The following is a 56101-nucleotide window of genomic DNA, read 5'->3' as shown; positions in this document are numbered from 1 at the left end:
TGGCCTGCCGCCAGGACCCTTTGCTGCGCCAGGTCAAGCTGATCGCCGAGCCCTGGGACTGCGGCCCGGGCGGCTACCAGGTGGGCAACTTCGCCCCGGGCTGGGCGGAATGGAACGACCGCTTCCGCGATACCGTGCGGGCGTTCTGGAAAGGCGACGAAGGCCAACTGGCCGATTTCGCCGCGCGCATGACCGCCTCCGGCGAGCTGTTCAACCGCCGTGGTCGCCGGCCTTACGCATCGGTCAACTTCATCACCGCCCATGATGGCTTCACCCTGCGCGACCTGGTTTCGTACAACGACAAGCACAACGAGGACAACGACGAAAACAACCAGGACGGCAGCAACAACAACCTGTCCTGGAACCACGGTGTCGAAGGCCCGACGGACGACCCGGAAATCAACGCCCTGCGCCTGCGCCAGATGCGCAACCTGTTCGCCACCCTGCTGCTGGCCCAGGGCACGCCGATGATCGTCGCCGGCGACGAGTTCAGCCGCACCCAGCACGGCAACAACAATGCCTATTGCCAGGACAGTGAGATCGGCTGGATCAACTGGGACCTGGACGAAGACGGCAAGGAACTGCTGGCCTTCGTCAAGCGCCTGACCCGGCTGCGCCAGAGCTATCCGATCCTGCGCCGGGCGCGCTTCCTGGTGGGCGACTACAACGAAGCGATCGGGGTCAAGGACGTCACCTGGCTGGCGCCGGATGCCAACGAAATGAGCGTCGAGCAGTGGGAAGACGCCAATGGCCGCTGCCTGGGCATGTTGATGGACGGACGCGCCCAGGTCACCGGGATCCGCAAGCCGGGGGCGGACGCCACCTTGCTGTTGATCGTCAATGCACACCACGACACCGTGCCCTTCACCTTGCCCGAGGTGCCCCAGGGCGAGTACTGGAGCGCGCTGATCGATACCAACCAACCGAAGCGACGCAAATCGCCGAAGCTGGCGTTTGGCAGCCCGTACGAAGTGACCGGGCGCAGCCTGGTGTTGCTGGAACTGGTGCGGGACGAGGAGGCATGACCGCGGCAGGAGCGTGGCTTGCCACGCTCCTGCAACGATTCGAAATAGCAACCCCTGCTGAAAGACCAAGGATCTATATCGAAAATGAAATAGCGTTTATTTTCATGGGCTTGTATCCAAGAACAATCCCATCAAAGCCTTTTCACAAAATCTTGACGCCCCGCCCCCGTTCTCCTTGACTGAACCTTAGCAGCATCGCTCCACACTCAATCCGAGCCTCTAGCCCGCGCCTTTTCGCGCGGACAGGCTTCGTTTTGCTGGTTTGGGTCGCCCCTCCTCGAGCCGTGACATCAGGCCAGACCCTTGGCTGTCATCTTGAGGAGAACGTCATGAAAACAGCGCCCAACCCGTCCGGCCTTGACTCCTTGTTCCTGGCCATGTCCGCCTCGCTGCTGCTGGCTGCCCCGGCGGATGCCCTGGAACTGGAAGACCTCGATCCATCCCTGTTCTACGACACGCCGATGTTCAGCATGCCGAAGGTGAGCCTCGACGGCCTGGGAGCAAGGACGCCCGCTACCTCCTCCGCCTACCGCACCGAGGTGTTCGTCGGCCACAGCGACCCGCAAAGCGGCCCGGCCATCAAACGTGCACAAACAGCAGGCAAGTATTCGACGGTACCTGCGGAAGGCGACAGCACCGGGGTCTACTGGCGCCTGAGCCATGACCGGGGCTGGCATGTGGATGCCATGGCCAAAAGCACCCGGTTAGACGCCAGCGGGCACAACGCCCAAGGCGCGCCCATCAGTGACGACGCGCGCGGTGTGGTCCTGTCGGTGGGAGGCGGCTTTCCCATCGGCCTGGGCAAGCACTGGGTGATCGAGCCACAGGCACAGGTCATCAACCAACAGTACTTCGCCGTCGGCCAGGCCACTGCGCTCGACGGGCAACCTGGCTGGAGCGGCCGGGTCGGCGCGAAGTTGTCCGCGAATTACGTGGTGAGCGGCATGCCCATCCAGCCCTTTGTGCGGACCAACGTCTGGTATGACTTTTCCAACGCCGCCACGGTGAGCCTGGACAAGGTCGACAAGATCAGCAGCGGGCGCAACTCGCCCACCGTCGAAGTGGGTCTGGGCCTGGTGGCGCGAATTACGCCAAGGGTGGCGCTGTTCGTCAGTGCCGATTACAGCAGTGACGTGGATGACAATGACCTGAACGGCTTGATCGGTAATCTTGGCGTACGGGTACGTTGGTGAGCGCTGCGGGCTGGCCGCTCAGCGCTTCGCCTCCATCTGCCTGGCGGCCTCCACACCCGCGCTGGTCAGCCTGATCGGAAATTCCACGCTCGGCTCGTGTTCCTGCACCGTGACCGGAGTGCCCTGGATCAGCTTGCGCTCCTGCAGGGTCTTGAGCATTCCGGCAACGGCCTTCTCGCCGCGGTAGTTGTCCAGTAGTTCCTTGCCAAGCCCCTCCGGATGCGCGTGCAGCAGACGGGTCAGCACTTCACGTTCCAGTTCATCGTTGCTCATGACTGCCTCTCTCGATGCGATGGTCGTTGTGCTTGTGACCGTGTTACGGCAGAGGAGATTCAACCGGATTGCCGTGCTGGCATAACCGGTTGCCAGCGGCTTAACTCATGGACTGCCCCCTGCATACCAAGGAAGGTCCGATGAGCTCCGCCACCGATGGAAAACTCAGTGTCAGCGCCCTGACCGCACTGGTCGTGGGTTCGATGATCGGCGCGGGGATCTTCTCCCTCCCCGCCACCTTCGGCCGCGCCAGCGGCGGTTTCGGGGCGATCCTCGCCTGGCTGATCGCCGGCGCCGGGATGCTCATGCTGGCCTTCGTGTTCCAGACCCTCGCCCGGCGCAAGCCGGACCTGGACTCGGGGATCTACGCCTACGCCCGTGCCGGTTTCGGTAACTACCTGGGCTTTGCCTCGGCGTTCGGTTTCTGGGCCGGGACCTGCATCGGCAACGTGTCCTATTTCATCCTGATCAAGTCGACCCTGGGTGCGTTCTTCCCGGTGCTGGGTGATGGCAACACCGTGGTCGCCATCGTCCTCTCCTCGCTGCTGCTATGGGGCTTCCACCTGCTGGTGCTGCGCGGGGTCCAGGAGGCGGCGGTGATCAATACCATCGCCACGGTAGCGAAGATGATCCCGATCCTGGTGTTCATCATCGTCGTGGCCGTCGCCTTCGACCGAGAGCTGTTCATGCTGAACTTCTGGGGAGGCCCTGCTGCGATCGCCCCCGACCCGGACCTGGCCCATCTGGACGACTACGGCCGGATCGGCCATGCCGCCGCCGAACTGGTGAACGTGCCACAGGAGTCGCTGTTCGAACAGGTGCGCAGCACCATGCTGGTGACCGTATTCGTGTTCCTCGGAATCGAGGGCGCCAGCGTGTATTCCCGCTATGCGCGCAACCCGCGGGATGTGGGCCTGGCGACGGTACTGGGCTTCGTCGGCGTGTTGTGCCTGCTGATCCTGATCACCCTGCTCAGCTACGGCGTGCTGTTGCGCCCCGAGCTGGCGGCGCTGCGCCAGCCGTCCATGGCCGGGGTGCTGGAGATGATCGTTGGGCGCTGGGGTGCGATCTTTATCAGCATCGGCCTGATCGTCTCGGTGCTGGGGGCATTTCTCTCCTGGACGTTGCTGGCCTGCGAGGTGCTGCATGCCGCGGCCCACGACCAGGCCATGCCCAAGCTGCTGACCCGGGAGAACGCCCATGGCGTGCCCAGTGCGGCGTTGTGGCTGACCACGCTGTTCGTGCAGTTGTTCCTGGTCCTGACCTACTTCACCGAGGCGGCTTTCACCCTGGCACTGGAACTGACCAGCTCGCTGACCCTGGTGCCCTATCTGCTGGTTGCTGCCTATGCGGTGAAGCTGGCGCACACCGGCGAGGGCTATGAAAACGGCGCCGGACGTGGCAAGGATCTGCTGGTTGCGGTGCTGGCTACCGCCTATGCAGTGTTGATGGTGCTGGCTGGAGGGCTGAAGTACCTGCTGCTGTCGGCGCTGATCTACGGGCCGGGGACGCTGCTGTATCTCAAGGCGCGGCACGAGCAGGGAGTGGCGGCGTTCAACGGGAGGGAGAAAGGGGTATTCGCGGTGGTGGTGCTGGGGGCGGTGGTGGCTCTGGCAGGGTTGTTTGGTGGCTGGATTGTGTTGTGACCTCGATGGCCTCATCGCTGCGGTGCGGCGATGAGGCCGGTACTGCCAAAAACGACTAGCGGGCCGGCCGCAGAATCAGCACGCCCAACGGCGGCAGGTTCACCTCCAGCGACATCGGCTGCCCATGGCTGGGCACCGCACTGCCCTTCACCGCCCCTTCGTTGCCGAAGTTGGAGCCGGCATAACGTTGCGAGTCGCTGTTGAACACCTCGTCCCAGCGGTCACCAAACGGCACGCCGATACGGTAGCCCTCGCGCGGCACCGGAGTGAAGTTGGCGACCACCAGCAACGGCTCGCCATTGGCACTCCAGCGCAGCCAGGCGTACACGCTGTTGTGCGCGTCATCGCCGATCAGCCATTGGAAACCCTGCGGCTGGCAGTCCTGCTGGTGCAGCGCGCCCTCCTCCCGATACAGCCGGTTGAGGTCGCCGACCAGGCGTTGCACGCCCAGGTGCTCGCTGTATTGCAACAGGTACCAGTCCAGTTCGCTGTCATGGTTCCACTCGCGCCATTGACCGAACTCGCAGCCCATGAACAGCAGCTTCTTGCCCGGATGACACCACATGAAGGCCAGGTAGGCCCGCAGGTTGGCGAACTTCTGCCAGCGGTCGCCCGGCATCTTGTCGATCAGCGAGCGCTTGCCATGCACCACTTCGTCGTGGGAAATCGGCAGGATGAAATGCTCGGAATAGGCATAGATCAGGCCGAAGCTCATTTCGTTGTGGTGGTGCTGGCGGTGGATCGGGTCGTTCTGGATGTAGTGCAGGGTGTCGTGCATCCAGCCCATGTTCCATTTGTACGAGAAGCCCAGCCCGCCCTGCTGCACCGGCTGGCTGACCCCCGGCCAGGCAGTGGACTCCTCGGCGATGACCAGGGCACCCGGCACCTCCAGGCTGACCACATCGTTGAGATGACGCAGGAAGTCGATGGCTTCGAGGTTCTCCCGCCCGCCATGGCGGTTGGGCACCCATTCACCGGCCTTGCGCGAGTAGTCGCGGTAGAGCATCGAGGCCACCGCATCGACGCGCAGGCCGTCGATATGGAACTCGCGCAGCCAGTGCAGCGCCGAGGCCAGCATGAAACCGTGGACCTCGGTGCGCCCCAGGTTGTAGATCAGCGTGTCCCAGTCCTGGTGGAAGCCTTCCAGCGGATTGTCGTACTCGTACAGCGCAGTACCGTCGAAACGGGCCAGGCCGTGGCTGTCGGTGGGGAAATGCGCCGGCACCCAGTCGAGGATCACGCCGATCCGCGCCTGGTGGCAGGCATCGACGAAGGCGGCGAAATCTTCCGCGGTGCCATAGCGCGAGGTCGGCGCGAACAGCGACAGCGGCTGGTAGCCCCAGGAGCCGCCGAAGGGGTGTTCCATGATCGGCATCAGCTCGATATGGGTGAAGCCCAGCTCCTGCACGTAGGGAATCAGCCGTTCGGCCAGCTCGCGCCAGTTGTACAGGCGGCTGACTTCACCGGCCTCGTCCAGCTCGCACTGCCAGGAGCCGGCATGCAGTTCGTAGATCGACAGCGGCGCCCCGATGGCCTGGGTTTCCCCGCGTTCGCGCAGCCATTGTTCGTCACGCCATTCATGGGCCAGCGGACCGGCCACCTTCGACGCCGTACTCGGCGGCAGCTCGGTGGCGCGGGCCAGCGGGTCGGCCTTGAGCGGCAGCACGCCGTCGCGTCCGAGCACCTCGTACTTGTAGGTCTCGCCGGCCCGCAGCCCGGGGATGAACAGCTCCCACACACCGCTGGCGTGACGCAGGCGCATGGGGTGACGGCGGCCGTCCCAATTGTTGAAATCCCCCACCACCGAGACCCGCCGCGCATTCGGCGCCCATACCGAGAAGCGTACGCCCTCGACGCCGTCCACCGTCACCGGCTGGGCGCCAAGACGATTGGCCAGGTCGCGGTGATTGCCCTCGCTGAACAGGTAGAGGTCCATGTCGCCCAACTGCGGGCCATAGCTGTACGGGTCCGGGGTTACCTGCTCGCCACCGGCCCAGTTGATCCGCCAGCGGTATTTGTCGACACCCCGCTGCACATGCGCGGTAAACAGGCCCGGCACAGTCTCCTGCTGCAATTCGGCGATCAACTCGTCGCTGTCGCCAGCCAGCGCCTGCACGCTCAAGGCCTCCGGCAGATAGGCCCGTAGCCAGGTGCCTCCTGCACCATCGGCGTGCGCGCCGAGCACCGCGAACGGATCGGCGTGCCTGGCATTGACCAGATCGTCGATATCGCTGCGGCCCAGTCCGCCCTGTTCCTTCTTGTGCACGCTCATTTACTGCTCTCCCCAGGTACTCACAAGCCCATGGAGACCATGCAAGGGCACGGCCAGCCAACTCGGGCGATTTTCCGCTTCATAGGCGATTTCATAGGCAGCCTTTTCCAGGCTGAACAATTCCAGTGCCGCCTGCTCGCCGCCTTCCTTGAGCCAGGCATGCGGCAGGCTGGCGGTAGCCAGGCCATAAGCCTGGACGAAGGCGTGGCGCGAGGCGTGCAGGTAGCGCTTGGCGACGCGCTGGCGGGCCTGCAGGCTGTCCGGCAACGCACCGGCCCCTGCCGCACCGCGCAAGGCCATCGCAGCAGCGTAGTCGAAGGATCGCAGCACACCGCTCACATCCTTGTACGGGCTGTGCCTGGCCCGGCGCTCTTCCAGGGGCCGAGCGGGTTCGCCTTCGAAGTCGATCAGGTAGGCATCGCCCTGAACCACCAGGACCTGCCCCAGGTGCAGGTCGCCATGCACGCGCATCACCAGGCCGCCCTCGGCCTGCTGCGCCAGTTGCCCGACCTCGCGCAACAGGCCATCGCGCTGCTGTTCCAGATCCTTGACCAGCGCCTGGCTTTCCTCGTCCAGCTCGTCGCGATGCTGCACCAGCAGATCGAGGGCGGTGCGCAACTGCTCGGCAATCTGCTCACTCCAGCGGCGGGTGTCCTCGCCGTCGCTGATGCGGGTCTGGAAGGCTTCGTCGTCGGTGGGCCGGGCCAGCGCCTGGTGCATTTCGCCAAGGCGCTGGCCGAGCAAGGCGGCGAAGCCGGTGAGGTCGTCCAGCGCGCTGGCGTACGCTTCGCCACGCAGTTGCGGCGGCTCCATCTCGTCGCGGATGGCCCGTTCCAGGTTGTTCTGGGTCCAGTCCCAGGCATCGCCCTGGTTGTTCAGATAGCCTTGGGCGATGGCCAGCAGATGGGGCTCGCCAGCGGCATCGACGCGGTTCAGCCAGCCCAGCAACGGCGAGATGTTGGCGAAACCGGCGGCGGTCAGGTAGGCGCCCATTTCCAGTTCGGGATGCACGCCGCCGTTGACCCGTCGGATCAGCTTGAGCACCAGGCGCCCACCCACCACCACCGAGCTGTTGGACTGCTCGGCAGACAGGTAGCGCACCTCGGCATCGGCATCCAGGTTCAGTTGTGCCAGTTGCGGCGTCGATTCGAATTGCAGCTCGCCATCGCTGCCCGGCAGGCGCAGGTGCTCCTGGAAACCGCCAAGCAGGCCACGGACGAAGGTTTCCAGGCTGAAGGCATCGGTGATAAAGCCCACCTGCCTGCCGCGACGGACCCTGGCCAGCGCCAGTTGCTGTGGCAACGCGGTGTGGATCTGGTCTTCGCCGACCAGGCCGAAGGGCAGGAAATAGCGCCGGCGCTGGCCGCCGCTGTCCACCTCCAGCTCACCCAGCAGCACCGGCGTGGTCGGCGTGCCGAAACGCACGCCGTAGGCCAGGTGGACCTTGTCGATGGATTGGTCCTTGCCGGCGAACCAGCGCCGTTTCGGCAGGTATTCGGGAAGGATGCTGTTTTCGAGGGTTTGCCGGGCCGGGGCCTCGAGCAGTTCCTCCATGCGTTTCTTGACGACCAAGGTAGTGAGCTCCGGCAAGGGTTGCGCTGCCTCGACGTGCCAGCTGGGCATCTGGTCCTTCGGGGCGAGGAGGAACCAATAAAAGCCATAGGGCGCCAGGGTCAGCAGGAAAGGCAGATGGCCGATGGGCGGGAAGGCGCAGCCGCCGAGCATTTCCACCGGCACCCGATCGATCCAGGGGGCCAGGTCCAGCTCCACGGCCTGGGCGGCGCGCGACACGTTGGCCACGCACAGCACGGTTTCGCTGACGCCCTCGGGGCTGGTGTACTCGCGCAGGTAGGCCAGGATGCGGCGGTTGTTCGGTGCCAGCATCTTCAAGGTGCCGCGGCCGAAGGCCTTCTGCTGCTTGCGCACGGCGAGCAGACGACGGTTCCAGTTGAGCAGCGAGTGCGGATCCTCGGCCTGGGATTCGACATTGATGGTCTGGTAGCCGTACTGCGGATCCATGATCGGCGGCAATACCAGGCGCGCCGGGTCGGCGCGGGAGAAGCCGCCGTTGCGGTCGATCGACCACTGCATAGGCGTGCGCACGCCATCGCGGTCGCCCAGGTAGATGTTGTCGCCCATGCCGATCTCGTCGCCGTAGTACAGGGTCGGCGTGCCGGGCATGGACAGCAGCAGGCTGGTCAGCAGCTCCACCCGGCGCCGGTCACGCTGCATCAACGGCGCCAGGCGGCGACGAATGCCGAGGTTGATCCGCGCGCGGCGGTCCGCTGCATAGTAGTTCCACAGGTAGTCGCGCTCGCGGTCGGTGACCATCTCCAGGGTCAGCTCGTCGTGGTTGCGCAGGAAGATCGCCCATTGGCAATTGGCGGGAATCTCCGGGGTCTGGCGCAGGATATCGGTGATCGGGAAGCGGTCTTCCTGGGCCACGGCCATGTACATGCGCGGCATCAGCGGGAAGTGGAAGGCCATATGGCACTCGTCGCCCTCGCCTTCGCCGAAATACTGCTGGGTGTCCTCGGGCCACTGGTTGGCCTCGGCCAGAAGCATGCGGTCGGGATAGTTGGCGTCGATCTCGGCACGGATGCGCTTGAGCACCGCATGGGTTTCGGCGAGGTTCTCGTTGTTGGTGCCGTCGCGCTCGATCAGGTAGGGAATGGCATCCAGGCGCAGCCCATCGACGCCCATGTCCAGCCAGAAGCGCATGACGCCGATGACCGCCTTCATCACCTGCGGGTTGTCGAAGTTCAGGTCCGGCTGGTGCGAGTAGAAGCGATGCCAGTAGTACTGGCCGGCCACAGGGTCCCAGGTCCAGTTGGACTTCTCGGTATCGAGGAAGATGATCCGCGTGCCGTCGTACTTCTGGTCGGAGTCGGACCACACGTAGAAATTGCGTGCCGCCGAGCCCGGCTTGGCCCGTCGCGCCTTCTGGAACCAGGGATGCTGGTCGGAGGTATGGTTGATGACTAGTTCGGTGATCACCCGCAGGTTGCGCTTGTGCGCCTCGGCGATGAAGCGGCGCACATCGGCCATGGTCCCATAGTCGCTGTGCACCGCCTTGTAGGCGGCGATGTCATAGCCATCGTCACGCCGCGGCGAGGGGTAGAACGGCAGCAGCCAGAGCGTATTGACGCCAAGCTCGGCGATGTAATCGAGCTTGGCCAGCAGGCCGGGAAAATCGCCGATGCCGTCGTTGTTCGAATCGAAGAACGACTTGACGTGGATCTGGTAGATGACCGCGTCCTTGTACCAGAGCGGATCATCGATAAAGGCTGCGGGACGGGTTTTCTTCGCCATGCTCGACTTCCCTTCCTTACACCTTGTCCAGGCGCCAGATACCGAACGGCAGGTGCCAGGGTTCGATGCGCATCCACTGGGTCTTGCCATACCACTCCCAGCGATGGCCGTTCATCAGGTCCTCGCCGCGGGTCACGGCGTTGTCATCCAGGCCCAGCTCCCACAGCGGCAGCTCGAAGTGCGCCTCCTGGGCGTTGTGCGGATCGAGGCTGACCGCCACCAGGACGAAGCTTTCGCCATCCGGGGAGGGCTTGCCGAAATACACGATGTTGTCGTTCCAGGCGTTGTAGAAGCGTACGCCCAGGTGGCTGTGCAAGGCCGGCTGCTGGCGACGGATGCGGTTGAGCTGGGCGATCTCGGCGATGATGTTGCCCGGCTGGGTGAAGTCCCTCGGGCGGATCTGGTATTTCTCCGAATCCAGGTATTCCTCCTTGCCCGGGATCGGCGCTGCCTCGCACAGCTCGAAGCCCGAATACATGCCCCACAGGCCCGAGCCCATGGTTGCGAGGGCCGCACGGATGAGGAAGCCGGCGCGCCCCGACTGATGCAGGAAGAATGGGTTGATGTCCGGCGTATTGACGAAGAAGTTCGGCCGGTAGCACAGCGACCATGGCGGCTGGTTGAGCGTCTCGAAGTACTCCTGGATCTCGGCCTTGGTATTGCGCCAGGTGAAGTAGGTGTAGCTCTGGCTGTAGCCGACCTTGCCCAGGCGGGCCATCATCGCCGGCTTGGTAAAGGCTTCGGCAAGGAAGATCACCTCGGGATGGCGGCCACGGATATCGGCGATCAACCATTGCCAGAACGGCAGCGGCTTGGTGTGCGGGTTGTCCACGCGGAACTGCTTGACGCCTTCCTGTACCCAGCCTTCCACCACGTCGCGCAGCGCCAGCCACAGCGACGGCACGGCGTCGGCGGCGTAGAAGTCGACGTTGACGATGTCCTGGTATTTCTTCGGCGGGTTTTCCGCGTAGCGGATGCTGCCGTCCGGTCGCCAGGAAAACCAGCCGGGATGCTCGGTCAGCCAGGGATGGTCCTGGGAGCACTGGATGGCAAAGTCCAGGGCGATCTCAAGCCCATGTTCCGCGGCGGCAGCGACCAAGCGACGGAAGTCCTCGCGGCTGCCCAGTTGCGGATGGATCGCATCATGGCCGCCGTCCGGGCTGCCGATGGCATAGGGGCTGCCCGGGTCGCCGGGTTCGGCGCTGAGGGCGTTGTTGCGGCCTTTGCGGAACTTGCTGCCGATGGGGTGGATGGGCGGGAAATACAGCACATCGAAGCCCATGTCGCGGATCATCGGCAGGCGCGCATGTACATCGTTGAAGGTGCCGTGGCGCTGGGGATCGTCGGTGATCGAGCGGGGAAACAGCTCGTACCAACTGGCAAAGGCGGCACGTTCGCGCTCCACGTCCAAGGGAAACTCGGGGCTGCGGCTAAGGTAGCTGCGCGGATCGGCCTGGGCCATCAGCACGCGGGTCTCGCTGGCCACCAGCATTTCCACCCGGGACGCCACCGGCAGGCCCTTGCGCAAGCGCCGGGCGAGCCCGGCCAGTTCCTCGCGCAGCGGCCCGGCGCTGCGTTCGGCGGCATGCTCGAGGTGCAGGCGGCCCTCCTCCAGCTCCAGCTCGACATCCACGCCGGCGGCGAACTTCTTTTCCAGGTCGTGACAATAGGTGGCATAGCCGTCGATCCATGCCTCGATCACGAACAGGTGGCGGCCCATCTCGTTGATGCTGAAGCTGCCCTCCCAGCGGTCATTGCCGAGCAAGGTCATGCTGATGCTGCGCCAGCGCCGGCTATGGGCCTGGCGCCAGTTGAGGGTCACCGCGAGGACATCGTGGCCATCGGCATAGACCGTACTGCCGACCGTTACCGTGCGGCCGACCTCGGTCTTGACCGCATACAGGCCGGCGTCGATCACCGGCGTGGTGTTCTCGATCACCACCCGGGGCAGCAACAAGGCCTGGGCCAGGGTCAGCGGATCGTCGGCAGGATTGTCGGCAGCGGCCATGCGCTCGGTTACGAAAGGCTCATTGCGGGTCATCGAACATCGCTCCGTTACGGCGTGGCGGTAAGGGTTCAGAGCAATGGCAGGCGCGGGGGTTCAATAAAAAATGAGCGTTGCCGCGGGAAAGCGGTCCAAGCCAAGACACGATCACCGTCCTTGCGAGGTACAGCGATGAGTATCCCTATCCCGGCGGAGACGCCCGATCCGAATATCGACGACCCGACCCTGCCGCCAGCGGTGCCCGACGAGGAAGATCCGGAGGGCGTGCCGGTCAAGCCGACCGTGCCGCCGACCGTTGGCGATCCGCCCAGCGAGGAGCCGCCGGTGAAAGGTAGAGCGTAGACGGGTTAACGACGTTTGAGGGTGTTGCTGATGGCATCATCGCTGGCAAGCCAGCTCCCACAGGTCTTGCGGTGCACCCTGTGGGAGCTGGCTTGCCAGCGATGAGGCCTGGAAGAACAACTCAGTTCTGCCTGAGCTCCTCGATGCTGATCTCTCTCATCCTGAACTTCTGCACCTTGCCCGTTACCGTCATGGGGAATTCCTCGACGAAACGGAAATGCCGCGGGGTCTTGAAGTGTGCGATGCGGTTCTTGCACCAGGCTTGCAGCTCGACATCCGTGGCGCTGTGCCCGGGATGGAACTTGATCCAGGCGACGATCTCCTCGCCATAGCGCTCATCGGGAATGCCGATCACCTGGACATCCGCCACCGCCGGATGGGTGAAGAAGAACTCTTCCAGTTCCCGTGGGTAAATGTTTTCACCGCCACGGATGATCATGTCCTTGTTGCGCCCTGCGATGCACACGTAGCCCTGTTCGTCCATGCTCGCCAGGTCGCCGGTGTGCATCCAGCCCGCCGGATCGATGGCTTCGGCGGTGGCCGCAGGGTTGCCCCAGTAGCCGAGCATCACGCTGTAGCCACGGGTGCACAGCTCGCCGATCTGCCCGCGCGGCACCACGCAGCCATGCTCGTCGATGATCTTGCTCTCCAGTTGCGGCTGGGTTCGCCCGACCGTGGTCACGCGCAGTTCCAGCTCGTCGTCCGGGCCGGTCTGCAGCGACACCGGGCTGGTCTCGGTCATGCCGTAGGCGATCTGCACCTCGCTCATGTGCAGTTCGTTGATCACCCGGCGCATCACCTCGATCGGGCAGATGGCCCCGGCCATGATGCCGGTGCGCAGGCAGGACAGGTCGTGGTCGGCGCGCTGCGGCTGGTCGAGCACGGCGATAAACATGGTCGGCACGCCGTACAGCGCGGTGGCGCGCTCCTCGGCCACGGCCTGCAGGGTCAGGGCCGGGTCGAAGGCGTCGTTGGGGTAGATCATGGTGCTGCCGTGGGTCATGCAGCCGAGGTTGCCCATGACCATGCCGAAGCAGTGGTACAGCGGCACCGGAATCACCATACGGTCATGCTCGGTCAGGCCCAGGCTCTCGCCGACCATGTAGCCGTTGTTGAGGATGTTGTAGTGGCTGAGGGTGGCGCCCTTGGGGAAGCCAGTGGTGCCGGAGGTGTACTGGATATTCACCGCCTGGTCGAACTGCAGGCTTTGCTGGCGGGCAGCGTAGTCGTCGAGCCCGACCCTGGCGCCCTGCTCGCCCAGTGTTTCCCAGGCCAGGAAGCCGGGTGGCGGCTCGCTGGCCAGGCTGATCACCCCACGCAGGTCAGGCAGGCGTTCGCAGGCGAGCTGTCCCGGCGCCTGGTGGGCCAGTTCCGGCAGCAGCTCGGCGAGCATGGCATGGTAATCCGAACTCTTGAATGCCCCGGCACAGATCAACCATTGGCAGCCGGACTGCTTGAGCGCGTACTCCAGCTCGCTGGTGCGATACGCCGGGTTGATATTGACCAGGATGATCCCGGCCTTGGCGCTGGCGAACTGGGCGATGCACCACTGCGCACAGTTGGGCGCCCAGATGCCCAGGCGGTCGCCGGTCTTCAGGCCCAGGGCCATGAACGCACGGGCATGCAGGTCGACGGCGGCGGCCAGCTGCGCCCAGCTATAGCGCACCTGCTGATGACGGACCACCAGCGCTTCTCGATCGCCGAAGCGCGCTACCGTGCGGTCGAAGGCCTGGCCGATGGTCATGGCCAGCAAGGGTTTGTCCTGGCGACCCTGGGTATAGCTCGGTTGATTCATGACGTTCCCTTTTTGTGGTTGTTCTGGGAGCTGATCGGGGCGGGAAATACTCTCGCCCAAATTAACGTTAACGTAAAGGTCATGTTGACGATTGACACTGCACTTTCTCAGGTTTACGTTAACGTAAAGGTGAAATCGACATCGCGCCCAGCGCCAGGATCCGCACGCCTGCGACTCCGCCCCATCCAAGAACAAACAATAGAAGGTGCCCGAGCATGCTTTATCCCTCCCTGAACTTCGCCCTTGGTGAAACCATCGACATGCTGCGCGAGCAGGTGCAGGCCTTCGTCGCCAGCGAACTGGCGCCGCGCGCCGCGCAGATCGACCACGACAACCTGTTCCCTGCCGATATGTGGCGCAAGTTCGGCGACCTGGGGCTGCTCGGCGTGACCGTCAGCGAAGAATATGGCGGTGCCGGCCTGGGTTACCTGGCCCATGTGGTGGCCATGGAGGAAATCAGCCGTGGCTCGGCCTCGGTCGCCCTCTCCTATGGCGCCCACTCCAACCTGTGCGTGAACCAGATCAACCGCAACGGCAACCACGAGCAGAAAGCCAGGTACCTGCCGAAACTGATCAGCGGCGAGCATGTCGGCGCCCTGGCCATGAGCGAGCCCAATGCCGGCTCCGACGTGGTGTCGATGAAACTGCGCGCCGACAAGCGCGGCGACCGCTTCGTCCTCAACGGCAGCAAGACCTGGATCACCAACGGCCCGGACGCCAACACCTACGTGATCTACGCCAAGACCGACCTGGAAAAGGGCCCCCACGGCATTACCGCGTTCATCGTCGAGCGCGACTGGAAGGGCTTCAGCCGCAGCAACAAATTCGACAAGCTTGGCATGCGTGGCTCCAACACCTGCGAGCTGTTCTTCGACGATGTCGAGGTGCCGGAGGAAAACATCCTCGGCAAGCTCAACGGCGGCGTGAAAGTGCTGATGAGCGGGCTGGACTACGAGCGCGTGGTGCTGTCCGGCGGTCCTACCGGGATCATGCAAGCCTGCATGGACCTCGTTGTCCCTTATATCCACGACCGCAAGCAGTTCGGCCAGAGCATCGGCGAGTTCCAGCTGATCCAGGGCAAGATCGCCGACATGTACACCCAGCTCAACGCCAGCCGCGCCTACCTCTACGCCGTGGCCCAGGCCTGCGACCGTGGCGAGACCACGCGCAAGGACGCCGCCGGGGTGATCCTCTACACCGCCGAGCGCGCCACGCAAATGGCCCTGGAGGCGATCCAGATCCTCGGTGGCAATGGCTACATCAACGAATTCCCGGCCGGCCGCCTGCTGCGCGACGCCAAGCTGTACGAGATCGGTGCCGGTACCAGCGAGATCCGCCGCATGCTGATCGGCCGCGAGCTGTTCAACGAGACCCGCTGAAACGCCGCCTCGCTTCCGCTCCCTTCTTGCGGCTTCCCACGGAAGTCGCCGAGGACCAACAATGATTCTCAAGTCTCAGTTGAACACCCGCGCCCCGGACTTCGCCGTCAACAGCGCGGCCATGCTGGAACAGGTCAAGGCCCTGCGCACCCTCCTCGCCCAGGTGCATCAAGGTGGCGGGGCCAAGGCCCAGGAACGCCATACCTCCCGCGGCAAGCTGCTGCCCCGCGAACGTATCGACCGCCTGCTCGATCCGGGCTCGCCTTTCCTCGAGATCGGCCAGTTGGCGGCCCATGAGGTCTATGGCGAAGAGGTCCCCGCCGCCGGCGTGATCGCCGGTATCGGCCGGGTCGAAGGCGTCGAGTGCATGATCGTCGCCAACGACGCCACGGTGAAAGGCGGCTCCTACTATCCGCTGACCGTGAAGAAACACCTGCGCGCCCAGGCCATCGCCCAGCAGAACCGCCTGCCCTGCCTGTACCTGGTGGACTCCGGTGGCGCGAACCTGCCGCGCCAGGACGAAGTCTTCCCCGACCGCGAGCATTTCGGGCGGATCTTCTTCAACCAGGCCAACATGAGTGCCCAGGGCATCCCGCAGATCGCCGTAGTCATGGGTTCCTGCACCGCCGGCGGCGCCTACGTGCCGGCGATGTCCGACGAGACCATCATGGTCCGCCAGCAGGCCACCATCTTCCTCGCCGGCCCGCCGCTGGTGAAGGCGGCCACCGGCGAGGTGGTCAGTGCCGAAGACCTGGGCGGCGCCGACGTGCACTGCAAGACCAGCGGCGTGGCCGATCACTATGCCGACAACGATGAACACGCCCTGGCGATTGCCCGTCGCTGCGTGGCCAACCTCAACTGGCACAAGCAGGGGGAACTGCAGGTGCGTACGCCGATTGCCCCGCTGTATGCCGCGGAGGAGTTGTATGGCGTGGTGCCAGCAGATGCCAAGCAACCCTTCGATGTGCGCGAGATCATCGCGCGCCTGGTGGACGGTTCGGTGTTCGATGAATTCAAGGCGCTGTTCGGCACCACCCTGGTCTGCGGCTTCGCCCACCTGCACGGCTACCCGATCGCCATCCTCGCCAACAACGGCATCCTCTTCGCCGAAGCCGCGCAGAAAGGCGCGCATTTCATCGAACTGGCCTGCCAGCGGGGTATTCCCCTGCTGTTCCTGCAGAACATCACCGGCTTCATGGTCGGGCAGAAATACGAAGCCGGCGGCATCGCCAAGCACGGCGCCAAGCTGGTCACTGCGGTGGCCTGCGCCAGGGTACCGAAGTTCACCGTGATCATCGGCGGCAGCTTCGGCGCCGGTAACTACGGCATGTGTGGGCGCGCCTACGACCCGCGCTTCCTGTGGATGTGGCCGAATGCGCGGATCGGCGTGATGGGTGCCGAGCAGGCCGCCGGGGTGCTGGCCCAGGTCAAGCGCGAGCAGAGCGAGCGTTCCGGGCAGGCCTTCAGCGCCGAGGACGAGGCCAGGCTCAAGCAGCCGATCCTCGACCAGTACGAACACCAGGGTCATCCCTACTATTCCAGCGCGCGTCTTTGGGACGACGGCGTCATCGACCCGGCGCAGACCCGAGAGATCCTCGCCCTGGCCCTGTCCGCTTCGCTCAACGCGCCGATCGAAGCCACCCGCTTCGGCATTTTCCGGATGTGACCGATGACCGACTTCAGCACCCTCGAACTGATCAAGGATCCGCGCGGCTTCGCTACCCTGTGGCTGAGCCGCGCGGACAAGAACAACGCCTTCAATGCGCAGATGATCCGCGAGCTGATCGTCGCCCTCGACGAACTGGCCGCCGATGCCAGCCTGCGCTTCGTCCTTCTGCGTGGCCGGGGCCGGCATTTCAGTGCCGGTGCGGACCTGGCCTGGATGCAGCAAAGCGCGGCCCTGGATTACCAGAGCAACCTGGATGACGCCCGTGAGCTGGCGGAACTGATGTACAACCTGGCGCGCCTGAAGCTGCCGACCCTGGCGGTGGTCCAGGGCGCGGCCTTCGGTGGCGCCCTCGGCCTGATCGCCTGCTGTGATATGGCCATCGGTGCCGAAGAGGCGCAACTGTGCCTGTCGGAAGTGCGCATCGGCCTGGCACCGGCGGTGATCAGCCCGTTCGTGGTCCAGGCCATGGGCGAACGTGCCGCACGTCGCTACGCCCTCACCGCCGAGCGCTTCAGCGGCATCCGCGCCCGCGAGCTTGGCCTGCTGGCGGAGGCTTATCCGGCGGCGGAGCTGGAAGAGCGCGTGGAAGACTGGATCGTCAACCTGCTGCAGAACAGCCCGCAGGCCATGCGTGCCAGCAAGGAACTGCTGCGCGAGGTCGGCCCGGGTGAACTGACCCCGGCCCTGCGTCGCTACTGCGAGAACGCCATCGCCCGGATCCGCGTCAGCGGCGAAGGCCAGGAAGGCCTGCGCGCCTTCCTGGAAAAACGCCAACCGGCCTGGCAGGCCGCCCCATCCTCCTCTTCATCCGCCACGGAGCCCCGCCCATGAGCCGTCCCGAGCTGACCACCCTGCTGGTCGCCAACCGTGGCGAGATCGCCTGCCGGGTGATGCGCACCGCAAAATCCCTGGGCCTGACCACCGTCGCCGTGCACAGCGCGGTGGACCGTGAAGCGCGCCACAGCCGCGAAGCCGATATTCGCGTCGATCTTGGCGGTGCCAAGCCGGCGGAAAGCTACCTGGTGATCGACAAGCTGATCGCCGCGGCCAAGGCCAGCGGCGCCCAGGCGATCCATCCCGGCTATGGCTTCCTCTCGGAAAATGCCGGGTTCGCCAAGGCCATCGAGGACGCCGGGCTGATATTCCTCGGCCCGCCCGCCAGCGCCATCGAGGCCATGGGCAGCAAATCGGCGGCCAAGGCGCTGATGGAAACCGCCGGGGTGCCCCTGGTGCCGGGATATCACGGCGAGGCCCAGGACCTGGAAACCTTCCGCGCCGCGGCCGAAAGGATCGGCTACCCGGTACTGCTCAAGGCCACCGCCGGCGGCGGCGGCAAGGGCATGAAGGTGGTCGAGCAGGAAAGCCAGCTGGCCGAAGCCCTGGCCTCCGCACAGCGCGAGGCACAGTCCTCGTTCGGCGATGCGCGGATGCTGGTGGAAAAGTACGTGCTCAAGCCGCGCCACGTGGAAATCCAAGTGTTTGCCGACCAGCATGGCAACTGCCTGTACCTCAACGAGCGCGACTGCTCGATCCAGCGTCGCCATCAGAAGGTGGTCGAGGAAGCCCCGGCACCGGGCCTCAGCGTCGAGCAACGCAGAGCCATGGGCGAGGCAGCGGTGCGCGCGGCCCAGGCCATTGGTTATGTCGGTGCGGGGACGGTGGAATTCCTTCTGGATGCCCGCGGTGAATTCTTCTTCATGGAGATGAACACCCGCCTGCAGGTGGAGCATCCGGTGACCGAGGCGATCACCGGCCTCGACCTGGTGGCCTGGCAGATCCGCGTCGCCCGCGGCGAGGCGCTGCCGATCAGCCAGGAGCAGGTGCCCCTGATCGGCCATGCCATCGAAGTGCGGCTGTATGCGGAGGACCCGGCCAATGATTTCCTTCCGGCCACCGGCCGGCTGGCACTGTATCGGGAAAGCGCGGCAGGCGATGGTCGCCGTGTCGATAGCGGGGTCGCCGAGGGCGACGAGGTATCACCGTTCTACGACCCGATGCTGGGCAAGCTGATCGCCTGGGGCGAGGACCGCGAGCAAGCGCGCCTGCGCCTGCTGGCGATGCTGGACGAGTTCGCCATTGGCGGAGTGAAGACCAATATCGGTTTCCTGAGGCGGATCCTGGCCCATCCGGCGTTTGCGGCGGCGGAGCTGGATACCGGCTTCATCCCGCGCTACCACGACGATCTGCTGCCAGCGCCAGGCGCCCTGTCCGCCGGCTTCTGGCAGGCCGCGGCAGAGGCCTGGGTGCAGGGGCTGGCGACCAACACCCGCGATGACGATGCCGCCTCGCCGTGGGCTTCCCGGCAGGGTTTCCGCGCCGGCGTTCCGGCGCACATCAGCCTGCACCTGAGCAGCAATGGCCAGCAGCAGGCACTGGGGCTGGATCGAACCGCGCCGTCGCTGTCCACGCTCGATGGCGAGCGCCTGCGCATCGACGACAACGGCGTGCGTCGCCAGTACCAGGCGATCCGCCGGGGTGACACGCTGTACCTGCGCTGGGACGGCGAGCTGCATGCGGTCCAGGCCTTCGACCCGATCGCCGAGGCCGAAGCCGGTCATGGCCACCAGGGCGGCCTGACGGCACCGATGAACGGCAGCATCGTGCGCGTACTGGTGGAGCCCGGGCAGGTGGTCGAGGCCGGGACCCAGCTGGTGGTGCTGGAGGCGATGAAGATGGAGCACAGCATCCGTGCCCCCCACGCTGGCAAGGTGGCGACGCTGTATTGCCAGGAAGGCGAGATGGTCAGTGAAGGGAGTGTGCTGGTGGCGTTGGAGGAAAGCGCCAGCTAAGAGGCCGGTGCTGGCCTCACGAAACAGAAACGGCGCCCTCGGCGCCGTTTTCATTGCCATGGTTCAGAAGCGAATCCCGCCCTGGATGGCGACCCCGAGCAATTCGCAGTCCTCGCCACACAGCATCATCGGATAGGTCGGATTGAGCGGCTTGAGGAAGCGCTGCCCCTCCTCCACCACCAACTGCCGCAACACGCCCTGGGAGTGGCCCGGCACCCGGGCGATGACCAGGCGCCCGACCTGCGCCTGCACCCCCGGATCGACCAGGACCAGCATACCGGCACAGAGGCTCAAGCCAGCCGGTGCGGTCATCGCATCACCCTCGACCCGCAGCCAGAACGCCTTGCCCTGGGCCTTGTAGTCGGTGATTTCCTCGGCCACCGGCGCGTCCTCGGCAACATCCGTCAGCACGACCCAATCCGACTGCGGATAACGGAAGGTGGTCGGCAGGCCATAGTTGGCCGGCTCCTCCTCCGAGTCCGGGGTAGCCTTCATGCTCATGTGGGGCAGTTCGAGTGCTACCAGCACGCGGTTCATGCGCGTGAGGGTCAGCTCGCGCTCACCACGCAGCCACAGGCCCACGCAGCCCTGGGTGACCCCGACGCGTTCGGCCAGTTTCTCTTGCGTGAGCTTGAGTTCACGCATCCGATCTTTGACTAGTGCGATCCATTTTTCCATCGCAGGCACGATACGGACTGCCCATTCTCGCTCAATACACAAATTGTAGTATTTAAAACGCTGTAAAAAATACGCCAGGTACTATATTTCCCCGTGCCTCTCCACAACCCCAAGGAAGACCCTCCTCATGAGTGCCAGTACCTCCAGCCACCTGGACAGCGACTCCTCGCGCCGTGCCCTCGATTACTACTTCAACCCGGCTCCGGAGAACGCGCCCGGACTGGAAGACATGCAACTGGTGGTGGCGCGCGACGACCTGTCGCCACAGGCCGCCGCCGAGCAGGCGGCGTGGCTGCTGCGCTGCGCCTCGGGCACTGCCTACCAGGCCGCACAGATCGCGCGGGACAAGGCCCAGGACCAGATGCTGATGTCCATGCACCTGATCAACCTCGCACGCGCGATGATTGACCACAGCCACAGCCGCATGCCGAAAGACGAGGAAAGGAAAGAATAACAACAGCGTGAGGGCCCGGACTGCCTGGGTTCAGGCACGGGAAGAAAGAATTTTCGGAGAATTACCGAAAATTCATTTGACTTGAAAATGAGAACGATTATTATTGATCGCAACTGGTCGCGAGACTGGTTGGATAACCCGGAGCCCTTAGGTCGGACTCCAGATTATCTCCTCATCAGGCTAATCACGGTTTTTGACCCGGCTTTTTGCCGGGTCTTTTTTTTGGGCTCTTCAGGCTAATGAAGGCGATGTGTTGCTGAATGTGGCGATGATATCAAAGGACCCTCCCTGTGATAAGCCCAAGGCGCGCCTTTGCTGAAATTAGCACTTGAGAATCAATCTCGTTAAGACTAAGCTCTCAACCGCATCAAGGAAGATGCCCCCTACCTCCCTCCTCCGTTTCCACCGCAAGGAGCTGGAACCATGACCCGTCTGCTGCTGCCACTGGACCATCACGCCGAACCCGCCGACACCGCCGAACTCGCGCTGCTGCACCGCCTGAAAGCGCTGCCACGCCGGGTTCAGCAGGTATTCCTGCTGAGCCGCCTCGACCAGTTGACCTACGCGGTCATCGCCAGGCGCCTGGACCTGTCCGACGCGAGCGTCGAGCGTCATATGAACCAAGTCCTGCAGGCCACCCTGCCCGCCCCTGCTCCGCTCGCCCGTGCTGCCGGCCAGTGGTATGTGCGGCTGCAAAGTCCGCTGATCACCGCCAGCGAGCGCATCGATTTCCGCCGCTGGCTGGACGCCGACCCGGAGCACCTGGCGGCCTTCCACGCCACCGAGCTGCGTTGGCGCAGCCTGCTGGCGCCGGCCCGGGCGCTGGGCGAAAACCACTGGTACCGGCAGACCCGGGCCGCGTTTTCCCTGGGTGGCTGCACCGTCGCCATGGGTCTTGGGCTGGCCACCTTGCTGGCCCTGGGTTTCTGGTACTGACCGGGTTGTGTAGAGTTGTTGCCCACAACAACTCTGCAAAGGACCCAGGCCAATGACCGCACTGAGCATCGACTGCGACTTCGACTCCGGCAATATCCTCGTTCGGGACACCAGCAATCCCGCCCAGGTGCGCCTGGCGATCCGCCCCGACAGCGCCAGCGCGCATTTCCAATGGTTCCACTTCAAGGCCAGCGGCCTGACGCCCGGCCAGACCCACGCCTTCACCCTGGAGAATGCCGGCGGGTCCTCCTACAACAAGGCATGGGACGGTTACCACGCCGTCGCCTCCTACGATCAGCGCAACTGGTTCCGTGTTCCGTCACGCTTCGATGGCCAGGCCCTGCATTTCAGCCTCGAAGCCCAGGAGCCGCAGGCCTGGTTCGCCTACTTCGAGCCGTACTCGCGGGCTCGCCACAATCAATTGATCGAGCGTGCCCGGCATCTGCCGGGTGTCAGCCTGCTGGCCACCGGGCGCAGTGTCGAAGGCCGTGATATTCCGTTGCTGCGTGTTGGTGACGGCGCCGCAGGCAAGCGCAAGGTATGGATCATCGCCCAGCAGCATCCCGGCGAGCACATGGCCGAGTGGTTCATGGAAGGTGTGATCGACCGTGTCGCCGCCAACGATGCCGGCCTGCAGCAGCTACTGGCCGCTGCCGACCTGTACCTGATCCCCAACATGAACCCCGACGGTGCCTTCCACGGTCATTTGCGCACCAACGCCAAAGGCTTCGATCTCAATCGCGCCTGGCAGGACGCAAGCAGCGAACAGACCCCCGAGGTACTGTTCGCCCAGCAACAGATGAAGCTGCATGGGGTCGACCTGTTCCTCGATGTCCATGGCGACGAAGAGATTCCCCACGTGTTCACTGCCGCCTGCGAGGGCAATCCGGGCTACACCCCGCGTATCGCCGCGCTGGAGGAGCGTTTCCGCAAAACCCTGTGCGGGCTGACCCGGGACTTCCAGGATGTGCATGGTTATCCCCGCAGTGCGCCGGGCCAGGCCAACATGACCCTGGCCTGCAATGCGGTGGGCCAGGCCCATGACTGCCTGTCGCTGACCCTGGAAATGCCGTTCAAGGACCACGACGACGCACCGAACCCGGCCACCGGCTGGTCGGGCAAGCGTTCGAAGGAGCTTGCATCGGCGGTGCTGGATGCGGTCGGGCAGATGGTCCACGAATTGCGTTGAAGGCGCTGGCTACGTTCTCGTAGAACAAAACCCAACTCTTTGACTTGCTGGGACCTTGTGGGAGCGGGTTTACCCGCGATTGCTATGGTGAATTCACTACAGCAATCGCGGGTGAACCCGCTCCCACAGGGGACGCGTCGTGCTTGCAACTGTCTAGAAAGCCACATCCAGGATCACGCTGTCCTGGTACGCCCCCGCCGGCGGCGTGGCCTGGTCGGTGTAGACCCTGGCGTTGTAGTTGAACACCTGGCTGCCCGTTCCGGTGCCATTGCCCGGGTTGATATCGGCATCGCTGCTGGAGCGACGCGCGCTGGTCAGCGAACCCCAGCGCACGGTACCGGCACTTTTGAAAATGTCGTAGGCCAGGTAATTGTTGGCCGGCGACTTCATGCGTCGGCGCCCGCCCGACACATACAGACCATCATTCAGCCCCACGGTATAGGCACTGCCCTTGGTGCAGTTGAGGCTGACGCTCTGGCTCACCGTGGAAAACCCGCTCACCACCGGAGCGCTGCCGAAGTTGATCGCCGGGGTGGTGATCTGGCAGTCGGCGGTGACGGTCAGGGTCACGGTCATGGTGGTGCTGCCGGTCAGGGTCTGGCGCCCGACGCACAAACCGCCGACGCCGATGCCGTAGCAATAATCCCAGTTCCAGAACACGGTGAAGGTTTCCGAGTAGTTGCCGGCGGCGACGTTGCTTCCGGTCAGGGTCCGCACGTACACCGGGATGGTCGCCGGTACCACGTTGCCGAGGATCCCCAGCGCATCGAGGATGCCGTTGCGCGCGAAATCGAAGGGCTGGCCGCGGGTGATCGGGTAGGACGTGGTGTTGTCGGCATACAGTGTGTACTGGATGACGTCGCCGGTGGGCCCGACCAGGCCGGTGGTGCCTCCGGTCGGCGTGAAGGTGGCCTTGAAGAAGTCATCGCTGCGCAACAACGTCACCAGCGAGCCACTGCAACGCAGGCCGGCATTGGTACTGGACGAGGATTGCACGGTGGACGCCAGCGTAGTGGAGGCCACGCTGCCGAACGCCACATTGCCGGCCTGCACCACCGAACACAGCGCCTGCACGGGCTCGGCAAGCAACAGCAGCGCCAGCATCGGCAGCAGGCGTTTCATTTGCACACCAGCGGGCCGAGCAGCGGCACATCGTCCTGTCCGGCGTCGAGGCTGAAATGCACCAGGCAAGTGCCGCCGCCGGCGATCCGTACCTCCAGGGTATTGTCCTCGGCCAGCCCTTCCAGATAGACCAGTCCGTCCCAACCGACCACTGCGGCAGCGCCAGTCTGCTGATGGCGGACCTGGCTGCCCAGTGGCAGGTCCTGGTGACTGGCATCGACCAGCTCGATGCTCGCCGCCCGCACCCGGTTCAACGGGAAATTCAGCAGGTACCCGGCGCCACGGCGTACCGCTACGCGCTGCTCGACGTTTTCCGCGCGCACGTTGGCTGGCAGTTCCAGGGTGTCGATTTCGTACTTGCCGCGGTAATAGGCGCTGCTCCACGGCACCAGCAGATGCCCCTTGCTGTCGGTGCGGCCGACATTCTGGTTCTCGTAGCGCACCGGCACATCGGCGAAGCCCTCGGTACTGACCACGACGAAGGCATCATCGATCCGGTTGGCGGCGAATACGCCGGCATCCATCCACACCAGCGAGCCGCTGGCATCGGCCCAGCGGGTCATGGCCTGGCTGGTGCCGTAGGTGCCGGCCTGGAGCTGCACCGACTGCAGGCGCCAGGTCAGGTCGGCCTGGCGGTAGGCCGACTGGTCGCCGCCGCTGGCGTAGCCGAGGTTGTAACCCAGGCCACCATCGCTGGGCACCGCGCGGCTGTAATTGACCCGCTGGACATTCTCGCCGCTCTGGTTGCGCTCGGTGCTCAGGCTGAGGGTGCCGTGCAGGTCGAAAGGAATCACCAGTTGCGCCTGGGTTGCCCACTGCTCGCCACCAAGCTCGCGGTTGGCCGACAGGTACAGGCTGGTATTGCCCCACAGCGACTTGCTCCAGCTCAGGTTCACCAGGCGGGTGCGCGAGTTGTCGCCGGCGCGCACGTCGAAATAGCCGGCGCCAAGGCTGCCGTAGCGTTCCAGGTTGAGGCTGAGCGTGACCTGCTCGCTACGCTGGCTCAGGCGGGCATAGGGGCTGTCCAGCAACGAGGCGTCGGCGTAGTCGCCATACCGCTCCAGGCGCTGGTAATTGAAGCCGATGCGCTGGCTGTTGTACTGATAGCCGAGGCTCAGTTGCTGGCCGCTGCGGCTATCGAAGGTGCTCTGGCTGACCGCGGCGTTGACCACCCCGAAGGTGCCCACCAGCAGATTGCCGCCGATCCCGCCAAGGGCCAGGGACTGCGCCGCCTCGCCGTGGGTTTCCAGGGTAAAACTGTCGCTGATGCCGTAGCGCAGGCTGGCCGAGGTCAGGCCCTTGCCGTAGGAGAAATCGCTGATCCCGTAATTGCGCCGCAAGGCACCGGCAGCCACCGAGAAATCACTCATGCCTTTCTGCAGCAAGGTGCTGGTGACGTAGAACGGCAAGGTGGTGGACACCTGCCGGCCCTGGGCATCGGTGGTCACCACTACCGCATCGCCGGCGCCGTTGATGTAGGGCACGTTGGTCAGGGTGTAGGGCCCGGGCTGCAGGTCGGCGCTGGCGCTTTTGTAGCCGTTGATGAACAGGTCCACCGATGACGGCACCGCCGCCTCGCCGGCGAAGGCCGGCAGCGGATAGGTGACCAGGTCCGGGCGTACCGAGAAGTCACGCGATAGCAGTACCCCGCCCAGGCGCACCGAACTAGTCCAGGGCAGCGCGCCACTGATCACGTCGCCCGCCTCGAAGGTCAGCAGGCGCTCCTCGTCGGTGTAGCGAAAGGTCGTGTCGTAGCGCAGGAAGCCACGCTGGTTGTCGGCGTAGTTGCGCCCGCTGATCTGCTGGCGCCATTGGCCCGTGGTGGAGAACGTCCCCCAGGCGTCGAACACCCGCAGCTCGTTCCACACCGACAGGCTGCTGCCGATATCGTCGGTGTCGTTGAGGTAGGCATCGTAGTTGAGCAAGGCGCCAAAGCTGCTGTTGGCCTCGCCGCCGGGGCCCAGGGAGCGGTTGCCGATGCGCTGGCCAGGCAGCCAGGCCGGCGGGACCTGCAGCACCAGGCGCTGGGCCTGGCTGTCGTAGTCGCTGTGCAGGCCGGCGACGCTATCGAGCGCGACCTCTTCCGGCACCGGCACGGGAAAGTCGACGCCCACGGCACGCAGGTCGCTGGCCGCCACGTAGAAGCGCCCGGAACGCTGGTGCACGACCACCACGTTACCGCTGTTCATCTGGTTGACCACCAGTTCCAGATACAGCTCGGCATCGCTGATCGCCTCCTCCGCAGAGGGCGGCGGCGGCAGCTCGCCGGCCCACGACGTGGCACCGAGGCACCACGCCAGGCCACCCGCCAGCAACAGCGGGCAGGAACCCGTGGTAAATCCCTTCACGCACCTTTCCCCGCCATCGTCGGGTGCTCCCTGGCCCGAGGTTCATCCTTTGCTCACCCGGCTCACTGGCCCTGGGCTATGGTTTGCGCCGTGTCACCGCCATTGATCCGTCCCTTGAGCGCGGTAGACGCCGAGGCCTGCAGTGGCGCCGGCCAGCGCATGGTCGCGCCCGGCAGCACATAGCCGAGCAGCCCTTCCACCAGCGGCCGGCTCTGCGCGCCCTGCTGCATCACCACATCGGTCAGGCGCGCATGAACCGGACCGGTGTTGCGGATCTCCACCCAGGAGCGCCCCTGCGTCGATACCTGGCGCCAGCTCAGTTGCGGCTTGCCGACCCCGGCGTCGCTGCGCTGCCCGCTGGGGTCGGCCTTGCCCCACAGGCCCTGGCCGTAGACGAACAGCGGTACCGAATAGCGCATCTGGAAGCGGATCGCGGCCTGGGGCTTGTCGGCGTTGTCGGGCGGCAAGGCCGGAGGAATTTCATCGATGATGATGCGGTAGGCCTGCTCCTGGCCCACCGGCGAGGTACCGGTGCGGGTCAGGCGGATGAGCTGCTTCTGCCCCGGCGCGATCTTCGCCAGCGGCGGGCTACCGATGATGTCGCGCTGGTTCTGGTATTGATCGTCGAACCCGCCCTGGCGCCAGGCGAAGATCCGCACCTGCAGGTTGGCTTCCTCGTTGCCGCGGTTTTCCAGCCACAACGCGCCGGCCTTCTGCTCGGCCTCGATCACCGGGTCGATCGGCCAGATCAGCACCGATGTCGCCGCCGACGTCGCTCCGGCCCACAGCAGCAATGCCGCCAATGCCAGCCTCGCCCTCTCCCTGAACATCCCGCTCTCCTTCATGGTGGTCGTGTAATACCGGCGCGTACGCCGTCAAAAGGTCAAGGTCACCTGCAGCACATCGCTATAGCTGCCCGCGGGCAGCGCTCCGGTCAGTTGCGCCCGGGCGTACACGGGCAGCTTGATGGCCGTCGGATCGGCATAGCTGACATTGACGGTCTGGTCGATGCCCAGCGCCTGGCTGAAGGCCGCGTCGCTGTACAACTGGTAGGCCACCAGGTTGCTGCCGGTGCTGCGCTTGAGGTTGCGCACCCCGTTGTTGTTCTGCCCCCCGCCGATCTTTATGCTCAGCGTCACACCAGGCGTGCATTGCAGGGTGACGGTGGTACCGCCGAGCTGGGTGGTCACGGCGGCGGTGGACAATGCCGAATAGCTGCCGAACGCCAGGTTGCCGTAGTTGGTCACCCCGCCAACCACCAGGCACCCGGCCTGGACGGTCGCATTGACCAGAAACGTGCTGCTGGTGGCCGCATCCAGGGGTATCGGCGCTGCAGCCGCCGCGAGTAGCGCCAGGGCCAGGCGCCCGCGCATGGCTCAGAAACTCAGCTCGACCGCCACGGTGTCGGTATAGGTGCCCGGGGGCAGCCCGGCCTTGCCCACGGCCTTGCCGTACAGGTTGACGGTCTGCGCCGTACCGCTGCTGGTAGGCAGGGTAATGGTGCCGTTGATCGGTATCACGGTGGTCAGCCCGGAGTCGGAATAGAAGTCATAAGGCACCGAATTACCCGAGCCGTCGGCCAGTGCGCGGGTACCGCCGGTGGAGGCGCCGTCATGGGCGCCCGCGCCGATCTTGATCACCGGGATCGCGCCATTGGAGCAGAGAATGCTCATCGCCCCGCCACCGCCCGCCAGCACCTGGGCGCCCGCCGTGGTGAACAACGCCGTCTGGGTGCCGAAGTTCAGGGCGCCGAAATTGACCCCGGTGGTGGCCGTGGAGCCGTTCACCTGGCAACTGGAGATCAGCACCAGCGAGGCGTTTATCTGCCCGGTGACCGTGGCCGCCTGGGCCTGGGAAGCCAGCAACAGCCCGATGCCGGCAAAAACGAAACGATTCAGTTGCGGTTTCATGGTTCACTCCTTGATGGCTGTTACCAGTCCAGCGTCACCGTCAGGGTGTCGCGATAAACGCCCGCAGGCAGGGCCTTGGGGTTGGCTACGACCACGCCGTAGATAGGGATGGGAATCTGCTGCGCGCTGCTCACGGTGAAGTTGAGCTGCTGGCCGATCCCGTAGTTGCTGCGCCCGCCCGGGTCGGTGGAGAGCTGGTAGGGAATCAGCACGCCGCCGTTGCTCAGCCGGCGCGTGGCGCCGTCGGGGTTGGCGCCGCCATTGATGGTCACGGTGAAGGCGCGGACCTGAGGGTTGCAACTGATCTGCAGGTTGCCACTGCCGCCAGGTTCATCGATGGCCGCGCGCAGGGTCTGGTTCCACAGCGGGCCCTGCTGGCCGAAATCGAGCACGCCGCCCGCCGCGCTGGCCGGCGCGGTACTGGCCGGGTCGCTGCTGATCTGGCAGGCCGAGGTAAGCACCAGGCGCGCCTCGATATGTCCGCTGATCGCGCCATGGGCTGCCGGGCTGAGCAACAGCGGCCCCAGGCCCAGCAGGAGAATGCGTGATGCGTGCATGCTGCTCGCTCCCTAAGCAGTGCGGTTCATGACCCTCACCAGGTGACGGTCACCTTCAACAAGTCCGAATAGCGCCCCGTCCGTGGAAGCTCGGTTTGTGTGTCGATACGTGCGTACAAGGGAAGTTCCACCGTTCCGCTGTCCGGTACCCGGCCATGCTGGGCAATATTCACCGACAGCGGCACGCGCCAGGCCGGATCCTGGTACAGGCGGTAGGGTATGGGCCGGGCCTTGGGATCGGCGGATACCAGGTAGCGCACCTCGCCGGTGCCGCCATGCAGGCCGCCATCGACCCGCACCTGATAGGCTGTGTCCGGATTGCACTCCAGCCGAGGCGGGCGCTGGACCAGCAACTGGCTGCCCAAGGGCCCGTAGGGATCGTCCAGCCGTGGACTCTGGCCGAAATCCAGCACGCCCAAGGCCTGCGCGGAAGCCGACCGTGGCTCGTGGATGAGCAGGCAGCCCCGCTGTACGTCGATGCGAACCTCGACGAGGAAATCCGTGGCGGCAACGCCTTGGGCCGCGTACAACCCCAACAACGCCACCAGTGATCTTCCCTTCACCGTTCCTCCCTGTCCTTGCAGGAATTGACCTGGAGTTCAGGGTAGCAGTCGAGGAAAATGCTGCCAGCCGAACTGGAAATGTACAGCTCATGTATAGGAAATATCCGACGAATACGGGCGTTCGCGACTGGCAGCACTTTTCACTATCTGGTTAATATTGCCGCCGTTCGTCACCTGCCACCGTTCGAGGAACATCTCTTGCCCGCCTGGATCCGCTCGCCCCTGCGCGCCTTGCGCCAACGCCTGGCCGCCGCCCCTGCCGCCGAGCCTGGCAAAGCCCGCGAGATCCAACGGTTTTTCGCCGACAAGGCGCAGCAGCAAGGCTACCGCCTGAGCCAGGGCCAGCAGCAGGTGATTGCAGCCATGGCCGAGCAGGCCGCACGCCTACCAACCGGGAGGGCCCGCAGCCTGTACTTGCACGGCCAGGTCGGGCGCGGCAAAAGCTGGCTGCTGGACGGTTTTTTCACCGCGCTGGGCGATGTCCCCAAGCGGCGCCTGCACTTCCATGACTTCTTTGCCCGGCTGCACCAGGGCATGTTCGAGCACCGCCGCCAGGACGATGCCCTGGCGGTCACCCTCGACGCGTTGCTCGGCGACTGCCGCGTGCTGTGCTTCGATGAGTTCCATGTCCACGATATCGGCGATGCCATGCTGCTCACGCGGCTGTACCAGGCCCTGTTCGAGCGCGGCATCTTCGTTCTGGTGACGTCCAACTATCCGCCCAAGGGGCTCTTGCCCAACCCGCTCTATCACCAGCGTTTCGAACCGGTCATCCGGCTGATCGAAGCGCGTATGGACGTGCTCGAGGTCGGTGGCGAACAGGACTACCGCGCCCTGCCCGACGCCGGACGCCAGCAGCGCTTTACCCAGGGACACTACGTCTGGCCCGGGACTGCCGGGCAATTGCAGCGACTGGGCTTCGGTGGCGCGACCCACGAGCAAGTGCTCCAGGTGAACAAGCGCCAATTGCGCGCCCGGGTGCGTGACGAGCGCAGCGTGGTCTTCGATTTCGCCAGCATCTGCGAACAGGCGACCGCGGTAATCGATTACCTGGAACTGATCCAGCGTTTCGAGCACTGGACCATCGAAGGCCTGCCGGACCTGCAGGAATGCACCATCGCCGCCCAGCAGCGCTTCATCAACCTGATCGACGTACTGTATGACCGTGACAAGCGGCTGTTGCTGATCGGCGAGCGGCCGCTGGCGCAAAGCCTGGGCGGCAGCGTGGCCGACCTGGCAAGGACGCGGAGCCGGCTGGGGCAGTTGCAGCAGGTCGGGCCTGAATGATGTGGTGGGGCTGATCGCTGCGAGGGGTATCTACACATCCTTTGAGGTGAGAAGGCTCGTCAGTAGATCGCATAAAGGCTGACAGGTGCTTGTCATGACTGTTCCGGCGCCCTTGAGATCGAGCGCCGCCCGCGCGGCGCATCGCCGGCAACGCCGGCTCCCACATTTGTTGCAACGTACCTATGCCTGACAGGCCATAGTGATCGCCTTGCTTGTACGACGCGATACCCTGTCGAACCCAACAGTCTCCCGCAGTAGATCGCCGAACATCCAAAGGCTGGCAGCGCAGATCTCACAGGCCATGGCACGTTGCAAATGTGGGAGCTGGCTTGCCAGCGATGCGCCGCGCGGGCGGCGCTCGATCTCAAGGGCGCTGAAGATCTATCGGCATGCGCCCGGTGGCCATAACGAGGTTCTCAGGCACTACGCGCCAACCCCGCCAACACCTCCTCGATCTCCACCAACACCGCAGGATCATCCAGGGTCGACGGCGCCACGTAAGGCTGCTGGTCGGCGATCTTGCGCAGCACCGCGCGCAGGATCTTCCCGGAGCGGGTCTTGGGCAGCCGCTTGACTACCCGGACCTGGTTGAAACAGGCCAGCGCACCGATCTGCTCGCGTACCGTGGCCACCAGCTCGGCCTGCAACTGCGCCTCGCCGCTGTCCACGCCATCCTTGAGCACCAGCAGCGCCAACGGCACCTGGCCCTTGATTTCGTCGCGCACGCCCACCACCGCGCACTCGGCCACCGCCGGGTGGCGGGCGACCAGGTCTTCCATCTCGCCCGTGGACAGGCGATGCCCGGAAACGTTAATCACGTCGTCGGTACGCCCCATGATATAGACGAAGCCGTCTTCATCCAGATAGCCGCCGTCCCCGGTGTGGTAGTAGCCGGGATAGGTCTGCAGGTACGACTCCAGGTAGCGCTGGTGATCGCCCCACAGGGTCTGGCTGCACCCGGGCGGCAATGGCAGGGCGATGACGATGGCGCCCTGCTGGTTGGCACCGAGCACCTGGCCATCTTCATCCAGCACCCGCACGTGATAACCCGGCACCGCCCGGTTGCTCGACCCCGCGCGCCCGCCGCTGCCATGCAGGCCCAGGCAGGGTGCAGTCACCGGCCAGCCGGTCTCGGTCTGCCACCAGTGATCGTGCACGGCCTTGCCGCTGACGCTTTCCAGCCATTGATGGGTACTGGAGTCGAGGCGTTCGCCGGCCAGGAACAACTGGCGCAGCGAGCTGAGGTCGTAACGGCGCAGCAGCAGGCCCTGCGGGTCCTCCTTGCGGATCGCCCGCATGGCCGTCGGTGCACAGAACAGGCCGTTGACCCGGTACTGCTCCACTACCCGCCAATAGGCCCCGGCGTCCGGGGTACGGATCGGCTTGCCCTCGTAGAACACCGTGGTGCAGCCGTTCATCAACGGGCCATAGACGATCAGCGAATGCCCGACCACCCAGCCGACATCGGAAATGCCCCACCACACGTCACCGGCCTGCATGCCGTAGATGTGCTTCATGGCAAAGCGCAAGGCCACGGCATTGCCACCGTTCTCGCGCACGATGCCCTTGGGTTTGCCGGTGGTTCCGGAGGTGTACATGATGTACAGCGGATCGGTCGCGAGCAGCTCCACCGGCGGCACCGGGGCGGCCTGTTGCACGGCGGCCTGCCAGTCCAGGTCACGGCCTTCGACCAGGGTGGCGCGGGCCTGCGCTCGTTGCAGCACCAACACCTGGCGCGGCTGGTGCGCGCATTGCTCCAGGGCCCGGTCGACCAGCGGCTTGTACTCGATGACGCGGTCGAACTCCAGGCCGCAGGACGCGGTGAGCAGCAGGGTCGGCCGCGCATCGTCGATGCGCAGCGCCAGCTCGTGGGGAGCGAAGCCGCCGAACACCACCGAATGCACCGCGCCGATCCGCGCACAGGCGAGCATGGCCATCGCCGCCTCGGGCACCATGGGCATGTAGATGACCACCCCGTCGCCCTGTGCCACACCGAGTTCGCGCAGCAGCCCGGCAAGGCGCGCCACCTGGTCGCGCAACTGGTTGAAGGTGAAGGTCTGCTGGCTGCCGGTGACCGGCGAATCGTAGATCAGGGCCAGTTGCTCGCCGCGGCCGTCCTCGATCTGCTGGTCAAGGGCCAGGTGGCAACTGTTCAGCCGGCCGTCGGCGAACCATTGGTGGGTGCCGTCGGGGTTGTCGCGCAGGATCTCCGTAGGCTTGCGCAACCAGGCCAGGCTTTGCGCCTGCTCGGCCCAGAACTCGGCGGGCGCGGCGATGGAGCGGTCATAGCACTGCTGATAACTCATCGATGAATAACCCTGTGTTTGTTGTTATTAAAGGGCGAACGTCGAGTATGGCCTGCTCGCGCCAGCCTGCTATCGAACTTAAGTCGCATGGGCAACGGGCTTTGCCGTTATCATGACGGCCTTTTCTTCCACGGCAGCACCCATGCATTCTCTCGACGATCTCAAGTCCGGCCGCCTGGCAGGCAGCGTGCGCCTCGACCTGGCCTGCGGCCTTGAGCAGTTCCCGCAGGAAATCTTCAACCTTGCCGACAGCCTCGAAGTCCTCAACCTCACCGGCAACCGCCTGACCAGCCTGCCCGACGACCTGGGTCGGCTGCACAAGCTGAAAGTGCTGTTTTGTTCGGAGAATCGCTTAAGCGAACTGCCGCAGGGGATCGGTGGTTGCGCGCAGTTGCAGGTGGTTGGCGTCAAGAGCAACCGCATCGTTCATGTACCGCCCGCCGCCCTGCCCCCGCGCCTGCGCTCCCTGGTACTCACCGACAACCGCATCGAAGAACTGCCCGAGGCCCTTGGCGACTGCGCCGGGTTGCAAAAGCTCATGCTCTCCGGCAACCGTTTGCGCCATCTGCCGGACAGCCTGCAACGCTGCACAGGGCTGGAGCTGCTGCGCATCGCCGCCAACCGCCTCGAACATCTGCCCGGGTGGCTGCTGCGCATGCCCCGGCTGGCTTGGTTGGCCTATGCCGGCAACCCGTTGCCTGCGGGCCTGCGCACACCAGCGGCACCGGCCGGCTTCCCGCGCATCGCCTGGCAGGACATCCAGCTCGACCAGCGTCTCGGCCAGGGCGCCTCGGGCATCATCCACCGCGCCCGTCTCAAGGGGCGCGAGGGCGCCGTGGCGGTCAAGCTGTACAAGGGCGACATCACCAGCGACGGCACGCCGCTGGACGAAATGACCGCCTGCATGCTGGCCGGTAGCCATGAGCATCTGATTCCGCTGCTGGGCAGGGTCGAGGATCATCCCGAGGGCATCGCGGCGCTGGTCATGGAACTGATCGATCCGGCCTGGTTCAGCCTTGCCGGGCCGCCAAGCCTCGACAGTTGCACCCGGGATATCTACCCCGTCGAGCGCCGCCTGGATGGCCCGGGGCTGCGGCGCCTGGCGCTGTCCATCGCGCACGTGGCGGCGCACTTGCATGGGCAGGGCCTGAGTCATGGCGATCTGTATGGCCACAACATCCTCTGTGATGACCGCGGGCACAGCCTGCTTGGCGATTTCGGTGCGGCATCGTTCCATCCGCTGGACGGAAGTACCGAAGCGCGGTTGCTGGAGCGGATCGAAGTGCGGGCGTTCGGCGTGCTGCTGGGCGAGTTGCTGGCGCGATGCGATGAGCAATTACAGGGAATAAAGGCGTTGCAGCAGGCCTGTGTGCAGGCCGAGGTCATTCAAAGGCCGGGATTTGCGGGGATCGTGCAACAACTGGCGTCCCTGCATCGTCCATAGGAGCCCCAAAACAAAGGGACCGCATGCGGTCCCTTTTTCACGGCTGGCGGTGTCAGCCCGCAAGCCCTACATAGACATTCTGCACGTCGTCGTGCCCGTCGATGGCGTCGAGGAAGGCTTCCACTTCCGCCAGCGCCTCGGCGCTCAGGCTGGCGGCACTGACCGGGTTCTTCGGGGTGTAGCCGATCTTCGCCGAGATCACGGTGAAACCCTGGGCCGGCAGGGCTTTCTGCACGCTGTCCAGGTCGGTGGTTTCGGTGATGAACAGGGTCGCGCCCTCTTCGGCAGGCTCGAAATCCTGGGCACCGGCCTCGATGGCGGCCAGCTCCGGGTCGGCATCGGCGCTGTCCGGGGTTGCCTCGATCAGGCCGACATGGTTGAAGTCCCACGACACCGAACCCTCGGCGCCCAGCTGGCCCTTGCGGAACAGCACGCGGACTTCGGCGACGGTGCGGTTGACGTTATCGGTCAGGCACTCGACGATCAGCGGTACCTGGTGCGGGGCGAAACCTTCGTATTTCACCGCGTGGTACTGCACCTGCTCACCCAGCAGGCCGGCGCCCTTCTTGATGGCACGTTCGAGGGTCTCGCGGGTCATGGAAGCCTTCTTGGCCTGCTCGACCACCAGACGCAAGCGTGCGTTCATGTCCGGGTCGGCACCGCTGCGCGCGGCGATCTGAATTTCCTTGGCCAGCTTGCCCATGATCTTGCCCTTGGCATTGGCAGCTGCTTCTTTATGCTTGGCTTTCCACTGTGCGCCCATTTCGACTCTCTTTGTTCTAGGTGCTTGTTCCAGGTGCCGGTTGAGGAAGCGACCGGCTAAGTGGCGAGCAGTTTATACGCGCCGTGTCGGGCAATCGACAAAAAAGTCAAAAGCGCCTGCGTTGCAGAGGGCAGTTTTCTTCAATACCGGCGCAGGTGTACGCCGATAGAGTCCAGGCCTCGTTCCCTGCAAGAGAAACATCCATGAGCCTGACTCTCTCCATGGCCGCCTTCGCGCTGGCCGCTTCCATCTCCCCCGGCCCGGTCAACCTTGTCGCCCTGGCCGCCGGCGCCCGCCACGGCTTGCGCCCGGCGCTGCGGCATGTCACCGGTGCCACCCTGGGCTTCTGCCTGCTGCTGATGCTGGTGGGCCTGGGGCTGCATGCAGTGATGCTGCGCTGGCCTGGCCTGACCGACGCGCTGCGCTGGGCCGGGATCCTGTTCCTGCTGTACATGGCCTGGAAACTGGCCGCCGATGACGGCCGGCTCGGTAATGGCGAGCCGCAACGCGCCCCCGGTTTTTTCTACGGAGCGCTGATGCAATGGCTCAACCCCAAGGCCTGGCTGGCCTGCGTCGCCGGGGTCGGCGCCTTCGTCGGCGAAGGCGAGACCGCCCTGCTCTGGCGCTTCACCTTGATCTACCTGGTGATCTGCTACCTGTCGGTGGGCTGCTGGGCCTGGGCCGGCACGGTGATTCGCCGCCATCTCGAAGAACCACGGCGCATGCGCCTGTTCAACCGCTCGCTGGCAGCCCTGCTGGCTGCCAGTGCCGGCTACCTGCTAGTGGGCTGAGCGATAGTGCCCCGGGGTCGCCGCCAGATGCTGCTTGAAGGCACGCTGCAGGTGGGCCTGGTCGGCGAACCCGGCCTCATGGGCAACCTCGGCGATCAGCCGCCCCTGGCGCAACTGCGCGCGGGCATAGCGCACCCGCTGGTCGAGCAGGTAGCCATGGGGCGTCAGGCCAAAATGCTGCTTGAAGGCGCGGGTCAGGTAGGACGTCGATAACCCCGCCGCCTCGCCGATGTCCTCCAGCCTCAGCGGCTCGGTGCAGTGCTGGCGAATATAGTCCGCAGCCCGCTGCACCCGCTCGTTGCCCTGCGCCGTCGCGCTCGGCGCGGCCTGGATCTGCTCGCGCAACTGCCCGAAGAAACGTTCGGCGGCGAGGCGCTTGTCGTCGCTGGCTGCGAGGCTGTCGGTCAAGCGCTCGTACAGTGCCAGCAGCGAGCGATACAACGGCGGCGCGGTGCTCAGGGTCTGCCCCAGGGGCTCGAAGCCCTGCGCGCGCAACCAGGGCATATCGACATAGAGCATCAGGTACGACCAGGGCTGGTCGGCGATCGGGTTGCAGGCGTGCACCACTCCGGGATTCATCATCACCACCGTCCCCGCCTCCACCTCGTGCCAGCGCTGCCCGTCGAAATAGGTGCTGCGCCCGGCGGTGATCGCACCGATCGAGAAGCCTTCGTGGGAGTGCCGCGAATAGCAGACCTTGCGCCCGTCGGCGACCGCCCGGGCCTCGATGAACGGCAACGCCGGATCGCGCCAGAAAGTCGAACCATTGCTCATCGAAAAGTCTCCCGGAGTCGTACGAAAACGACGACGAGCCTAGCACTCGGCAGGGTCTGCTGCCAGGCGTTCTTCGCCGCTCAAACCTTGATCGATCAAAGGCCTGAGCAAGGCCATGAGGTCCCGGTACAGCGCGCTTGCGGGGTGATCCCGGCTGCGATCGAACAACGCCAGCAACGGGTCGCCCACGCTACCCTCGGCCAGCGGCTCGTAGCGCGCGGCCATGTACAGGGTTTCGAACAGCGAGTGATAGCCATTGCGCAGCCAGAACGCGCTGTTGGCCAATTGGAAGCGCCAGTACTCAGGCAGCGATGGCAGGCCGTCGAACAGGTGCGGCAAATCGCGACACAGCGCCTCGGTGGCGGCACTGATGCCGCCGATGAACGGGGTGTCCAGCGCGTCCATGTAGCGCGTGGCGGGATGCAGCGGGTCGGGTACCCATTGGTGGGCGCTGCGGTATTTGTCTTCGCCTATCAACCAGCGATTGTCCCCGGCCAGCAGCCGCTCCGGCCGGGCATTGAGGATCAGCCAGGGGTCGGGGCGCGGCAGGGCGTTGCCGGCATCCAGCCCGTGCGGATTGACCTGGGCATGCCCGCCGCCAAGCTGCCCGGCCCGCAGGCGCAGCACCTGGAACAACAACTGTCGACGCAGGTCGCGACTGTCGGCGTCGGCGTGCTGGTCCTCGCCGAGCAGCCACTTGAGCAGACGCAGGTTCCGCGCCCGATGGGGCATGTGCTCCAGGGCCATGCCCGGCAAACGCCTGGCCTGGGCCAGGGTGGCCTGGACATAGGCGTCGTCCAGCAGCTTTTGCAGGCCACCGCGCTTGAGCATCCGCGCGGCGATGGCCGCAAGCGAGGCATCCAGCGCCGGCCAGCGCCAGATCCGGTCGGCCAGGGCGCGCTCCCGGAGCATTTTGCCCAGGGCATTGCCCTGGCCGTCGCGCAGGCTTGCCCGCGGTGCTTCCGGCACCGCCAGCAACGCCCCGGGCGTCAGATGATTGCGCTCCAGCAGGCGTTGCCACTGGGCCATGAACGCCGCACGCTCGCGCGGGCTGTTGAGCCAGGGGCAAGCGCCCTCGCCCTGCTCGCGCAAGCTGTGCAAACGCTCGAAGAATGCCGAGTTATGAGCCCAGGCGCGCTGCACCTCGGCGGCGCACAGATGACGGCTGCCCTGCCGGTCCACCACGGCGAACGGGGTCACCGCCAGGTAGTCGCTGCCATGAGGCAGTTCCAGCAGATACAGGTGCTCGCCAAAACCCACGGAGCGCTCCAGTTCACGGATGCCGACGAAGCGACCGTCGCGGTCAGGGTCGTAATGGCTGGTGGCATAGCTGTCCACGGCGATGGTCTGGAAGCTGGCGATATCGGCGTAGCGGTTGAGCAGATCCTCCAGGCGCCGCGGCAGATCCACCTCGCGCACCTTGCCCTGCGCGCCCGCCTCGTCGAACGCCTCGATGCCGATCTGGTTGCACTCCTTGCGGTCGACGTTGATTACCCGAAGCCGCGAGCCATCCTCCATCACCCGTACCAGGAAACCGCTGCGCAGCGTGTGTTCGGAGACCAGCCAATGGCCGAGGAACGCCTCCACGAACGCAGTGCGCACCAGCACCGAGCGGATCGGCGCAAAGGTCGGCGAACGTCCCGGTTCGTGCTTGAGGCGATAGTGTTGCTGCCAGGCCAGGGAGCGCGCCGCCGTACCGAAGGAGAAATTCATCAGGCTGCGGGTTGCGGTCACCAGGCGGCCGTGCTCCAGGTGCAGGTCCTTGTAGCGTCCCTCGAAATCGGCATCGACCAGCGCCACGTTCATCCGCACGTACCCAGGCCGCTCCTCCATCAGCAGCAGCGACAGGTTCACCGGCAAGCCGTCGGAAGCCGCAGGCACCTCGGCCAGGTCCACCGGCTTGCCGTCGAGCAGCGCGCGGTAGCGTTCGGCGAGCGCCTTCCAGCCCTGTTGCCGGGCGAAGGGCGTGACCCGACGGGCATCGCCTTCGCTGTCGATCTTGCGTTGCAGCAGGTCGATCATCCGTTGCAGGCGCTGCAGCACCCCCGCACATGGGTTGCGCAGGCCGTCACCGGCGCGGATCAGCCGCAATCCCTTGCGCCAGGCGCCTTCGAAGCCGTGCATGGCGGCCTGCTGGCGACCATAGAGCGAGATATCCCGGTCCAGCGCCTGGCGGTACGGGCTATCGCTGTCGAGCGCCTCGCGGAGGCGGCGCAGCATGGCCAGGTGTTCGTCGATGCCCTGCGGGTTGTCGTCCATGCTGAAGTGCTGCGCGGCCAGCACGTTGAGGGTGGTGTGCTGGATCTCCAGCAGGCGGGCGTCGGTCTCGGCCAGGTAATCGGCGCGTTCGCCGGGAGTGAGATGGAACCAGGGGCTGCGCTTCGGTGCGGCGGCGATGCGCTGGTCGATCAGGGTGTTGAGCAGGCGGGAATAGTCCCGCGAGGGCTGGATCATGGCGGTCGTCCTTGAGGCCAGGAAAAGCCGTGATGCTAGCGCCACCCCGGATACAAGGGCGCCGGCAAGACCTACCCTGCGTCGTGCACCACTACCAGCAACTGCGCCGGCTGCTCGCCGAGGGAGCGCAGGCGATGCGGGGTCTGGGCGTTGAAGTAAAGGGCATCGCCACGTTCGAGAATGACCCGCTCGTTCATGAAATCCACTTCGACCCGGCCCTCGTGGACGAAAAGGAATTCCTCGCCCAGATGCTCCTTGAAGGTGGAGTCGCTGAAGTCCATCGGCGGGCTGATCAGGAACGGCAACAGGCTGCGCTGGCCGATCTGGTTGGCCAGCACCGCGTAGCCCGGCCCCTCGCCACTGCCGGCCAGCGGCTGGCGCTCGCCGCTGCGCACCAGGCTGTAACGCGCCTGGTTCGGTGCGTCTTCGGCGAACAGTTCCTCGACATTGACGTTCAATGCCCGCGCCAGCTTCAGCGCAGCGGCGATGGACGGCGTATTCAGACCACGCTCGACCTTGGACAGGTAGCTTTTGGTCATGCCGGCTTTGTCGGCCAATACCTCAAGGGTGATGCCGAGTTTTTTTCTCAATAATTTCAAACGGATAGACATGCGCTGCAGTTGATTCCGGTCAGTGATGCAACTTTTCGCTTGCTTATGACACTTTGTGTCATATAGCCTTGTTTGCGTCACAACGCAAACCGCCCCCGCTCGTTTTCCAGGCAATCGGGGGCGGGCTCCACTTACTTCACCGAGGACCACTCGATGACCGACACAATGACACTGCCCAAGGACCAACTGGTCCGCCAGGCGCTTGCGCGGATGCAAGGTTCGCTTGCGGATAATACGTGGACTGTACGGGAAAAGCTGGCCCTGACCTGCCGCATTCTCTTCGACCGCGGCCATGATTCCGGCCTGGCCGGGCAGATCAGCGCCCGCGGCCCGCAGCCAGGCACCTTCTACACCCAGCAACTGGGGCTGGGCTTCGACGAGATCAGCGCCAGCAACCTGCTGCTGGTCAACGAAGACCTGGAGGTGCTCGAAGGCAGCGGCATGGCCAATCCGGCCAACCGTTTCCACAGTTGGCTGTACCGCGCCCGCCCGGACGTCAACTGCATCATCCACACCCACCCGACCCACGTCGCGGCCCTGTCGATGCTGGAAGTGCCGTTGCAGGTGTCGCACATGGATGTCTGCCCGCTGTATGACGATTGCGCATTCCTGCAAGCCTGGCCGGGCGTGCCGGTGGGCAACGAGGAGGGCGAGATCATCGCGGCGGCGCTGGGCGACAAGCGTGCCATCCTGCTTTCCCATCATGGCCAGTTGTCCACCGGCGCCGATATCGAACAAGCCTGCGTCACCGCCAACCTGATCGAACGCGCGGCGCAACTGCAACTGCTGGCAATGGCCGCAGGTGCCGTCAAGCCCATCGACCCGGCCCTGGGCCGCGAAGCCCACGACTGGATCGACCGGCCCAAGCGCCACGGTGCCGCCTTCAACTATTTCGCCCGGCAAAGCCTGCGCAAGCACGCCGACTGCCTGAACTGACCTTTGCTGGAGCACAGACCATGAGCAATCCTTTCCACGGCATCATCGGCTACACCGTCACCCCCTTCAGCGGCACCGATGGCGAACGTCTCGATCTCGCCGCCCTGGGCCAGTCCATCGAACGCCTGATCGAGGGCGGCGTGCAGGTCATCGCGCCGCTGGGCAGCACCGGTGAAGGCGCCTACCTGAGCGATCGCGAATGGAGCCAGGTGGCCGAGTTCAGCCTGGCGCACATCGCCCGGCGCGTGCCGACCATCGTCAGCGTGTCCGACCTGACCACCGCCAACGCCATCCGTCGTGCACGCTTCGCCGAAGAACAGGGGGCCGATGCAGTGATGGTACTGCCGGCGGCCTACTGGAAGCTCAGCGAGGCGGAAATCCTCCGGCATTACCAGCGCATCGGCGACAGCATCGGCATCCCGATCATGCTCTACAACAACCCGGCCACCAGTGGCACCGACATGTCGGTGCAGTTGATCCTGCGCATCGTCAAGGCGGTGGAAAACGTGACCATGGTCAAGGAGAGCACTGGCGATATCCAGCGCATGCACGCCCTGCAGCAACTGGGCGAAGGCCAAGTGCCGTTCTACAACGGCTGCAACCCGCTGGCCCTGGAAGCCTTCGTCGCCGGAGCGACGGGCTGGTGCACGGCCGCCGCCAACCTGATTCCGCAGCTCAACCAGCAGCTCTATCGCGCGGTCACGGACAATGACCTGGAGCGCGCGCGGGCGCTGTTCTACCGGCAGTTGCCGCTGCTCGAGTTCATTCTCAAGGGCGGCCTGCCGGCAACGGTGAAGGCCGGTTTGAAGCTGACCGGCATCGATTGCGGCGTGCCGAGGGCGCCGGTGTTCCCGCTGGATGAGGCCGGGCAGGAGCAGTTGAAAGGGTTGATCGCTCGACTCGGCTGACACCCAGGTTCATGAAACAACGCTGGCTCCCACAGGCTCCGAGCCAGCCGCAGATTTTGCGTTCGATACTGACCTTGTGGGAGCTGGCTTGCCAGCGATTGGCCCGCCAGACAACATCGTTGCCTGTGCCGGCCTCATCGCCGGCAACGCCGGCTCCCACAGGAATGGCGCCAGCTTTCCAGCAATTCGTGACTTTCGGGCAAAGATATTGTGCCCCGCCAGCCATTTTTCCCATGATCCAGGCCCGGGATACTGCCCTCATTCCCACCCCAAACGATGAGGACATCCCATGACCCTTCCCCTGTTCGGCCTCGGCACCTTCCGCCTCAAGGGCCAGGTGGTCATCGACTCGGTGAGCCAGGCCCTGGAGCTAGGCTACCGGGCCATCGATACCGCGCAGATCTACGGCAACGAAGCCGAGGTCGGCCAGGCCATCGCCGCCAGCAGCGTGCCCCGCGAGCAGTTGTACCTGACCAGCAAGATATGGACCGAGAACCTCGGCGCCGATCGCCTGATTCCCAGCCTGAAGGAAAGCCTGCACAAGCTGCGCACCGATCATCTGGACCTGACCCTGATCCACTGGCCCTCGCCGAACGGCGCCGTTGCCGTGGACGAATTCATGGGCGCACTGATGCAGGCCAGGACCGAGGGCCTGACCAGGGAAATCGGTGCGTCCAACTTCACCATCGACTTGCTGCGCCAGGCCATCGAGGTGACCGGGCCGGGCCAGATCGCCACCAACCAGATCGAACTGCATCCGTACCTGCAGAACCGTCGGCTGGTGCAGTTCATGGCTGCGCAAGACATCGCCGTGACCTCCTACATGACCCTCGGCTATGGCAAGGTCCTGCAGGATCCGGTGATCCAGGCAATCGCCACGCAGCACAACGCCACCCCGGCGCAGGTTGCCCTCGCCTGGGCCATGCAACTGGGCTATGCGGTGATTCCCTCTTCGACCAAACGCGAGAACCTGGCCGGTAACCTGAAGGCGGTCGACCTGCGCCTGAGCGACACGGACATGACCCGTATCGCAGCGCTGGACAGCGGCCAGCGGATTACCGACCCGGCAGGGCTGGCACCGCAATGGGACTGAGTCAGCCCTGTTCGGTGCAGCTATCGGACAGCATCCGGTAACCCAGCTTCTGCACCTGGCCGCTGGAGTCGAGGTAGGTCATCACGGCGTTGACCACCTTGCACTGCGGGTCTTGCGCTGGTTTCTGGATATTCAGCACCTTGGCGACATCCAGGTGCATGCCGTAGTGGTATTGCACGACACCCTGCTGGGAAGCCAGGGCAGTGACGGGCAGGAGCAGGACAAGCGGCACGAGCAAACGCAATTTCATGGCGGATCTCCTTCGTAAAAGGTACGCACCGAGCTGCGGTTACATCACCTTTGAGTGTGGATCCGCCTTGCCGACTCCGTAATCCGGGGGGATCAACGGCCATGCGATCGGTTAATCTGACGAACTGCACCCCGCCCCCGGAATCCTGCCTTCATGGAACTGCACATCACCCTGCACGGCCGCAAGGCGCTGGCCGACCAGCTTTACCGGCAATTGCGCGACGGCATCGACAGCGGCCGCCTCGCCGCCGGTACCCAGTTGCCGCCGACCCGGTTGCTGGCCGAACAGCTCGGGGTGTCGCGCAAGACCGTGGCCGAGGCCTATTCGCGCCTGACCTATGACAACCTGCTCAGCGGTCAGGTCGGGCGCGGCACCTTCGTCACCCCGCAACCGCCCGCGCCAGCGGCCTCTGCGCCCGACACCCCGCTGGCCGGCGCCGACACGCTGGCGCGCTGGCGGGCCCGTGGCATCCCCATGGGACGTCCGACCCTGGCACAGCCATCGCGCTACGACTTCGTCGGCGGCGCCTCGAGCAAGGCGCACTTTCCCTTCGACGCCTGGCGCCAGTGCTCACAGCACGCCCTGCGCCAATGCCAGCGCACCGACACGCGCTACAGCAATGCCCAGGGCCTGCCCGAATTGCGCGAAGCCATTGCCCGGCATATTGCCTTCGCCCGGGGCGTGCGCTGCACGGCGGCGGATGTGCAGGTGTGCAATGGCGCCCAGCAGGCGCTGGACCTGATCGCCCGGGTGCTGATCGAGCCGGGCTGCAGCGTCGCCATGGAAGACCCTGGCTATCCGCCGGCCAGGTACCTGTTCGAGGCACTCGGCGCGCGGGTCCGGCACGTGCCGGTGGACCGCGAAGGGATTCGCGTGGACCTGATCGAGGACGGCGTGCGCTTGATCTACGTGACCCCGTCGCACCAGTTTCCCCTGGGCATGCCCATGAGCCTGGAACGCCGCCATGCCTTGCTGGCCCGCGCCGCAACGCTGGGCGCGCTGATCATCGAGGACGACTACGACAGCGAGTTCCGCTATGCGGCGCGGCCCACCGATGCCCTGCAAAGCCTCGACCGACACGGCCTGGTCGCCTACGTCGGCACCTTCTCAAAGACCGTGCTGCCGGAATTGCGCCTGGGCTATGCGATCCTGCCGCCGGCGTTGCAGGAACCGGTGTGCATCGCCAAGCGCTTGAGCGACTGGCATACCTCGACCCTGAGCCAATGGACCCTGGCGCGCTTCATCGACGAGGGGCACCTGGTCAGGCATGTGCGTCGCAGCCACGCGCTGTATGCCGCGCGGCGCGAACGCATCCTGCAACGACTGGAGGCGGACCTGGGCCAGTGGTTCGAGGCGATACCCACCAGTGCCGGGTACCACCTGAGTGCACTGGCCAAGGGCGAACTGGACGTGGAAGAGGTCATCGCGCAGGCGCGCGAGAAGGAGGTGGGGCTGTACTCGCTAAGACCCTTTCATACCGAGGCGGCGCCGAAACCCGGCTTGCTGCTGGGATTCGGCGCCATCGAGCTGCTGGATATCGACCCGGCGCTGGACCGCCTGCGCGAGACCTTGCACGCCCTCAGTTGACCAGGCTGGCCGGTTGCGGCCGGTCCGCCATCGCTGGCGCATAGCCCTTGGGCGCGAAGCGTCCGGTCACCAGCAACATCAGGACCACGGTGGCCGTCAGCAAGGTCCAGGACGCCTGGAAATCGCCGCTGATATCCCGCAGCCAGCCGGTCAGGTACGGCACCAGCCCGGTGATGATGAAGCCGATGCCCTGCACGAAGGCCGCGAGCCCGCCGGCCTGGCGCGGATCCTTGAGGTGTTCGAGGGTCAGGGTAAGGCTCAGGCTGAAACAGGCGCCCAGGCCGAAGCCGATCAGGCTGACCCACAGCCCCGGCGACAAGGCCGGATCCAGCAACAAACCGGCGAAACCGACCAACTGCGAGGTCAGCGCCAGCCACAACCCCGGACGTCGGTCGAGCATTGTGCGCAACAACAGCGGCAGGCCCAGGGCACCAAGCACCTGGCAGATGGTCATCACCCCCACCAGTTCGCCACCGCCACGGGCACTGCCACCGACCTGCTGGTAGTAGGCCGGCAGCCAGGCCACCATGCTGGTATAGCCGCCATTGATCAGGCCGAAATACACCGCTAGCAGCCATGCCCGGCGATTGCCGAAGAAATGCCCGCCGCCATTGCCGCCACGACCGGCGGCGGCTTCGAGCCTCGGCCCGACCAGCCCCAGCAGAAGCAGTGCGAACAGCACCGGCAACAGCCACACGCCCAGCCCGGCCTGCCAGTGGCCGAAGTGCTCGGCTACCCGCGGTCCGAGTACCGCCGCCACCCCGCCACCACTCATCAGTGCCGCCGAGTACAGACCCATTGCCAGGGCCAGGCGCCGGGAAAACCAGCGGTTGACCAGCCCTGGCATCAATGCCTGGACAAAAGCCACGCCAAGCCCGGCGAGCACCGCGCTGGCGATCAACGCCGTGCCGCTGTCCAGCAACAAGCGCCACAGGCAGGCCAGGCCGATGGCGCCGAGGCCCAGCAACAAACCACCCTGCTCGCTCAACCAACGCCGCAGCCACGGCTGCAACAGCGGCACCAGGCCCATGCACAGCACCGGCAGCGCGGTCAGCAACGCCGCCTGTTGATAGCCGATGCCGGTCCCGGCGCGGATATCCTCCAGCAGCGGCCCGATACTGGTCAGGATCGGCCGCAGGTTGAGCGTCACCGCGATCACCAGGGCCATCAACGCCATCCCGCGTCCACGCGAGCGTGCCGTGATCATGTCGGACGCACTTGCTGCCATTGGCCGTAAAGCCCCTCCTCACCCGCCGGTTTCAGCGGACGCAGCGCTAACGATTGCTGCTGCGGCGGCCGACTCATCTGCTCGTAGACCGCGGCAGTGGACAACCCATACGGCTCGCCCTCGGCGTTGTCGTAGGCGAACCATGCCCGCTCGATGCCGCACAGGTGCATGGCGGCCAGGCACATCGGGCACGGATGACCGCTGGCGTAGATCTCGCAGCCATCCAGGCGTGCACGCCCCAGCACCTGGCTGGCCTGGCGGATCGCCTGCAATTCGGCGTGGGCCGTGGGATCGTTGCTGCTGTGGATCTGGTTGACCGCCCGGGCGATCACCTTCCCCTGGTGCACCAGTACCGCACCGAAAGGCCGGCCACCGGCGCGGATATTGTCCCGGGCCAGGGCCAGGGCCTCGCCCATGAATGCTTCGTTGGCCATGCCGATTCCTCGCTGACGAATGAGGGGCGATTATCCCGGGCGGCGGGTGTAGCATGAAATTAATTGATTTCATGCATACCAGTGGATTTACGCATGCTTGACCCACTACTGCTTCGCGCCTTCGTTACCGTGGTCGAAACCAGCAACTTCACCCGGGCCGGCGAGCGGTTGCACCTGACCCAGTCCACCGTCAGCCAGCAGATCATCCGCCTGGAGCAAAGCCTCGGTGCCCGCCTGCTGGACCGCAGCCAGCGGCAGGTCTGGCCTACCGAGGCCGGGGAACGGTTGCTGGGCTATGCCCGACGCATCCTGCGCCTGGAAGAGGAAGCGCGGCAGGCGCTCGCGCCGGTGAAGACGGAAACCGCCCTGCGCCTGGGCGCGCCCGAGGACCTGGCCGGGGAACTGCTGACCGAGGCCCTGCGCGGATTTATCGGCGAGCGCCCGCACCTGCGCCTGGAAGTGGAAAGCGGCTTGAGCAACCCGTTGCTGCACCTGTATCGCAATGGCGAGCTGGACATCCTGCTGGTCAAGCAATGGGGCGCGGACCGCGATGCCCAAGCGCGCTGGCCGGAACCGTTGTCATGGGTGTGCAGCGCCCGCGGGATGGTGGCGGATGATCCGTTGCCGTTGGTGGTGTTTCCGGTTGGCGCGCTGTATCGGCAGGAGATGATCCACGCCCTGGAAAGCAGCGGGCGGCCATGGCGGATCAGTTATTCAAGCACCAGCCTGGCCGGGCTGGGGGCCGCGGTAAGCGCCGGGCTGGGGGTCAGCCTGGTGCCCAGCCGGTGTGTGCTGGACGGGCATCGGGTATTGGGGATTGACGATGGTTTTCCTCCGGTCGAAGGGCTGGAACTGGCCCTGTATGCCAGGGCCGGGCTGGATGAGGATGGGCTGGCGTTGCGGGACTTGCTGGAAACGCTATGCACAACGCGATCAAGGGATGGATTTGGGACAGAACAGAACACGTTGGCTTTGCGCTGACCTTGTGGGCTAACCCGCGATTACGCTCGTGGCGGCACCACCGCAATCGCTGGCAAGCCAGCTCCCACAGGGACACTGTGGGGGCTTGCCAGCAGGGCCCTCAAGGTCACCTATTGGCCTCCTGGTAAATCCCGGAATTGGCTATTCGGCCAGAGGCCATTGCCGCTTAAGGTGTGCGCCATCCTCTAGCACAATGGAGCCACCGAAATGACCACCCGAATCGAATGGGCCAAGCACGCCCCGGACGCCTACAAGGCCATGCTCGGCCTGGAACAGGCGGTGCTGAAATCCGGCCTGGAGCACTCGCTGCTGGAGCTGATCCGCCTGCGTACCTCGCAGATCAACGGCTGCGCCTATTGCGTGAACATGCATGCCAACGACGCACGCGAGGCCGGGGAGACCGAAGCGCGCCTGCAAACCCTCAGCGTCTGGGCCGATACCCACTTCTTCACGCCAAGGGAAAAGGCTGCCCTGGCCTGGGCCGAGAGCCTTGCCCGCCTGCCAGAGAAACACGCCCCGCAGCATCAGTACGAAGCCCTGCTGGAGCACTTCAGCGAAAGCGAAGTGGTCAACCTGACCCTGGCCATCGCCACCATCAATGCCTGGAACCGCTTCGGCGTGGGCTTTGCCATGGTTCCGGCCTGATCCGGGCTAAAGGCTGGAGAGACGCTGGCGATAGCTGCCGGGACTCTCCCCGGTCCATTTCTTGAACGCCCGGTGAAACGCGCTGGGCTCCTGGAAGCCGGTCTGCGCGGCGATCTCGGCGACGCTGAGGTCGCTGTCGCGCAGGCATTCGAAGGCCATGGCCCGGCGGACCTGGTCCTTGATCTGCTGGAACGAGCAGCCCTCGCGCTCCAGCTGGCGACGGAAGCTGCTCGGGCTCAGGCCCAGCTCGCCGGCCAGGGCCAGCAGGGTCGGCCACTGGTCGTACGCGGTGCCGCGCAGGTGCCGGTAGACCCGCGCCGCCACCCCGCCCTGGTTGCGCCAACGCACCACCAGCCCTTGCGGCGCCGTGCGCAGGAAGGCCTTCAACGCCCCGAGATCCTGCACCACGGGCAACTTCAGATAATCGGCAGCGAACTCCACCTCGGTACGCCCGGCCCCCAGGTGCAGGTTCGGCCCCCACAACAGCGCATCGCCTTCAAGCCGCATCCGCGCGTCCGCCAGCTCGGTGCGGTCGATAGCGATGCGCCGCCCGCCCAGCCAGCACAGCAGGCTGATCACCAGCACCAGGAAGGTTTCTTCGGCGTAGACCCGGCGTTGCGGGTCGTCGATGCATGAGTGCAGGCTGATCACCGCACGCTGCCCGCGCAGGTTGAGGGTGCCGCGGGTGTCGCGCAGGAACAGGGCGAAATTGCCCAGGCATTGGCGCAGTGCCTTTTCCAGGTTGGATTCCTGGATCAGCCCACGGCAGATCAGGGCGAAGCTGCCCAACGGCATGCCATGGCTGTCGAGGCCGAAGAATTCGTCATCGAGGGTCTCGATCAGGATCAGCCATAACCGGGCGAACGCCGTTGCCGGCACCCGCGCGCTGCTATCCTCCAGCAACGCTGGCTCGATGCCGGCCTGGCGCAACAACGCCGCGGCCCGCGCCGGCTGTTCGCGCAGGGCGTAAAGCATGATGTGGACGAAGTACACCGCGACCGAGTCGTTTTCCCGCATGAACAGTTCCGCGTTGGCCCGCCCTGCATTGCAAAAAATGACAGGCAGGCTGGACAGTTAAGGCATAGGCCCGGCCCCGTCCCTTGCCTAGACTCGCTGGCAAACCGGGCGTGACCGGGCGCCATTGTCGCAGAGCGGCTGGTGCCTGGCGACGCTTTCGCTATCTGGAGTGGATCATGAACAGCAACGATATCTATGTAGTCAGTGCGGTGCGCTCGGCCATCGGCACCTTCGGCGGCTCGCTCAAGGACCTGCCGCTGGCCGACCTCGCCACCCAGGTCACCCGCGCCGCCCTCGAACGCTCCGGCGTTGCACCCGAGCAGATCGGCCATGTGGTGATGGGCAACGTGATCCCCACCGAGGCCCGCGACGCCTACCTGGGCCGGGTGGCCGCAATGAACGCCGGCATCCCCAAGGAAACCCCGGCCTTCAACGTCAACCGCCTGTGCGGTTCCGGCCTGCAGGCCATCGTTTCCGCTGCGCAGACCCTGCAACTGGGTGAAGCCGAAGCCGTGCTGGCCGCCGGCGCCGAGGCCATGAGCCGCGGGCCGTACCTGCTGACCCAGGCCCGTTGGGGCGCTCGCATGGGCGACATGAAGAGCATCGACTACATGCTCGGCATCCTGCATGACCCCTTCGAAGGCTTCCACATGGGCATCACCGCCGAGAACGTCGCGGCCAGGCACGGCATCAGCCGCGAGATGCAGGACGAAGTGGCGATCACCAGCCAGCAGCGTGCCGCCCGCGCCATCGCCGAAGGCCGTTTCGACAGCCAGATCGTCGCCATCGAAGTGCCTGGCCGCAAAGGTCCGGTGCAGTTCAAGGTCGACGAGCACGTGCGTGGTGAGGTCAGCGCCGAGCAACTGGCCGGCATGAAGACCGCCTTCAAGAAAGACGGCAGCGTTACCGCCGGCAACGCCAGCGGCTTGAACGACGGTGCCGCGGCGCTGGTCCTGGCGACCGGGGCGATGGTCGAGCGCGACGGCCTGAAGCCACTGGCGCGCCTGGTGGCCTATGCCCATGCCGGCGTCGAGCCGGAACTGATGGGCCTGGGCCCCGTACCCGCGACCCAGAAGGTGCTGGCCAAAGCGGGCATCACCGTCGCCGACCTGGACGTGATCGAGTCCAACGAAGCCTTCGCCGCCCAGGCCTGCGCCGTCTCCAGGCTGCTGGGCTTCGACCCGGAGAAGGTCAACCCCAACGGTTCCGGCATCTCTCTGGGCCATCCGGTGGGCGCTACCGGCGCGATCATCGCCACCAAGGCCATCCATGAATTGCAACGCATCCAGGGTCGCTACGCCCTGGCGACCATGTGCATCGGCGGCGGCCAGGGTATCGCCGTCCTGTTCGAACGCGCTTGAGGAGCCACCGCATGAACCTTCATAACATCGCCGTGATCGGCGCCGGGACCATGGGCAACGGCATCGCCCAGGTCTGCGCGGTGGCCGGTTACCAGGTCACCCTGATCGACGTGTCCGACGCCGCCCTCGAGCGTGGCGTGGCCACCCTGCGCAAGAACCTCGAGCGCCAGGTCAGCAAGCAGACCCTCGAAGCGGCCCAGGCCGAGGCGGCTATCGGGCGCATTCGCACCAGTACCGACTACGCGCAGCTCGGCGACGCGCAACTGGTGATCGAGGCCGCCACCGAAAACCTCGAACTGAAGCGGCGCATCCTCCAGCAGGTTGCCGCCAGCGTCAGCGACAGCTGCGTGATCGCCACCAATACCTCGTCGCTGTCCATCACCCAACTGGCCGCTACCGTGAGCCAGCCGCAGCGCTTCATCGGCGTGCATTTCTTCAACCCGGTGCCGATGATGGCCCTGGTCGAGGTGATCCGCGGCCTGCAGACCGACGACGCCACCTACGCCGCGGCCATGGCCCTGACCGGCCAGGTGGGCAAGACCGCCATCACCGCTGGCAACCGTCCGGGCTTCGTGGTCAACCGCATCCTGGTGCCGATGATCAACGAGGCGATCTTTGTCCTCCAGGAAGGCCTGGCCAGCGCCGAGGACATCGACACCGGCATGCGCCTGGGCTGCAACCAGCCGATCGGCCCGCTGGCCCTGGCCGACCTCATCGGCCTGGACACCCTGCTGGCGATCATCGAGGCCTTCCACGAGGGCTTCAACGACAGCAAGTACCGCCCCGCACCGCTGCTCAAGGAGATGGTCGCGGCCGGCTACCTGGGCCGCAAGAGCGGCCGCGGCTTCCACGTCTACGGGTAAGCCGCCATGCCCAGGACCTGTGCCGATTATGAAGAACGCCGCGACAAGGCCCTCGAACTCTTCGCCCTCAAGGGCTTCGGCCAGGTCAGCATGCGCGAGCTGGCGGCGCACGTGGGCCTTACCGCCGGCTCGCTGTATCACCATTTCCCCAGCAAGCAGCACCTGTTGTTCGACCTGATCGAGGAGCTGTACGAAGAATTGCTGGCGACCCTGCATCCTTCAGGCCGGGGCCGGGATGTCACGGCGCGCCTGTCGGCGGTGATCCGTGCCCATTGGGAGCTGCATGCGGAACGCCCGTTGCAGTTTCGCCTGGCGGAACGGGACCTGTGCTGCCTGAGCGAAGAGCAGCAGGCGCAGATCGCCGGGATGCGCCAGGACTACGAGCAGCGCTTGCTGGAGTTGATCGCACCGACCTCGCGCCTCAGCGGGCCGGCGCTGCAAGCGTCGGCGCAGGTAGTGGCAAGCCTGCTCAACAGCCTGCCGGGGTGGCTGCAGAACTCTGCCGCGCCTGAAGCACAACGCCTGGCCTTGATGGAAAGCATGTTGCGTGGAGCGATCGAGCGCGGCTTGCCGGCTGGGATCAGTTCTGCGGCCTAGGCGCTATAACCTACTATCGGACCACCTCGACCCGATCGGCCAACCCCTTGACCCGCTGCAGGTCGCCGTCCTTGACCGCGACCCGCAAGCGCCCCAGCGCCCTGCCCTGGATCCGCTCCACACCCCCGTGCAACAAGCGCAGCCCTGGCAGTGCCTCGCTTAACGCCGCCAGGTCCGGCTCCAGGCCGTGTTCGCCGGTGTAATGCAGCTCCAGCACCCGCTCTCCGGCAGCCTCGACGTCCTCCTGATGTGCCGATGGCGCCAGCAACAGGCGGCTGACTTCGTGCCGGGGATCGCCGAACACCCGCCAGACCTCGCCCTGCTCTACCACCCGCCCGCGCTCGAGCACCGCTACACGGTGGCAGAGGTCGCGGATCACCTCCATTTCATGGGTGATCAGGACGATGGTCAGGCCCAGGCGGCGATTGATATCGCGCAGCAACTGCAGAATCGCCTGGGTACTTTCCGGGTCGAGGGCCGAGGTGGCTTCGTCGCAGAGCAGGATCTGCGGTTCGAGCACCAGCGCCCGGGCAATGCCGACGCGTTGTTTCTGCCCGCCGGACAGTTGCGCGGGCCAGGCATCGCGGCGTTCCTGGAGGCCGACCAGGGTCAGCAGTTCATCCACTCGCCGCGCCCGCTGCGCAGCGGACACGCCGGCCATCTGCAACGGCAGCTCGATGTTCCCGGCCACGGTCCGGGTGGACAGCAGGTTGAAGTGCTGGAAGATCATCGCGACCTGGCGGCGCAGCGGACGCAGTTCGGCGCTGCCCAGCCGGGAGATATCCTGGCCGTTGATCAGGACCTGGCCGGCACTGGGGGTTTCCAGGCGGTTGATCAGGCGCAGCAACGAGGATTTGCCGGCGCCGCTGCGGCCAATGATGCCGAAGATCTCGCCACGCTGGATATGCAGGTCGATCTCGGCCAGGGCGGTAAGGTTGCCGTAGCGCTTGCCGATGCCCTGGAGGTGCAGATGGGTGGTGAGGGTTTCCGGTGGGAAGCTGGTCATGAATAGCACCTGAAATATCGGCTGATCACCGCCCCTGTGGGAGCGGGTTCACCCGCGATTACGGCAGTGAAGCCACTAGCGTAATCGCGGGTGAACCCGCTCCCACACGGACCAACGCGCTCTAGAAAAATAGGACTGGCTCAGAACCCCGGCGCGATCTGCCCCTTGTAGCGGGTCAGGATGAACTGCCTGACCTCGGGCGTATTCAACGCCTTGGCCAGCTTCTGGATGCCCGGGTCCTGGATATTGTCCGGCCGCGCGACCAGGTACTCGACGTACAGGTCCTTGCCCTTCTCGACGATCAGCGCACTGCTGGTGTCGATTCCGGCCTCCAGCGCGTAGTTGGCGAACACGAAGGCCAGGTCCACCTGGTTCACCGCTCGCGCCAGCAGCGCGCCTTCCAGTTCACGGATCTTCAGCTTCTTCGGGTTCTCGACGATATCGCGCTGGGTGGCCAGGGTGTTGCTCGGGTCCTTGAGCTTGATCAACCCGGCCTCGTGCAGCAGCACCAGGGCCCGACCGGTATTCACCGGGTCGTTGGGAATGGCGACGCTGGCGCCGTCGGGCAGGTCCTTGAGATCCTTGATCCTGGTCGAGTAGGCACCGAAGGGCTCGATATGCACGCCCACCACCGGCACCAGGTCGGTGTGGCGGGTCTTGTTGAAATCATCGAGGAACGGCCGGTACTGGTAGTAGTTGGCGTCGAGGTTCTTCTGCGCCAGTTGCAGGTTGGGCTGGATAAAGTCGGTGAACACCTTGATATCCAGGTCAACGCCTTCCTTGGCCAGCACCGGCTTGACGAATTCGAGAATCTCCGCATGCGGCACCGGGGTGGCGCCGACGGTGAGCCTTTCATTGGCATGCGCCGAGAAACTGATGAGTGCGGCGGCCAGGACCGCCAGGGACTGCTTGAACATGGTTCTGACTCCAATGGACTGTAAATAAACGGGTTTCAACGTCGGGTAAAGTGCCGCACCAGGCGGTCGCCGCTCATCTGCAGGGCCTGCACCAGCAGGATCAGCAGCAGCACGGTGACCACCATCACGTCGGTCTGGAACCGCTGGTAGCCGAAGCGGATCGCCAGGTCGCCCAGTCCGCCGCCACCGATCACCCCGGCCATGGCGGTGTAATCGACCAGGACAATGGCCGTCACCGTCACCGCCGCGATCAGTCCGGTGCGTGACTCCGGCAACAGGGTGTAGCGGATGATTTGCCAGGTGCTGCCGCCCATGGCCTGGCTGGCTTCCACCAGGCCGCGATCGACCTCGCGCAGGGCGGTTTCCACCAGCCGCGCGAAAAACGGCGTGCAGCCCACCACCAGCGGCGGAATGGTGCCGCGCACGCCCAGCGAGGTGCCGGTCAACAAGGTGGTGACCGGTATCAGCACGATCAGCAGGATGATGAAGGGCAGCGAGCGCAGCACATTGACCACCAGCGACATCACCCGGTACAGGCCGGGGCTGGCGAGCAACTGGCGCTGCCCGGTGAGGTACAGCAGCACACCCAGGGGCAGGCCCAGCAGCACGGTAAAACCCAGGGCAGCGGCCAGCATACTCAGGGTTTCCAGGCTGGCCTGGCCGACTTCGCTCCAGTTCAGGTTGACCAGCAGCTCGTTCATTGCCCGCGCTCCCGGCGCAACGCCGCTACGGGATGCGGCGCGCGCAGGCGGTCACCCTGGCCGAACAGCTTGTGGCGCAGGGTGCCCTCGCTGTACTCACGCTTGAACAGGCCACGGGCCTGCAGCTCCGGCACCAGCAGATCGACCACGGCGACGAAGGTTTCCGGGGCGACCACGCTGGCCAGGTTGAAGCCGTCCACGCCGGTTTCCTCGACCCATTCCTGCAACTGATCGGCCACCGTCCGTGCCGACCCGACCAGCACCGGACCGTCGCCGCCGATGGCGCAGTAGTCGGCGATCTCGGCGGTGGTCCAGGTGCGCGTCGGGTCGGCCCGGGTAAAGGCTTCCACCGCCGACTGGATGGCGTCGCTGGGGACTTCCTTGAGGATCTGCTCCGGTGCGTATCGGGAGAAATCGATCCCGGTCCAGCCCGACATCAGGGTCAGCGCCCCGGTCGCGCTGGCGTACTCGCGGTACTCGCGCAAGCGCGCCAGGGCCGCCTCATCGGTCTCGGCGACGATCACCGTCAGTTGTTCAAGAATGACGATATCCTCGGCCGCGCGTCCGGCAGCCACGGCTGCGGCACGGAAGTCGGCCACCTGCTTCTTCAGCACCGCCTTGCTCGGTGCTGCAACGAATACGCATTCGGCGTTGGCTGCGGCGAAGGCCCGGCCCCGACTCGAGGCGCCGGCCTGGTAGAGCACCGGGGTACGCTGCGGCGACGGCTCGCTGAGGTGGAAACCGGGCACCTTGAAGTACTCGCCCTCATGTTCGATGCCGTGCACTTTCGCCGGATCGGCATACACCCCGCTATCGCGGTCGGCGCGGACCGCGTCTTCCTCCCAACTGTTTTCCCACAGCTTGTAGCACACCTGCAGGTACTCCTCGGCCAGGGCATAGCGCTGGTCATGGGACAGTTGTTCGCGCTGGCCAAGGTTGCGTGCACCGCTGCTCAGGTAGGAGGTGACAATGTTCCAGCCTGCGCGGCCCTTGGTCAGGTGATCGAGGGTGGACATGCGCCGGGCAAAGGGAAACGGATGCTCGAAGGACACCGAGGCGGTCACTCCGAAGCCCAGGTGCTCGGTAGCCGCCGCCATGGCCGGCACCAGTTGCAGCGGATCGTTGACCGGGACCTGGGCGCCGCTGCTCAGGGCCGCGTCGGCATTGCCGCCGTAAACGTCATAGACCCCCAGTACATCGGCGATGAACAGGCCATCGATGCATCCACGCTCCAGGGTCCTGGCCAGTTCCACCCAATAATGAATGTCGGTGTAGCGCCGCGACTGGTCGCGGGGATGGCGCCACAGGCCCGGGGACAGATGGCCGACGGTATTCATGGCGAAGGCATTGAGACGGATCTGCTTGCTCATGGCCGGCCCCTAGTTCCAGTCATGCCGCGCCGGCTTGATGCCGTTCAGCGCCCAGTTGCCGACCAGGTGATATTTCCAGCGCACCGGGTCGTGCAGGGTATGCACCCGGGCATTGCGCCAGTGCCGGTCGAAGTTGTGCCGGGCCAGAGAGGATCGGGTGCCGCCCAGTTCGAACAGGCGGTTGGTCGCCTCGATGGCGGCTTCGGTGGTCAACACCTTGGCCTTGGCCACGGCCACCGAGGCGGCGGCCACGTTGTCTTCGTCCGGAGCCGGCTTGGCCGCGTCGAGCACCCAGCCGGCGCGCTCGAGCAGGGCCTCGG

Annotated in this window: 50 protein-coding genes (2 of these 50 cut by a window edge); 23 read left to right on the top strand and 27 right to left on the bottom strand. The window is 65.3% G+C overall.

Features of this window, described 5'->3' with window-relative positions; genetic code table 11:
* A protein-coding gene (gene glgX, locus ACKLLE_RS12055) for a glycogen debranching protein GlgX (protein ID WP_009406545.1) crosses the window boundary here: on the top strand, window positions 1-1025 show its end. 1135 nt of this gene lie to the left of the window's left edge; only the last 1025 of its 2160 coding nucleotides appear in the window; its start codon lies off the left edge, out of view; the stop codon is at window positions 1023-1025.
* Window positions 1026-1354: 329 nt separating this feature from the next.
* On the top strand, window positions 1355-2218 hold the full coding sequence (locus tag ACKLLE_RS12050) for an autotransporter outer membrane beta-barrel domain-containing protein (RefSeq protein ID WP_420058111.1): 864 nt from the start codon (window positions 1355-1357) through the stop codon (window positions 2216-2218).
* A gap of 18 nt (window positions 2219-2236) precedes the next feature.
* Here ACKLLE_RS12050 and ACKLLE_RS12045 read toward each other — a convergent pair whose 3' ends face one another.
* On the bottom strand, window positions 2237-2491 hold the full coding sequence (locus ACKLLE_RS12045; RefSeq protein WP_420058109.1) for a hypothetical protein: 255 nt from the start codon (window positions 2489-2491) through the stop codon (window positions 2237-2239).
* Between the two features lie 140 nt (window positions 2492-2631).
* Between ACKLLE_RS12045 and ACKLLE_RS12040 the strand changes: the two genes are divergently transcribed.
* Window positions 2632-4137, top strand: a complete 1506-nt coding sequence (locus ACKLLE_RS12040; RefSeq protein WP_420058108.1) for an amino acid permease — start codon at window positions 2632-2634, stop codon at window positions 4135-4137.
* 55 nt (window positions 4138-4192) lie between these two features.
* Here the strand turns inward: ACKLLE_RS12040 and glgB are convergent, their stop codons facing one another.
* The 3 genes from glgB to ACKLLE_RS12025 are packed head-to-tail and all read right to left on the bottom strand — an operon-like array spanning window position 4193 to window position 11762.
* Window positions 4193-6409: a 1,4-alpha-glucan branching protein GlgB gene (gene glgB, locus ACKLLE_RS12035; RefSeq protein ID WP_420058106.1), complete on the bottom strand. Its 2217-nt coding sequence runs from the start codon at window positions 6407-6409 to the stop codon at window positions 4193-4195.
* On the bottom strand, window positions 6410-9721 hold the full coding sequence (gene treS / locus ACKLLE_RS12030; RefSeq protein WP_420058105.1) for a maltose alpha-D-glucosyltransferase: 3312 nt from the start codon (window positions 9719-9721) through the stop codon (window positions 6410-6412).
* Between the two features lie 16 nt (window positions 9722-9737).
* Complete coding sequence (locus ACKLLE_RS12025) at window positions 9738-11762, bottom strand: alpha-1,4-glucan--maltose-1-phosphate maltosyltransferase (protein ID WP_420058103.1); 2025 nt, start codon at window positions 11760-11762, stop codon at window positions 9738-9740.
* A gap of 135 nt (window positions 11763-11897) precedes the next feature.
* Here ACKLLE_RS12025 and ACKLLE_RS12020 point away from each other — a divergent pair, with 135 nt between their 5' ends.
* Entirely contained in the window at window positions 11898-12068 is a 171-nt protein-coding gene (locus tag ACKLLE_RS12020; protein WP_009406553.1) for a hypothetical protein, read from the top strand.
* A gap of 121 nt (window positions 12069-12189) precedes the next feature.
* Here the strand turns inward: ACKLLE_RS12020 and ACKLLE_RS12015 are convergent, their stop codons facing one another.
* On the bottom strand, window positions 12190-13863 hold the full coding sequence (locus ACKLLE_RS12015; protein WP_420058101.1) for an AMP-binding protein: 1674 nt from the start codon (window positions 13861-13863) through the stop codon (window positions 12190-12192).
* A 215-nt stretch (window positions 13864-14078) separates the two neighbouring features.
* Here ACKLLE_RS12015 and ACKLLE_RS12010 point away from each other — a divergent pair, with 215 nt between their 5' ends.
* The 4 genes from ACKLLE_RS12010 to ACKLLE_RS11995 all read left to right on the top strand — a co-directional run bounded on the left by ACKLLE_RS12010 (window position 14079) and on the right by ACKLLE_RS11995 (window position 19700).
* Window positions 14079-15242 (top strand): isovaleryl-CoA dehydrogenase, encoded by a 1164-nt coding sequence (locus ACKLLE_RS12010; RefSeq protein WP_064304236.1) that lies wholly within the window; start codon window positions 14079-14081, stop codon window positions 15240-15242.
* A 61-nt stretch (window positions 15243-15303) separates the two neighbouring features.
* Window positions 15304-16908 carry a carboxyl transferase domain-containing protein gene (locus ACKLLE_RS12005; protein WP_420058100.1) on the top strand — a complete coding sequence of 535 codons (1605 nt, stop codon included), beginning with the start codon at window positions 15304-15306 and terminating at the stop codon, window positions 16906-16908.
* A gap of 3 nt (window positions 16909-16911) precedes the next feature.
* Window positions 16912-17742 carry a gamma-carboxygeranoyl-CoA hydratase gene (locus ACKLLE_RS12000; protein WP_420058098.1) on the top strand — a complete coding sequence of 277 codons (831 nt, stop codon included), beginning with the start codon at window positions 16912-16914 and terminating at the stop codon, window positions 17740-17742.
* Window positions 17739-19700, top strand: coding sequence for an acetyl/propionyl/methylcrotonyl-CoA carboxylase subunit alpha (locus ACKLLE_RS11995; RefSeq protein ID WP_420058096.1), 1962 nt, complete (start codon window positions 17739-17741; stop codon window positions 19698-19700). The genes ACKLLE_RS12000 and ACKLLE_RS11995 overlap by 4 nt, the downstream gene beginning before the upstream one ends.
* A 63-nt stretch (window positions 19701-19763) precedes the next feature.
* Here the strand turns inward: ACKLLE_RS11995 and ACKLLE_RS11990 are convergent, their stop codons facing one another.
* A complete protein-coding gene (locus tag ACKLLE_RS11990; RefSeq protein WP_279898226.1) occupies window positions 19764-20378 on the bottom strand; it encodes a LexA family protein in 615 nt (204 codons plus the stop codon).
* Window positions 20379-20505: 127 nt separating this feature from the next.
* Between ACKLLE_RS11990 and ACKLLE_RS11985 the strand changes: the two genes are divergently transcribed.
* The 3 genes from ACKLLE_RS11985 (at window position 20506) to ACKLLE_RS11975 (ending at window position 22957) form a co-directional block, all read left to right on the top strand.
* Entirely contained in the window at window positions 20506-20832 is a 327-nt protein-coding gene (locus ACKLLE_RS11985) for a hypothetical protein (protein ID WP_009406560.1), read from the top strand.
* Between the two features lie 423 nt (window positions 20833-21255).
* On the top strand, window positions 21256-21768 hold the full coding sequence (locus tag ACKLLE_RS11980; protein WP_420058093.1) for a DUF4880 domain-containing protein: 513 nt from the start codon (window positions 21256-21258) through the stop codon (window positions 21766-21768).
* 52 nt (window positions 21769-21820) lie between these two features.
* Window positions 21821-22957, top strand: a complete 1137-nt coding sequence (locus ACKLLE_RS11975) for a M14 family metallopeptidase (RefSeq protein ID WP_420058092.1) — start codon at window positions 21821-21823, stop codon at window positions 22955-22957.
* A gap of 153 nt (window positions 22958-23110) precedes the next feature.
* Here ACKLLE_RS11975 and ACKLLE_RS11970 read toward each other — a convergent pair whose 3' ends face one another.
* The 7 genes from ACKLLE_RS11970 to ACKLLE_RS11940 form a co-directional block, all read right to left on the bottom strand.
* The gene (locus tag ACKLLE_RS11970; RefSeq protein ID WP_064304229.1) at window positions 23111-24079 is read right to left on the bottom strand and encodes a Csu type fimbrial protein; all 969 of its coding nucleotides are present in this window, start codon (window positions 24077-24079) and stop codon (window positions 23111-23113) included.
* Window positions 24076-26427 (bottom strand): fimbria/pilus outer membrane usher protein, encoded by a 2352-nt coding sequence (locus ACKLLE_RS11965; RefSeq protein ID WP_420058089.1) that lies wholly within the window; start codon window positions 26425-26427, stop codon window positions 24076-24078. Before ACKLLE_RS11965 ends, ACKLLE_RS11970 begins: the two co-directional genes overlap by 4 nt.
* A gap of 62 nt (window positions 26428-26489) precedes the next feature.
* Window positions 26490-27257 (bottom strand): fimbrial biogenesis chaperone, encoded by a 768-nt coding sequence (locus tag ACKLLE_RS11960; protein WP_420058088.1) that lies wholly within the window; start codon window positions 27255-27257, stop codon window positions 26490-26492.
* Between the two features lie 45 nt (window positions 27258-27302).
* Window positions 27303-27800 carry a Csu type fimbrial protein gene (locus ACKLLE_RS11955; protein WP_420058086.1) on the bottom strand — a complete coding sequence of 166 codons (498 nt, stop codon included), beginning with the start codon at window positions 27798-27800 and terminating at the stop codon, window positions 27303-27305.
* A gap of 3 nt (window positions 27801-27803) precedes the next feature.
* Window positions 27804-28337, bottom strand: coding sequence for a Csu type fimbrial protein (locus ACKLLE_RS11950; protein WP_064304225.1), 534 nt, complete (start codon window positions 28335-28337; stop codon window positions 27804-27806).
* A 20-nt stretch (window positions 28338-28357) separates the two neighbouring features.
* Window positions 28358-28894, bottom strand: a complete 537-nt coding sequence (locus ACKLLE_RS11945) for a Csu type fimbrial protein (protein ID WP_009406568.1) — start codon at window positions 28892-28894, stop codon at window positions 28358-28360.
* 35 nt (window positions 28895-28929) lie between these two features.
* Window positions 28930-29457: a Csu type fimbrial protein gene (locus ACKLLE_RS11940; RefSeq protein WP_420058084.1), complete on the bottom strand. Its 528-nt coding sequence runs from the start codon at window positions 29455-29457 to the stop codon at window positions 28930-28932.
* Window positions 29458-29655: 198 nt separating this feature from the next.
* Here ACKLLE_RS11940 and zapE point away from each other — a divergent pair, with 198 nt between their 5' ends.
* On the top strand, window positions 29656-30744 hold the full coding sequence (gene zapE / locus ACKLLE_RS11935; protein ID WP_420058082.1) for a cell division protein ZapE: 1089 nt from the start codon (window positions 29656-29658) through the stop codon (window positions 30742-30744).
* Window positions 30745-31160: 416 nt separating this feature from the next.
* Here zapE and ACKLLE_RS11930 read toward each other — a convergent pair whose 3' ends face one another.
* Window positions 31161-33050, bottom strand: coding sequence for a propionyl-CoA synthetase (locus ACKLLE_RS11930; RefSeq protein ID WP_420058080.1), 1890 nt, complete (start codon window positions 33048-33050; stop codon window positions 31161-31163).
* Window positions 33051-33192: 142 nt separating this feature from the next.
* Between ACKLLE_RS11930 and ACKLLE_RS11925 the strand changes: the two genes are divergently transcribed.
* The gene (locus ACKLLE_RS11925) at window positions 33193-34494 is read left to right on the top strand and encodes a leucine-rich repeat-containing protein kinase family protein (RefSeq protein WP_420058078.1); all 1302 of its coding nucleotides are present in this window, start codon (window positions 33193-33195) and stop codon (window positions 34492-34494) included.
* Window positions 34495-34546: 52 nt separating this feature from the next.
* On the opposite strand, the gene ACKLLE_RS11920 is transcribed toward ACKLLE_RS11925, so the two are convergent.
* On the bottom strand, window positions 34547-35257 hold the full coding sequence (locus ACKLLE_RS11920) for a YebC/PmpR family DNA-binding transcriptional regulator (protein ID WP_009406573.1): 711 nt from the start codon (window positions 35255-35257) through the stop codon (window positions 34547-34549).
* A gap of 203 nt (window positions 35258-35460) precedes the next feature.
* Here ACKLLE_RS11920 and ACKLLE_RS11915 point away from each other — a divergent pair, with 203 nt between their 5' ends.
* The gene (locus ACKLLE_RS11915; RefSeq protein ID WP_009406574.1) at window positions 35461-36048 is read left to right on the top strand and encodes a LysE family translocator; all 588 of its coding nucleotides are present in this window, start codon (window positions 35461-35463) and stop codon (window positions 36046-36048) included.
* On the opposite strand, the gene ACKLLE_RS11910 is transcribed toward ACKLLE_RS11915, so the two are convergent.
* The 3 genes from ACKLLE_RS11910 to ACKLLE_RS11900 form a co-directional block, all read right to left on the bottom strand.
* Window positions 36037-36822, bottom strand: coding sequence for an AraC family transcriptional regulator (locus ACKLLE_RS11910; protein WP_420058076.1), 786 nt, complete (start codon window positions 36820-36822; stop codon window positions 36037-36039). The two genes, ACKLLE_RS11915 and ACKLLE_RS11910, sit on opposite strands and share 12 nt — an antisense overlap.
* 39 nt (window positions 36823-36861) lie before the next feature.
* Complete coding sequence (locus tag ACKLLE_RS11905) at window positions 36862-39276, bottom strand: hypothetical protein (protein WP_420058075.1); 2415 nt, start codon at window positions 39274-39276, stop codon at window positions 36862-36864.
* A 71-nt stretch (window positions 39277-39347) separates the two neighbouring features.
* Window positions 39348-39887: a helix-turn-helix domain-containing protein gene (locus tag ACKLLE_RS11900; RefSeq protein ID WP_009406577.1), complete on the bottom strand. Its 540-nt coding sequence runs from the start codon at window positions 39885-39887 to the stop codon at window positions 39348-39350.
* A 153-nt stretch (window positions 39888-40040) separates the two neighbouring features.
* On the opposite strand from ACKLLE_RS11900, the gene ACKLLE_RS11895 reads away from it, so the two are divergent.
* From ACKLLE_RS11895 to dkgB, 3 genes are all read left to right on the top strand, one after another.
* The gene (locus ACKLLE_RS11895) at window positions 40041-40823 is read left to right on the top strand and encodes an aldolase (RefSeq protein WP_064304216.1); all 783 of its coding nucleotides are present in this window, start codon (window positions 40041-40043) and stop codon (window positions 40821-40823) included.
* A gap of 20 nt (window positions 40824-40843) precedes the next feature.
* Complete coding sequence (locus tag ACKLLE_RS11890) at window positions 40844-41731, top strand: dihydrodipicolinate synthase family protein (RefSeq protein WP_420058073.1); 888 nt, start codon at window positions 40844-40846, stop codon at window positions 41729-41731.
* Window positions 41732-42020: 289 nt separating this feature from the next.
* Window positions 42021-42824, top strand: a complete 804-nt coding sequence (dkgB, locus tag ACKLLE_RS11885; protein ID WP_420058071.1) for a 2,5-didehydrogluconate reductase DkgB — start codon at window positions 42021-42023, stop codon at window positions 42822-42824.
* Between the two features lies 1 nt (window position 42825).
* Here dkgB and ACKLLE_RS11880 read toward each other — a convergent pair whose 3' ends face one another.
* On the bottom strand, window positions 42826-43074 hold the full coding sequence (locus tag ACKLLE_RS11880) for a DUF2790 domain-containing protein (RefSeq protein ID WP_064304214.1): 249 nt from the start codon (window positions 43072-43074) through the stop codon (window positions 42826-42828).
* Between the two features lie 153 nt (window positions 43075-43227).
* On the opposite strand from ACKLLE_RS11880, the gene pdxR reads away from it, so the two are divergent.
* Window positions 43228-44661: a MocR-like pyridoxine biosynthesis transcription factor PdxR gene (pdxR, locus tag ACKLLE_RS11875; protein ID WP_420058069.1), complete on the top strand. Its 1434-nt coding sequence runs from the start codon at window positions 43228-43230 to the stop codon at window positions 44659-44661.
* On the opposite strand, the gene ACKLLE_RS11870 is transcribed toward pdxR, so the two are convergent.
* Window positions 44654-45868, bottom strand: coding sequence for a CynX/NimT family MFS transporter (locus ACKLLE_RS11870; protein WP_420058068.1), 1215 nt, complete (start codon window positions 45866-45868; stop codon window positions 44654-44656). The genes pdxR and ACKLLE_RS11870 overlap by 8 nt on opposite strands.
* The gene (locus ACKLLE_RS11865) at window positions 45865-46323 is read right to left on the bottom strand and encodes a nucleoside deaminase (RefSeq protein WP_009400927.1); all 459 of its coding nucleotides are present in this window, start codon (window positions 46321-46323) and stop codon (window positions 45865-45867) included. Before ACKLLE_RS11865 ends, ACKLLE_RS11870 begins: the two co-directional genes overlap by 4 nt.
* A 93-nt stretch (window positions 46324-46416) precedes the next feature.
* On the opposite strand from ACKLLE_RS11865, the gene ACKLLE_RS11860 reads away from it, so the two are divergent.
* On the top strand, window positions 46417-47304 hold the full coding sequence (locus tag ACKLLE_RS11860; protein WP_420058066.1) for a LysR substrate-binding domain-containing protein: 888 nt from the start codon (window positions 46417-46419) through the stop codon (window positions 47302-47304).
* Window positions 47305-47511: 207 nt separating this feature from the next.
* Complete coding sequence (locus tag ACKLLE_RS11855; protein WP_064304210.1) at window positions 47512-47949, top strand: carboxymuconolactone decarboxylase family protein; 438 nt, start codon at window positions 47512-47514, stop codon at window positions 47947-47949.
* A gap of 6 nt (window positions 47950-47955) precedes the next feature.
* Here the strand turns inward: ACKLLE_RS11855 and ACKLLE_RS11850 are convergent, their stop codons facing one another.
* Window positions 47956-48966: an AraC family transcriptional regulator gene (locus ACKLLE_RS11850; protein WP_064304209.1), complete on the bottom strand. Its 1011-nt coding sequence runs from the start codon at window positions 48964-48966 to the stop codon at window positions 47956-47958.
* Between the two features lie 176 nt (window positions 48967-49142).
* On the opposite strand from ACKLLE_RS11850, the gene ACKLLE_RS11845 reads away from it, so the two are divergent.
* From ACKLLE_RS11845 to ACKLLE_RS11835, 3 genes are read left to right on the top strand one after another with little or no spacing between them, the layout of a single operon-like run.
* Window positions 49143-50327 carry an acetyl-CoA C-acyltransferase family protein gene (locus ACKLLE_RS11845; protein WP_420058065.1) on the top strand — a complete coding sequence of 395 codons (1185 nt, stop codon included), beginning with the start codon at window positions 49143-49145 and terminating at the stop codon, window positions 50325-50327.
* Window positions 50328-50338: 11 nt separating this feature from the next.
* Window positions 50339-51190: a 3-hydroxybutyryl-CoA dehydrogenase gene (locus ACKLLE_RS11840; RefSeq protein ID WP_064304207.1), complete on the top strand. Its 852-nt coding sequence runs from the start codon at window positions 50339-50341 to the stop codon at window positions 51188-51190.
* A 6-nt stretch (window positions 51191-51196) separates the two neighbouring features.
* Complete coding sequence (locus tag ACKLLE_RS11835) at window positions 51197-51787, top strand: TetR/AcrR family transcriptional regulator (protein ID WP_420058064.1); 591 nt, start codon at window positions 51197-51199, stop codon at window positions 51785-51787.
* 13 nt (window positions 51788-51800) lie between these two features.
* On the opposite strand, the gene ACKLLE_RS11830 is transcribed toward ACKLLE_RS11835, so the two are convergent.
* The 5 genes from ACKLLE_RS11830 to ACKLLE_RS11810 all read right to left on the bottom strand — a co-directional run.
* The gene (locus tag ACKLLE_RS11830) at window positions 51801-52793 is read right to left on the bottom strand and encodes a methionine ABC transporter ATP-binding protein (protein WP_420058063.1); all 993 of its coding nucleotides are present in this window, start codon (window positions 52791-52793) and stop codon (window positions 51801-51803) included.
* Between the two features lie 140 nt (window positions 52794-52933).
* Window positions 52934-53710, bottom strand: a complete 777-nt coding sequence (locus ACKLLE_RS11825) for a MetQ/NlpA family ABC transporter substrate-binding protein (protein ID WP_009400915.1) — start codon at window positions 53708-53710, stop codon at window positions 52934-52936.
* A gap of 35 nt (window positions 53711-53745) precedes the next feature.
* Window positions 53746-54411, bottom strand: a complete 666-nt coding sequence (locus ACKLLE_RS11820) for a methionine ABC transporter permease (protein ID WP_009400913.1) — start codon at window positions 54409-54411, stop codon at window positions 53746-53748.
* On the bottom strand, window positions 54408-55781 hold the full coding sequence (locus ACKLLE_RS11815; RefSeq protein ID WP_420058061.1) for an LLM class flavin-dependent oxidoreductase: 1374 nt from the start codon (window positions 55779-55781) through the stop codon (window positions 54408-54410). Before ACKLLE_RS11815 ends, ACKLLE_RS11820 begins: the two co-directional genes overlap by 4 nt.
* Before the next feature lie 9 nt (window positions 55782-55790).
* Window positions 55791-56101 carry the final stretch of an SfnB family sulfur acquisition oxidoreductase gene (locus tag ACKLLE_RS11810; RefSeq protein ID WP_064304201.1) on the bottom strand. The gene runs 913 nt beyond the window's last position, so the window shows 311 of its 1224 coding nt (coding positions 914-1224); the start codon falls outside the window, past its right edge; it ends in the stop codon at window positions 55791-55793.

It is taken from the genome of Pseudomonas bharatica (assembly GCF_048586865.1).
Lineage (GTDB): Bacteria > Pseudomonadota > Gammaproteobacteria > Pseudomonadales > Pseudomonadaceae > Aquipseudomonas > Aquipseudomonas bharatica.
This window is presented reverse-complemented; position numbering and strand designations above follow the sequence as displayed.

Bases quoted from the DNA above. Each gene is read 5' to 3' on its own strand.
- ACKLLE_RS12050 (WP_420058111.1), top strand. From the start codon at position 1,355: ATGAAAACAGCGCCCAACCCGTCCGGCCTTGACTCCTTGTTCCTGGCC.
- ACKLLE_RS12045 (WP_420058109.1), bottom strand. From the start codon at position 2,491: ATGAGCAACGATGAACTGGAACGTGAAGTGCTGACCCGTCTGCTGCAC.
- ACKLLE_RS12040 (WP_420058108.1), top strand. From the start codon at position 2,632: ATGAGCTCCGCCACCGATGGAAAACTCAGTGTCAGCGCCCTGACCGCA.
- glgB (WP_420058106.1), bottom strand. From the start codon at position 6,409: ATGAGCGTGCACAAGAAGGAACAGGGCGGACTGGGCCGCAGCGATATC.
- treS (WP_420058105.1), bottom strand. From the start codon at position 9,721: ATGGCGAAGAAAACCCGTCCCGCAGCCTTTATCGATGATCCGCTCTGG.
- ACKLLE_RS12025 (WP_420058103.1), bottom strand. From the start codon at position 11,762: ATGACCCGCAATGAGCCTTTCGTAACCGAGCGCATGGCCGCTGCCGAC.
- ACKLLE_RS12020 (WP_009406553.1), top strand. From the start codon at position 11,898: ATGAGTATCCCTATCCCGGCGGAGACGCCCGATCCGAATATCGACGAC.
- ACKLLE_RS12015 (WP_420058101.1), bottom strand. From the start codon at position 13,863: ATGAATCAACCGAGCTATACCCAGGGTCGCCAGGACAAACCCTTGCTG.
- ACKLLE_RS12010 (WP_064304236.1), top strand. From the start codon at position 14,079: ATGCTTTATCCCTCCCTGAACTTCGCCCTTGGTGAAACCATCGACATG.
- ACKLLE_RS12005 (WP_420058100.1), top strand. From the start codon at position 15,304: ATGATTCTCAAGTCTCAGTTGAACACCCGCGCCCCGGACTTCGCCGTC.
- ACKLLE_RS12000 (WP_420058098.1), top strand. From the start codon at position 16,912: ATGACCGACTTCAGCACCCTCGAACTGATCAAGGATCCGCGCGGCTTC.
- ACKLLE_RS11995 (WP_420058096.1), top strand. From the start codon at position 17,739: ATGAGCCGTCCCGAGCTGACCACCCTGCTGGTCGCCAACCGTGGCGAG.
- ACKLLE_RS11990 (WP_279898226.1), bottom strand. From the start codon at position 20,378: ATGGAAAAATGGATCGCACTAGTCAAAGATCGGATGCGTGAACTCAAG.
- ACKLLE_RS11985 (WP_009406560.1), top strand. From the start codon at position 20,506: ATGAGTGCCAGTACCTCCAGCCACCTGGACAGCGACTCCTCGCGCCGT.
- ACKLLE_RS11980 (WP_420058093.1), top strand. From the start codon at position 21,256: ATGACCCGTCTGCTGCTGCCACTGGACCATCACGCCGAACCCGCCGAC.
- ACKLLE_RS11975 (WP_420058092.1), top strand. From the start codon at position 21,821: ATGACCGCACTGAGCATCGACTGCGACTTCGACTCCGGCAATATCCTC.
- ACKLLE_RS11970 (WP_064304229.1), bottom strand. From the start codon at position 24,079: ATGAAACGCCTGCTGCCGATGCTGGCGCTGCTGTTGCTTGCCGAGCCC.
- ACKLLE_RS11960 (WP_420058088.1), bottom strand. From the start codon at position 27,257: ATGTTCAGGGAGAGGGCGAGGCTGGCATTGGCGGCATTGCTGCTGTGG.
- ACKLLE_RS11955 (WP_420058086.1), bottom strand. From the start codon at position 27,800: ATGCGCGGGCGCCTGGCCCTGGCGCTACTCGCGGCGGCTGCAGCGCCG.
- ACKLLE_RS11950 (WP_064304225.1), bottom strand. From the start codon at position 28,337: ATGAAACCGCAACTGAATCGTTTCGTTTTTGCCGGCATCGGGCTGTTG.
- ACKLLE_RS11945 (WP_009406568.1), bottom strand. From the start codon at position 28,894: ATGCACGCATCACGCATTCTCCTGCTGGGCCTGGGGCCGCTGTTGCTC.
- ACKLLE_RS11930 (WP_420058080.1), bottom strand. From the start codon at position 33,050: ATGAGTTATCAGCAGTGCTATGACCGCTCCATCGCCGCGCCCGCCGAG.
- ACKLLE_RS11925 (WP_420058078.1), top strand. From the start codon at position 33,193: ATGCATTCTCTCGACGATCTCAAGTCCGGCCGCCTGGCAGGCAGCGTG.
- ACKLLE_RS11920 (WP_009406573.1), bottom strand. From the start codon at position 35,257: ATGGGCGCACAGTGGAAAGCCAAGCATAAAGAAGCAGCTGCCAATGCC.
- ACKLLE_RS11915 (WP_009406574.1), top strand. From the start codon at position 35,461: ATGAGCCTGACTCTCTCCATGGCCGCCTTCGCGCTGGCCGCTTCCATC.
- ACKLLE_RS11910 (WP_420058076.1), bottom strand. From the start codon at position 36,822: ATGAGCAATGGTTCGACTTTCTGGCGCGATCCGGCGTTGCCGTTCATC.
- ACKLLE_RS11905 (WP_420058075.1), bottom strand. From the start codon at position 39,276: ATGATCCAGCCCTCGCGGGACTATTCCCGCCTGCTCAACACCCTGATC.
- ACKLLE_RS11900 (WP_009406577.1), bottom strand. From the start codon at position 39,887: ATGTCTATCCGTTTGAAATTATTGAGAAAAAAACTCGGCATCACCCTT.
- ACKLLE_RS11895 (WP_064304216.1), top strand. From the start codon at position 40,041: ATGACCGACACAATGACACTGCCCAAGGACCAACTGGTCCGCCAGGCG.
- ACKLLE_RS11890 (WP_420058073.1), top strand. From the start codon at position 40,844: ATGAGCAATCCTTTCCACGGCATCATCGGCTACACCGTCACCCCCTTC.
- dkgB (WP_420058071.1), top strand. From the start codon at position 42,021: ATGACCCTTCCCCTGTTCGGCCTCGGCACCTTCCGCCTCAAGGGCCAG.
- ACKLLE_RS11880 (WP_064304214.1), bottom strand. From the start codon at position 43,074: ATGAAATTGCGTTTGCTCGTGCCGCTTGTCCTGCTCCTGCCCGTCACT.
- pdxR (WP_420058069.1), top strand. From the start codon at position 43,228: ATGGAACTGCACATCACCCTGCACGGCCGCAAGGCGCTGGCCGACCAG.
- ACKLLE_RS11870 (WP_420058068.1), bottom strand. From the start codon at position 45,868: ATGATCACGGCACGCTCGCGTGGACGCGGGATGGCGTTGATGGCCCTG.
- ACKLLE_RS11865 (WP_009400927.1), bottom strand. From the start codon at position 46,323: ATGGCCAACGAAGCATTCATGGGCGAGGCCCTGGCCCTGGCCCGGGAC.
- ACKLLE_RS11860 (WP_420058066.1), top strand. From the start codon at position 46,417: ATGCTTGACCCACTACTGCTTCGCGCCTTCGTTACCGTGGTCGAAACC.
- ACKLLE_RS11855 (WP_064304210.1), top strand. From the start codon at position 47,512: ATGACCACCCGAATCGAATGGGCCAAGCACGCCCCGGACGCCTACAAG.
- ACKLLE_RS11850 (WP_064304209.1), bottom strand. From the start codon at position 48,966: ATGCGGGAAAACGACTCGGTCGCGGTGTACTTCGTCCACATCATGCTT.
- ACKLLE_RS11845 (WP_420058065.1), top strand. From the start codon at position 49,143: ATGAACAGCAACGATATCTATGTAGTCAGTGCGGTGCGCTCGGCCATC.
- ACKLLE_RS11840 (WP_064304207.1), top strand. From the start codon at position 50,339: ATGAACCTTCATAACATCGCCGTGATCGGCGCCGGGACCATGGGCAAC.
- ACKLLE_RS11835 (WP_420058064.1), top strand. From the start codon at position 51,197: ATGCCCAGGACCTGTGCCGATTATGAAGAACGCCGCGACAAGGCCCTC.
- ACKLLE_RS11830 (WP_420058063.1), bottom strand. From the start codon at position 52,793: ATGACCAGCTTCCCACCGGAAACCCTCACCACCCATCTGCACCTCCAG.
- ACKLLE_RS11825 (WP_009400915.1), bottom strand. From the start codon at position 53,710: ATGTTCAAGCAGTCCCTGGCGGTCCTGGCCGCCGCACTCATCAGTTTC.
- ACKLLE_RS11820 (WP_009400913.1), bottom strand. From the start codon at position 54,411: ATGAACGAGCTGCTGGTCAACCTGAACTGGAGCGAAGTCGGCCAGGCC.
- ACKLLE_RS11815 (WP_420058061.1), bottom strand. From the start codon at position 55,781: ATGAGCAAGCAGATCCGTCTCAATGCCTTCGCCATGAATACCGTCGGC.